Origin of the sequence: Dactylosporangium sp. NPDC006015, assembly GCF_040614215.1 — a bacterium.
Taxonomy (GTDB): Bacteria; Actinomycetota; Actinomycetes; order Mycobacteriales; family Micromonosporaceae; genus Dactylosporangium; species Dactylosporangium maewongense.
The window spans coordinates 25,338-83,008 of record NZ_JBEXUD010000055.1 but is presented as its reverse complement, the minus strand read 5'-3'; the positions used below and the strand labels follow the sequence as shown (position 1 = coordinate 83,008).

Annotated in this window: 46 protein-coding genes (1 of these 46 only partly in view); 24 read left to right on the top strand and 22 right to left on the bottom strand. The window is 72.7% G+C overall.

The features are described from left to right. Together ABZ321_RS50505 and ABZ321_RS50500 are read left to right on the top strand one after the other, a co-directional pair. Nucleotides 1-69, top strand: partial view of a hypothetical protein gene (locus ABZ321_RS50505; protein WP_354903543.1) — the end only. The gene continues 906 nt to the left of window position 1, outside the view; 69 of the gene's 975 nt are visible here — the last part of the coding sequence; the start codon falls outside the window, past its left edge; the stop codon is at nt 67-69. Nucleotides 70-346: 277 nt separating this feature from the next. Then, on the top strand, nt 347-1,678 hold the full coding sequence (locus ABZ321_RS50500; RefSeq protein WP_354903542.1) for an FAD-dependent monooxygenase: 1,332 nt from the start codon (nt 347-349) through the stop codon (nt 1,676-1,678). Between the two features lie 40 nt (nt 1,679-1,718). On the opposite strand, the gene ABZ321_RS50495 is transcribed toward ABZ321_RS50500, so the two are convergent. From ABZ321_RS50495 to ABZ321_RS50465, 7 genes are all read right to left on the bottom strand, one after another. After that, nucleotides 1,719-3,101, bottom strand: a complete 1,383-nt coding sequence (locus ABZ321_RS50495; protein WP_354903541.1) for a pectate lyase — start codon at nt 3,099-3,101, stop codon at nt 1,719-1,721. A gap of 143 nt (nt 3,102-3,244) precedes the next feature. Continuing rightward, complete coding sequence (locus ABZ321_RS50490; protein WP_344504640.1) at nt 3,245-3,589, bottom strand: cupin domain-containing protein; 345 nt, start codon at nt 3,587-3,589, stop codon at nt 3,245-3,247. After that, nucleotides 3,577-4,593: a Gfo/Idh/MocA family oxidoreductase gene (locus tag ABZ321_RS50485; protein WP_354903540.1), complete on the bottom strand. Its 1,017-nt coding sequence runs from the start codon at nt 4,591-4,593 to the stop codon at nt 3,577-3,579. The genes ABZ321_RS50490 and ABZ321_RS50485 overlap by 13 nt, the downstream gene beginning before the upstream one ends. Further along, nucleotides 4,590-5,894 carry a mannitol dehydrogenase family protein gene (locus ABZ321_RS50480; protein ID WP_354903539.1) on the bottom strand — a complete coding sequence of 435 codons (1,305 nt, stop codon included), beginning with the start codon at nt 5,892-5,894 and terminating at the stop codon, nt 4,590-4,592. Before ABZ321_RS50480 ends, ABZ321_RS50485 begins: the two co-directional genes overlap by 4 nt. Continuing rightward, nucleotides 5,882-7,174, bottom strand: coding sequence for an enolase C-terminal domain-like protein (locus ABZ321_RS50475; RefSeq protein ID WP_354903537.1), 1,293 nt, complete (start codon nt 7,172-7,174; stop codon nt 5,882-5,884). The genes ABZ321_RS50480 and ABZ321_RS50475 overlap by 13 nt, the downstream gene beginning before the upstream one ends. After that, nucleotides 7,171-8,592 (bottom strand): glucuronate isomerase, encoded by a 1,422-nt coding sequence (gene uxaC, locus ABZ321_RS50470; RefSeq protein ID WP_344504636.1) that lies wholly within the window; start codon nt 8,590-8,592, stop codon nt 7,171-7,173. Before uxaC ends, ABZ321_RS50475 begins: the two co-directional genes overlap by 4 nt. After that, nucleotides 8,585-9,802, bottom strand: coding sequence for a Gfo/Idh/MocA family oxidoreductase (locus tag ABZ321_RS50465; protein ID WP_354903536.1), 1,218 nt, complete (start codon nt 9,800-9,802; stop codon nt 8,585-8,587). The genes uxaC and ABZ321_RS50465 overlap by 8 nt, the downstream gene beginning before the upstream one ends. A gap of 146 nt (nt 9,803-9,948) precedes the next feature. On the opposite strand from ABZ321_RS50465, the gene ABZ321_RS50460 reads away from it, so the two are divergent. The 5 genes from ABZ321_RS50460 to ABZ321_RS50440 are packed head-to-tail and all read left to right on the top strand — an operon-like array spanning nt 9,949 to nt 14,685. Then, nucleotides 9,949-10,929 (top strand): LacI family DNA-binding transcriptional regulator, encoded by a 981-nt coding sequence (locus tag ABZ321_RS50460; protein ID WP_344504634.1) that lies wholly within the window; start codon nt 9,949-9,951, stop codon nt 10,927-10,929. A gap of 34 nt (nt 10,930-10,963) precedes the next feature. Beyond that, a complete protein-coding gene (locus ABZ321_RS50455) occupies nt 10,964-12,259 on the top strand; it encodes an extracellular solute-binding protein (protein ID WP_354903535.1) in 1,296 nt (431 codons plus the stop codon). Nucleotides 12,260-12,296: 37 nt separating this feature from the next. Then, nucleotides 12,297-13,229, top strand: coding sequence for a sugar ABC transporter permease (locus ABZ321_RS50450; RefSeq protein WP_344504809.1), 933 nt, complete (start codon nt 12,297-12,299; stop codon nt 13,227-13,229). Further along, entirely contained in the window at nt 13,226-14,056 is an 831-nt protein-coding gene (locus ABZ321_RS50445) for a carbohydrate ABC transporter permease (protein ID WP_354903534.1), read from the top strand. The genes ABZ321_RS50450 and ABZ321_RS50445 overlap by 4 nt, the downstream gene beginning before the upstream one ends. Before the next feature lie 5 nt (nt 14,057-14,061). Beyond that, nucleotides 14,062-14,685, top strand: coding sequence for a hypothetical protein (locus ABZ321_RS50440; RefSeq protein WP_344504631.1), 624 nt, complete (start codon nt 14,062-14,064; stop codon nt 14,683-14,685). A 158-nt stretch (nt 14,686-14,843) separates the two neighbouring features. Here the strand turns inward: ABZ321_RS50440 and ABZ321_RS50435 are convergent, their stop codons facing one another. From ABZ321_RS50435 to ABZ321_RS50415, 5 genes are all read right to left on the bottom strand, one after another. Continuing rightward, nucleotides 14,844-15,422: a TerD family protein gene (locus ABZ321_RS50435; RefSeq protein ID WP_344504630.1), complete on the bottom strand. Its 579-nt coding sequence runs from the start codon at nt 15,420-15,422 to the stop codon at nt 14,844-14,846. A gap of 34 nt (nt 15,423-15,456) precedes the next feature. Then, nucleotides 15,457-16,092: a hypothetical protein gene (locus tag ABZ321_RS50430; protein ID WP_344504629.1), complete on the bottom strand. Its 636-nt coding sequence runs from the start codon at nt 16,090-16,092 to the stop codon at nt 15,457-15,459. 51 nt (nt 16,093-16,143) lie between these two features. Further along, nucleotides 16,144-17,304, bottom strand: a complete 1,161-nt coding sequence (locus ABZ321_RS50425; protein WP_354903532.1) for a DUF475 domain-containing protein — start codon at nt 17,302-17,304, stop codon at nt 16,144-16,146. 50 nt (nt 17,305-17,354) lie between these two features. Next, entirely contained in the window at nt 17,355-17,939 is a 585-nt protein-coding gene (locus tag ABZ321_RS50420) for a TerD family protein (RefSeq protein ID WP_344504627.1), read from the bottom strand. A gap of 188 nt (nt 17,940-18,127) precedes the next feature. Continuing rightward, nucleotides 18,128-18,262, bottom strand: coding sequence for a hypothetical protein (locus ABZ321_RS50415; protein WP_344504626.1), 135 nt, complete (start codon nt 18,260-18,262; stop codon nt 18,128-18,130). Between ABZ321_RS50415 and ABZ321_RS50410 the strand changes: the two genes are divergently transcribed. From ABZ321_RS50410 to ABZ321_RS50390, 5 genes are read left to right on the top strand one after another with little or no spacing between them, the layout of a single operon-like run. Continuing rightward, on the top strand, nt 18,261-18,839 hold the full coding sequence (locus ABZ321_RS50410) for a TerD family protein (protein WP_344504625.1): 579 nt from the start codon (nt 18,261-18,263) through the stop codon (nt 18,837-18,839). The genes ABZ321_RS50415 and ABZ321_RS50410 overlap by 2 nt on opposite strands. A 37-nt stretch (nt 18,840-18,876) precedes the next feature. After that, the gene (locus tag ABZ321_RS50405; protein WP_344504624.1) at nt 18,877-20,079 is read left to right on the top strand and encodes a toxic anion resistance protein; all 1,203 of its coding nucleotides are present in this window, start codon (nt 18,877-18,879) and stop codon (nt 20,077-20,079) included. A 7-nt stretch (nt 20,080-20,086) separates the two neighbouring features. After that, a complete protein-coding gene (locus tag ABZ321_RS50400; RefSeq protein WP_354903530.1) occupies nt 20,087-20,584 on the top strand; it encodes a hypothetical protein in 498 nt (165 codons plus the stop codon). Beyond that, on the top strand, nt 20,581-21,147 hold the full coding sequence (locus tag ABZ321_RS50395) for a TerD family protein (protein ID WP_344504621.1): 567 nt from the start codon (nt 20,581-20,583) through the stop codon (nt 21,145-21,147). Before ABZ321_RS50400 ends, ABZ321_RS50395 begins: the two co-directional genes overlap by 4 nt. Further along, nucleotides 21,144-22,316 (top strand): hypothetical protein, encoded by a 1,173-nt coding sequence (locus ABZ321_RS50390; protein ID WP_354903528.1) that lies wholly within the window; start codon nt 21,144-21,146, stop codon nt 22,314-22,316. Before ABZ321_RS50395 ends, ABZ321_RS50390 begins: the two co-directional genes overlap by 4 nt. Here the strand turns inward: ABZ321_RS50390 and ABZ321_RS50385 are convergent. Further along, a complete protein-coding gene (locus tag ABZ321_RS50385; RefSeq protein WP_354903527.1) occupies nt 22,262-23,062 on the bottom strand; it encodes an ABATE domain-containing protein in 801 nt (266 codons plus the stop codon). The genes ABZ321_RS50390 and ABZ321_RS50385 overlap by 55 nt on opposite strands. A gap of 79 nt (nt 23,063-23,141) precedes the next feature. Between ABZ321_RS50385 and ABZ321_RS50380 the strand changes: the two genes are divergently transcribed. Further along, nucleotides 23,142-24,749 (top strand): aminotransferase class I/II-fold pyridoxal phosphate-dependent enzyme, encoded by a 1,608-nt coding sequence (locus tag ABZ321_RS50380; RefSeq protein WP_354903526.1) that lies wholly within the window; start codon nt 23,142-23,144, stop codon nt 24,747-24,749. Next, entirely contained in the window at nt 24,721-25,578 is an 858-nt protein-coding gene (locus ABZ321_RS50375) for an oxygenase MpaB family protein (RefSeq protein ID WP_354903524.1), read from the top strand. Before ABZ321_RS50380 ends, ABZ321_RS50375 begins: the two co-directional genes overlap by 29 nt. Here ABZ321_RS50375 and ABZ321_RS50370 read toward each other — a convergent pair. From ABZ321_RS50370 to ABZ321_RS50360, 3 genes are all read right to left on the bottom strand, one after another. Then, nucleotides 25,520-26,167 (bottom strand): hypothetical protein, encoded by a 648-nt coding sequence (locus tag ABZ321_RS50370; RefSeq protein WP_354903523.1) that lies wholly within the window; start codon nt 26,165-26,167, stop codon nt 25,520-25,522. The two genes, ABZ321_RS50375 and ABZ321_RS50370, sit on opposite strands and share 59 nt — an antisense overlap. Nucleotides 26,168-26,209: 42 nt before the next feature. Next, nucleotides 26,210-27,484 (bottom strand): sugar efflux transporter, encoded by a 1,275-nt coding sequence (locus ABZ321_RS50365; RefSeq protein ID WP_354903522.1) that lies wholly within the window; start codon nt 27,482-27,484, stop codon nt 26,210-26,212. A 137-nt stretch (nt 27,485-27,621) separates the two neighbouring features. Further along, nucleotides 27,622-28,830 (bottom strand): ROK family protein, encoded by a 1,209-nt coding sequence (locus ABZ321_RS50360; RefSeq protein WP_344504613.1) that lies wholly within the window; start codon nt 28,828-28,830, stop codon nt 27,622-27,624. Nucleotides 28,831-29,144: 314 nt separating this feature from the next. Here ABZ321_RS50360 and ABZ321_RS50355 point away from each other — a divergent pair, with 314 nt between their 5' ends. From ABZ321_RS50355 to ABZ321_RS50335, 5 genes are all read left to right on the top strand, one after another. Next, nucleotides 29,145-30,032 (top strand): DUF4132 domain-containing protein, encoded by an 888-nt coding sequence (locus ABZ321_RS50355; protein ID WP_354903520.1) that lies wholly within the window; start codon nt 29,145-29,147, stop codon nt 30,030-30,032. Nucleotides 30,033-30,117: 85 nt separating this feature from the next. Continuing rightward, a complete protein-coding gene (locus ABZ321_RS50350) occupies nt 30,118-34,914 on the top strand; it encodes a hypothetical protein (RefSeq protein WP_354903519.1) in 4,797 nt (1,598 codons plus the stop codon). Next, a complete protein-coding gene (locus ABZ321_RS50345) occupies nt 34,911-36,101 on the top strand; it encodes an AAA family ATPase (RefSeq protein WP_344504610.1) in 1,191 nt (396 codons plus the stop codon). Before ABZ321_RS50350 ends, ABZ321_RS50345 begins: the two co-directional genes overlap by 4 nt. Continuing rightward, the gene (locus ABZ321_RS50340; protein ID WP_354903518.1) at nt 36,085-40,254 is read left to right on the top strand and encodes a DUF5682 family protein; all 4,170 of its coding nucleotides are present in this window, start codon (nt 36,085-36,087) and stop codon (nt 40,252-40,254) included. Before ABZ321_RS50345 ends, ABZ321_RS50340 begins: the two co-directional genes overlap by 17 nt. Continuing rightward, nucleotides 40,251-42,227 (top strand): hypothetical protein, encoded by a 1,977-nt coding sequence (locus tag ABZ321_RS50335; RefSeq protein ID WP_354903516.1) that lies wholly within the window; start codon nt 40,251-40,253, stop codon nt 42,225-42,227. The genes ABZ321_RS50340 and ABZ321_RS50335 overlap by 4 nt, the downstream gene beginning before the upstream one ends. Nucleotides 42,228-42,292: 65 nt before the next feature. Here the strand turns inward: ABZ321_RS50335 and ABZ321_RS50330 are convergent, their stop codons facing one another. Beyond that, nucleotides 42,293-42,544: a hypothetical protein gene (locus ABZ321_RS50330; protein ID WP_344504607.1), complete on the bottom strand. Its 252-nt coding sequence runs from the start codon at nt 42,542-42,544 to the stop codon at nt 42,293-42,295. Between the two features lie 53 nt (nt 42,545-42,597). Between ABZ321_RS50330 and ABZ321_RS50325 the strand changes: the two genes are divergently transcribed. Both ABZ321_RS50325 and ABZ321_RS50320 read left to right on the top strand, forming a co-directional pair. Continuing rightward, on the top strand, nt 42,598-43,092 hold the full coding sequence (locus tag ABZ321_RS50325; RefSeq protein WP_354903514.1) for a SigE family RNA polymerase sigma factor: 495 nt from the start codon (nt 42,598-42,600) through the stop codon (nt 43,090-43,092). Beyond that, nucleotides 43,085-43,825: a hypothetical protein gene (locus tag ABZ321_RS50320; protein ID WP_354903513.1), complete on the top strand. Its 741-nt coding sequence runs from the start codon at nt 43,085-43,087 to the stop codon at nt 43,823-43,825. Before ABZ321_RS50325 ends, ABZ321_RS50320 begins: the two co-directional genes overlap by 8 nt. A gap of 50 nt (nt 43,826-43,875) precedes the next feature. Here the strand turns inward: ABZ321_RS50320 and ABZ321_RS50315 are convergent, their stop codons facing one another. Next, a complete protein-coding gene (locus tag ABZ321_RS50315) occupies nt 43,876-47,442 on the bottom strand; it encodes a choice-of-anchor D domain-containing protein (protein WP_354903512.1) in 3,567 nt (1,188 codons plus the stop codon). Nucleotides 47,443-47,852: 410 nt separating this feature from the next. On the opposite strand from ABZ321_RS50315, the gene ABZ321_RS50310 reads away from it, so the two are divergent. Further along, on the top strand, nt 47,853-48,956 hold the full coding sequence (locus ABZ321_RS50310; protein ID WP_354903511.1) for a ricin-type beta-trefoil lectin domain protein: 1,104 nt from the start codon (nt 47,853-47,855) through the stop codon (nt 48,954-48,956). Between the two features lie 280 nt (nt 48,957-49,236). On the opposite strand, the gene ABZ321_RS50305 is transcribed toward ABZ321_RS50310, so the two are convergent. The 4 genes from ABZ321_RS50305 to ABZ321_RS50290 are packed head-to-tail and all read right to left on the bottom strand — an operon-like array spanning nt 49,237 to nt 54,798. Then, nucleotides 49,237-49,908, bottom strand: a complete 672-nt coding sequence (locus ABZ321_RS50305; RefSeq protein WP_354903510.1) for a response regulator transcription factor — start codon at nt 49,906-49,908, stop codon at nt 49,237-49,239. Beyond that, complete coding sequence (locus ABZ321_RS50300; protein ID WP_354903509.1) at nt 49,905-51,545, bottom strand: sensor histidine kinase; 1,641 nt, start codon at nt 51,543-51,545, stop codon at nt 49,905-49,907. Before ABZ321_RS50300 ends, ABZ321_RS50305 begins: the two co-directional genes overlap by 4 nt. Before the next feature lie 9 nt (nt 51,546-51,554). Further along, on the bottom strand, nt 51,555-54,065 hold the full coding sequence (locus tag ABZ321_RS50295; RefSeq protein ID WP_354903508.1) for an FtsX-like permease family protein: 2,511 nt from the start codon (nt 54,063-54,065) through the stop codon (nt 51,555-51,557). Nucleotide 54,066: 1 nt separating this feature from the next. Beyond that, nucleotides 54,067-54,798, bottom strand: coding sequence for an ABC transporter ATP-binding protein (locus tag ABZ321_RS50290; protein ID WP_344504598.1), 732 nt, complete (start codon nt 54,796-54,798; stop codon nt 54,067-54,069). A gap of 164 nt (nt 54,799-54,962) precedes the next feature. Here ABZ321_RS50290 and ABZ321_RS50285 point away from each other — a divergent pair, with 164 nt between their 5' ends. Together ABZ321_RS50285 and ABZ321_RS50280 are read left to right on the top strand one after the other, a co-directional pair. After that, a complete protein-coding gene (locus tag ABZ321_RS50285; protein ID WP_354903507.1) occupies nt 54,963-56,207 on the top strand; it encodes a hydrolase in 1,245 nt (414 codons plus the stop codon). Continuing rightward, nucleotides 56,204-57,094, top strand: a complete 891-nt coding sequence (locus tag ABZ321_RS50280) for a hypothetical protein (RefSeq protein ID WP_354903506.1) — start codon at nt 56,204-56,206, stop codon at nt 57,092-57,094. Before ABZ321_RS50285 ends, ABZ321_RS50280 begins: the two co-directional genes overlap by 4 nt. Nucleotides 57,095-57,671 lie beyond the last annotated feature (577 nt).

The following is a 57,671-nucleotide window of genomic DNA, read 5'->3' as shown; positions in this document are numbered from 1 at the left end:
GCGCTGGCCCAGCCCGACGACGCCCCCATGGCCCGCCTCCTCGCCCCGGCCCTCCGCCGCCTGCTCTGACCGCACCGGAGGCGAGCGGCGGGCCCCGGCCCGCATCGGAGGCGCGCGGTGAGTTCGGGTCCCCGACGGATGCTCTCGGTGGTCAGGTGCGCGACAGGCGGGCGGCGAACGTGCAGCGTGCGGGCTGATACATGGTCGTGAGCGCGGCCACTGTCCCGTTGCGGACGGTGACGAAGGCTTCCGTGGATGGAATCGCCGTGGCTACGGTGAGCGCACAGCCAACCACACATCTCCGGAGGATCCCTTGTCACCCAAGGACCGGTCCGGTCATGCCGTCGTGCTCGGAGCAAGTATGGCCGGGCTGCTCGCCGCGCGTGTCCTGAGCGAATCATTTGCGAACGTCACCATTTTTGACCGCGACACCCTGCCCGCCGGCGCCGCCGGCCGCAAGGGCGTGCCGCAGGGCGAGCACTCGCACGGGCTCCTGGCCAGGGGCCGGCAGGTGCTCGAGGAGCTCTTCCCCGGCATCGTCACCGAGCTGACCGCCGAGGGCGCGATCCCGGTCGACCTCATGCGCGACTGCGTGTGGGTCACCGGCGACCGGCCGATGCCCCGGGTCGCGTCGGGACTGGCCGGGCTGTGCGTGAGCCGGCCGCTGATCGAGGCCGGGGTCCGCCGCCGGGTCCGCGCCCTGCCCAACGTCGTGATCCTCGACGGGCACGAGGCGACCGGCCTGCTCTTCGACGGCCGGAAGGTCACCGGCGCGAAGGTCCTGCCGGCCGGCGGCAGCGAGCACGACATCGCCGCGGACCTCGTCGTCGACGCGACCGGGCGCGGCAACCGCGGCCCGACGTGGCTCGCCGCGCTCGGGTTCGAGCGGCCCGCCGAGGAGCGGGTCGACCCCCTCACGGTCTACGTGTCCCGCGACTACCGCCGGGTCCCCGGCCGGGAGGACTTCGCGGCCGTCGTCAACTCCCCCAACGCCGGCCGCCCGTTCGGCGCGGTCGCGATCGCCGCGGACGGCGACCGGTGGATGGTGACGCTGCTCGGTGTCGGCGCGGGCCAAGCGCCGCCGACCGACCCCGACGCCTACGCGGAGTTCACCGCGAAGCTGGCCGACCCGCGGGTGCACGAGCTGCTCAGCACGGCCGAGCCGCTCGGCCCGCCGCTGCGGATGCGGCTGCCGGCGAGCGTGCGGCGGCGGTACGAGCGGATGGACCGTCTGCCGGACGGCTTCGTCGCGATCGGCGACGCCATCTGCGCCTTCAACCCCGCCTACGGGCAGGGCATGACCGTCGCGGCCGCGGAGGCCATCGAGCTGCGCGACGCGCTGCGGGCCGGCCGGGCGGGGCTGCCGCGCCGGTTCTACGCGAAGGCGGCGAAGGTCGTCGACGTGCCGTGGGACATCGCCGTCGGCGCGGACCTCGCCAACCCGGAGGTCCAGGGCGAGCGGACCGGCAAGACCCGGTTCCTCAACGCGTACGTGGCGAAGATCCAGACCGCGTCGGGCCGCAGCGCCGCGGTCGGGCGCCGGTTCCTGCAGGTGGCGAACCTGATGCAGGCGCCGCCGGCCCTGTTCGCCCCGGGCATCGTCGCGCGGGCCCTGTGGTTCGGACGCAAACGACCGGCCGCGGTACAGGTGCCTCAGCGGCAGAAGGTCTCCGCATAACCAGACGGAGGGGCCCCGCACGGGCCCCTCCGCCGACCGGTCACGCCCAGATGATGTCGGTGTCCGGGTTGTACAGGCAGTTGGTGCTGTCCGGGCCGCTGCCGATGTGGCTCGGCTCGCTGCCCTTCGGCACGCCCTTGTACTTGTCGCAGATGATCGTCTTGTGGGAGCTGTCGCCCACCACCGTGATGCGGCTGAAGCGCGCGGTGTCGCCCCAGTTGGTGTTGATGCCGGCGATCACCTTCGTGGACTTGACGGTGATGTTGCTGACCACGACGTTGCGCTGGTAGGAGTTCGTGCAGTTGCCGCAGGCGCGGTACAGCTTGCCGGCGTTCTCGACGTAGAAGCCGGAGATGTTGACCGTGCCGTTGCCGTTGTGCTGGAACACCTTGTCGCTGGCCGACTTCGCGCCGCCGCCGATCACGTAACTGGTGCCGCCGCCCGTGCCGAGGAACGTCGCGGCGTCCTCGCCCACGTCCTCCCACCACACGTTCTGGATCGTGCACGTGCCGAGGCAGTGGATACCGTCACCGGCCGGCGCGCCGATGATGACGTTCTTGATGGTCGCGCCGTTGGCCAGCTCGAACATCGGGTCCTGGCTCTCGCTCTGCCCGCCGTCACCGATGCAGCAGTAGCGCTTCATCCCACCATCGAGCGTGCCCGACACCGGGATGGTGCCGCTGACGCTCGCGTCGCCGGTCTTCGTCGGCCAGCCGCTGCCGGGCGGCGGCGGGGACGACGACGTCGGCGGGGTGTCGGAGACCGTCGGAACGGGCGTGGTGGGGCTGTTGCTGGTTCCAGGTCCGGCGGCGTCGGTCACCGTCACGTCGTCGAAGGACGCCGACGCGTAGCCGGTCTGCACACCGATCCGGCCGGTCGCCGCCACCGAGCTGGTGCCGGTGGCGATGGTGGCGCCGTCGACCTTGCCGGTGATGCTGCTGCCCGAGACGGTGATGCCGAGGGTGTACCAGCTGCCGGTGCTGACCGTGCGGCTGGCGGAGCCGAGGACCGTGACCGAGCCGCTGTTGACCGCCTGCAGCTGCACCGAGTTGCCGGGCAGCAGCGCCAGCCGGTAGAAGGTCGTCGAGCTCTTCGCGCGGGCGAGCAGCCCGACGAACCCGTTCGACGCCAGCGACTGCGGCTTCACCCGGGCGGTGACCGTGTAGTTGGTCCACGAGGTGCTGCCGGCGAAGTTGCGGGCGTTCTCGCTGCCCGCGCTGCTCTGCTGCATCGCGCCGTCGACGACCGACCAGGTGCCGCCGGACTTCGACCAGTCGTTGGTGTTTCCGTCGGCGAACGTGTCGCTGAACAGCGTCGCGGCGAACGCGACCTGCGTGCTGATCGCGGCGACGGCGGTGAAGGCGGCGACACCGGCGGCCAGGATCGGCCACCGGCGGCGCCGGTGCTTGCGGGGTGGTTCCATGCGATGCCTCCGGAAAGGAGATCGGTGGGGGCGTCGCGTGCACGGGGTGTACGGCTCTGTGGGCGGACTGGGCGGGTCAGCCGATGCGCGCTGTACGGAACGGCTCAGGAAAGCGCATTCCTAGTAGCAACGTAGACCGGCACCTATGCCTGGTCAAGGCTCCCGAGGTGCATCCACGTGAAAACCAGGGGGACGTCGCCGTCGCTGACGAGGTGGTGGTCCTCGCCGGGCGGGATGATGAGCAGGTCACCGGCGCGGAACGTGTCCGCCCGTGCGCCGTCGATCTCGACGTGGCCGCTGCCCTGCACGATGGTGAAGATCTCGGGGACGTCGTGGGTGTGCCGGTCGGACTCGGCGTGGGTGCGGTGCCCGGCGTCGTCGTAGCGGCTGATGCCGCCGCGGATGACGGGACCCCAGCCGGCGCCGATCGCGGCGAGGGTGGCGGGGGTCCCGCCGTCGGGCAGGTCGGCGACGGTCAGCTTGCGCATGGCAGGTCTCCTACTTCACTGAGCAGTGCGTGCCGCGCGGCGGCGGCGCGCACGAGGTCGGCGATGCCGGGCAGGGCGACGCCGTCGTCGTGGGCCACGCCGACGAGCGGCACGGGGTCGGGTGCGGCCATGATCTGTTCGGCGAGGGTCGTGAAGGGCAGGGTCCGCGACAGCGGCGCCAGCAAGGGGTCGCCGGAGAGCAGGTTCTCCAGCAGCGACACCCTGCCCGGCAGGACGGCGCCGTCGAGGCGGTCCTCCGGGTACACCACGTGGGCGGTTCCCCGGGTGCCGGTGACGGTGATGTCGCCGGCGATGAACTCGGTCGAGGCGAGGGTGACCGCGACCGTCACGACGGGCCCTTCCGCGGGGGTGAGCCGCAGCGCGGCGGTGTCCTCGACCTCGATGTCCCTGCTGCGGAAGCGTTCCAGCTCCAGGGTCCACGGTGGACGGACGCCGCCGATGGCGAGGGCCTGCATGAGCGCGTGCGCGAACGGGTTCACGAGGGCCCCGTCGACGGCGCGCCGGCCGGACCACGGTGAACGCGTCCAGTACGACAGCGGCCGCCACCACGCGCCGGCGACCGCGATGTGCGTCAGCTCGCCGAGGTCCAGCGCCGCGAGCGCGGGCAGGGTCGGCGAGCCGAGCGCCTGGAACCCGACCTGGCAGCGCCGCCCGGTCGCGGCGAGCGCCGCGGACAGCCGCTCGTGCGCGGCGACGTCGAGGACCGGCGGCTTCTCCAGCAGCAGGTCCGCGCCGGCGTGCACGGCGTCCAGCGCGATCCCCAGGTGGGTGTGCGGCGGGGTGCAGATGACGACGTAGTCCGGCTTGTGCTCGGCGAGGAGCAGCCGGTGGTCGTCGTACACGGGAAGCTCCTCGCCGAACATCGGCTGGACCTCGCCGAGGGCGACGAGACGGACCCGGTCACCGAGCGCCGCGATGTTCTGCCGGTGCCGCCGCCCGTGGCCGGACGCCCCGATGAGCGCGATCGTCGGGGTGGCGCTCACAGCGCCGCCAGGGTGGCCGCGGCGCCGTGCCGCTCCAGGTCGCGCAGCCACCGCTCGATCTCGGCGCGCAGCGGCGCGTCGTCGGCGAGCCCCGGGGACAGCATGGTGAGCCGCTGCTCCGTGGACGCACCCCGCAGCCGGTCGGCCAAGGGGTCGTTGAGGGGCAGCTCGGTGCCGTCGTCGGCGCGGCCGCCGACGAACCGGATCCAGGCGGCGAGGACGAGCGCGGCGTACACCGGCACCTCCCCCGCGGCGCGCCGGTCGGCGACGGTGCCGAGCAGGCGTTGCGGGAGCTTCTGGCTGCCGTCCCCGGCGACCTGCAGCGTGCGGTAGCGCAGCGCGCTGTTGGCGAAGCGGCCGAGGACCTGCTGCCCGTACTCGTGAACGGGCAGCGACAGCGTCGGCGCGATGTCGGACTCGATGAACGCCTCCATCGCCGCGCGGTAGCCGGGCAGCGCGAGGGCGGCGTCGATGGTCTGCGCGCCGGCGAGGACGCCCAGGTATGCCAGGGCGGAGTGCACGCTGTTGAGCGCCCGGAGCTTGCGCAGCTCGTAGGGTGCGGTGTCGGTGGTGAGGGTGACGCCGGCGAGCTCCAGCGCGGGCCGCCCGCCCGGGAAGTCGTCCTGCACGACCCACTCCCGGAACGGTTCGGCGGCGATGGCGGCCTCGTCCCTGGCACCGATGAGGGACTCCACCGTCGCCAGGGTCTCCGGTGTACTGGCCGGCACGATCCGGTCGACCATCGTGCCCGGGAAGCTCAGCAGCTCCATGACGTCGGGGTCCTGCAGCGCGTCGCCGACGAGGCCGCGCAGCAGCTCGCCGTTGCCGTTGAGGTTGTCGCAGCTGACCAGCGCCAGCGGAGTCTCCCGCAGCCGCAGCCCCCGCACCAGCAGGTCGAGCACGGCGGAGCCGGGCGCGTAGGCCTTCTCGGTGACGGTGAACGTGACGACCTTGATCGCCGGGTCGGCGATGCGGCCGAGGACGGCACCCGGCTCGGACCCGGCGTGCAGCACGCTGTCGAACGCGCCGACCACCCGGGCGCTCGCGTCCGGCCCGTCGACGGTGAGCACGCTGTACAGCATGTCCTGCGCGCGCAGCGCCTCGAGGACGTTCCGGGAGCTGGGCGCGACGCCGACGATCCCCCAGTCGCCGCCGCCCTTGGCGATCGCGTCCTCGATGTACACCGCCTGGTGCGCCCGGTGGAACGCGCCGAGCCCGAAGTGGAGGATGCCGGCGCCCACGTCGCCGGGCCGCACGAGCGGCTCGACCTTCAGGGGCGTCGAGAGGCTCAGGCGCGCCATGCCGGCCCGTCCGGGAAGGAGAACTCGGCGATCGACTCGGGGCGCAGCTCGACGCTGTACCCGGGGTTGACCGGCAGCCGGTAGCAGCCGTCGACGACGGTGACCGGGTCGGTGAAGTGCTCGTGCAGGTGGTCGACGTACTCCACCATCCGGCCCTCCATGCTGCCGGTGATCCGCAGGTAGTCGAAGAACGCGAGGTGCTGCACGTATTCGCACAGCCCGACGCCGCCGGCGTGCGGGCAGACCGGCACACCGAACTTCGCCGCCATGAGCAGCTCGGCGAGGACCTCGCCGACGCCGGCGACCCGGCACGCGTCGATCTGCATGACGCGGATCGCGTCGGCCTGCAGCAGCTGCTTGAAGATGACCCGGTTGGCGGCGACCTCGCCGGTCGCGACGCGGCACCGGCCGCCGGTGATCCCGTCGAGGGCCCGCTGGATGCGGGCGTGGCCGAGGACGTCGTCGGCGTGGGTCGGCTCCTCCATCCAGTACGGGTCGACCTCGGCGAGCTGGCCGAGGTTGGCGATCGCCTCGTCGACGTCCCACACCTGGTTGGCGTCGAGCATGAGCAGCGCGTCGGGGCCGATCTCGGACCGGATGATCCGGGCGCGGCGCACGTCGTCGTCGATGGCGCCGCCGACCTTCATCTTCACCGCGGTCCAGCCGTCGGCGACGGCCTGCCGGGTCAGCGCGCGGACCTTGTCGTCCGGGTAGCCGAGCCAGCCGACCGACGTCGTGTAGGAGGGCAGGCCGGCGGCGCGCGCGTGGGCGAGGCGCTCCTCGTACTCCGGCAGGCCCTTGTCGAGGATGGCGGCGGCCTCGTCGCGGGTGAGGGCGTCGGTGATGTGCTGGAAGTCCACGGCGGCGAGGAGGTCCGCGGTCGGCAGCTCGGCCAGCAGCTGCCACAGGGGCTTGCCGGCGAGGCGGGCCCGCAGGTCCCACACGGCGTTGAGGACGGCGCCGGCGGCGAGGGCGATGACGCCCTTCTCCGGGCCGAGCCAGCGCAGCTGCACGTCGGCGGTGAGGGTGCGGGACCCCTCGGCGGTGCACAGCTCCTCGACGGTGTGGCCGACGACGTGGTGCTCGAGGGCCCGCACGGCGGCGCAGGTGATCTCGTTGCCGCGGCCGTTGGTGAACGTGAGGCCGGTGCCGGTGACGCCTTCGGCGGTGGTGAGCTCGACGTAGGTGGCGGAGTAGTCGCCCCGGTTGATCGCGTCGGACCCGTCACCCGCCGCGGCGGTGGGGAACCTGACGTCGTGGACGGTCAACCCGGTGATCATCGAACTCCTCCGACGGTGCGCGCGTAGACGCGTTTGGGCAGGTGGTAGGCGAGGTCCGCGATCGTCTCGGCGGCCTCGTCCAGGGGCAGGCGGTGCTCGGCGACGAGCCGGGCGAGGAACCCGGCGTCGACACGGCGGGCGACGTCGTGCCGGACGGGGATGGAGCAGAACGCGCGGGTGTCGTCGACGAACCCGGCGGTGTTGGCGAAGCCGGCCGTCTCGGTGACCGTCTCCCGGAAGCGGCGCAGCCCCTCGGGGCTGTCCAGGAACCACCAGGGCGCGCCGAGGAACACCGCGGAGTAGCCGCCGGCGAGCGGCGCGAGCTCCCTCGTGAACACCGTCTCGTCCAGCGTGTACAGCACGACCCGGAAGCGCGGGTCATTGCCGAACGCGTCCAGCAGCGGCTTCAGCGACCGCACGTACTCCGTCGGCGAGGGGATGTCACCGCCGACGTCGCGGCCGTGCCGGGCGAACAGGGCGGTGTTGTGGTTGCGGACCGCGCCCGGGTGCAGCTGCATGACGAGGCCGTCCTCGACGGACATCCGCGCGAACTCGACGAGCATGTGCGCGCGGAAGCGCTCGGCGTCGCGGCTGTCGGCCTTGCCGGTGAGGGCTTTGTTGAACAACGCGGCGGCGTGCGCGACCGGTAGCGCCAGGGTCGCCGCGGTCGGGTGGCCGTGGTCGCTGGAGGTGGCGCCGGCCGCGATGAACGCCTGCCGCCGCTCCCGCAGCCGCTCCAGGAACTGCGGGAACGTGGTCACGCCGAGCTGCTCGATCCGGCCGGCCCAGCCGGGCCACTCGAAGTCGACGACGTCGTCGGGGCGGAACGTGGTGATGACCCGCCCGCCCGGCCCGCCCCAGCCGTCGGCCTCGAGCTTGGCGTGCGCGGTGAGGTCCGACAGCGGCGACTCGGTGGTGGCGAGGACCTCGAGGTTGAACCGCTCGAACAGCGCCCGCGGCCGGAACGCGGGGTCGGCGAGACGCTCGGACAGCAGGTCGTAGACGAGGTCGGCGGTGTCGACGCGCAGCGGCACGGTGACGCCGAAGACGTCGCAGAGGACCCGTTCGGTCCACAGCCGCGACGGGGTGCCGCGGAACAGGTGCCAGTTGGCGGCGAGGAGCCGCCAGATGGTGCGCCCGTCGGTCTGGGTGGGGCTGCCGTCGACGGTCGGCACGCCGAGCTCGTGCGGGGCGATGCCCTGGCTGGCGAGCATCCGGGTCACGTAGTGGTCGGGCACGACGATGAGCCTGGCCGGGTCGGGGAACGGCCGGTCGTCGGCGATGATCGCCGGGTCGACGTGGCCGTGCGGGCTGATGAGCGGGAGGTCCTTCGCGTGCCGGTACAGCTCCCGCGCGATCGACCGGAGGCCGGGCTCGGCGGGCAGCAGCTGGTCGTCGTGCAGCAGCGTTTTAGTCATTGCGAATCCTGACGGGCAGTCCGAGGGCGATGGACTCGTTGGCGGCCAGGCCGATGCGCAGCGCGCGGGCGCCGTCCTCGGCCTCGGCTGCGGCGACGCCGTGCCCCTGATCGTTGCTGTCGGGCCTACCGAGCAGGTCGGCGAGCATGCGGGCGTCGCCGCCGCCGTGGCCCTCCCGCTCGTAAGGGATCGGGATCTCGCGCGGCTCGCTCCAATGTGGATGGACGCGCAGCGTGGCCCGGCCCGGCTCGTCGCCCTTGATGAGCCCGGTGGCCCCGGCCGCGACGTGGTCGCTCTCGACCACCTCCAGCTCGAGGCGGCCCTTGCTGCCGTTGAACATCACCCGGTAGCCCTCCCAGGGGGCGTAGGCGGTCAGGTGATAGGTCATCGTGGCGCCGCGCGCGTAGCGGACGAGGACGGCGAGGTCGTCCTCGATGGTGACGCCCGGCGCGAAGACGTCCTGGTCGCGTTGGTATCCGTCGCTGGTGCCGGTGTACAGCTCGTCGCGGTGCGGGTCACTGCCGAGCGCGAACCGGTCCCGGGGCGCGCCGGCGCCGGCGCCGGCCTCGCCGTAGAAGAACAGCCGGCCCTGCGCGTAGACCTCGGCGGGCTCGTCGTCGAGCCACCAGTTGACCAGGTCGAAGTGGTGCCCGGACTTGTGCACGAGCAGGCCGCCGGAGTTGGCCTTGTCGCGGTGCCAGCGGCGGAAGTAGTCGGCGCCGTGCCGCACGTCGAGCAGCCACTCGAAGTGCACGGATCCGACCTCGCCGATCTCGCCCGACGCGATCAGTCGCTTGAAAGTTTCATGGAGTGGGTTGTACCGGTAGTTGAAGGTCACCCGGACGCGGCGGCCCGTTCGCCGCACCGCGTCGAGGATTCTGGCGCAGCGCTGCGCGTCGACCGTCATCGGCTTCTCGGTGAGCACGTCGCAGCCGGACTCCAGAGCGGCCACGATGTACTCGTCGTGGAACCGGTCCACGGTGGTGACGATCGCGACGTCGACCTTCTCCTCGTGCAGCATGCGGCGGAACTCGGTGGCTGGGTAGGTGGGGACCGGCGCCGGCAGCCGCGCGTTGTGCACGGCGAGGCGGTGCGGCTCCGGATCGGCGAGCGCGACGAGCGCGCAGGTGTCGCGATGCGGCCCGGTGAGTGCGCGCGTGAACATCTCAGCGCGCGATCCGGTGCCGACGATCGCGTAGCGGGTGTGCATCGGTTGTCGCTCCCTGGAACTGCTGCAGGCGACTGCAAAGGGTTGCAGCGATACTGTGCTCCACCGCCGCACGTCGGGTCAATACCCCTGGATTTTCTGCATTCACAGGCGTTGACATGGCAGCAACCGTTTGCATTAATGACTCCGTGCCCGCCACTATTCGAGATGTAGCCCGCGCCTCCGGCGTCCATGTCTCCACCGTGTCGCGCACGTTCTCAGCACCGCATCTGGTCAACCCCGACACCCGGAGCAGGGTGCTGTCCACCGCGGAGAGCCTCGGCTACCGGCCCAACCGTGCGGCCCGCGCGCTCATCACCGGGCGGACGCACAACATCGGCCTGATCGTCGCCGACATCGCCAACCCGTTCTTCCCACCACTGATCAAGGCGGCGGAGTCGCAGGCCCGGCAGCGGGACTACCACCTCTTCGTCGCCGACACCAACGAGGACCCGGTCATGGAGGAGCAGCTCGTCCAGGCCCTCGCCAAGCAGGTCGACGGCGTGCTGCTGTGCAGCCCGCGCATGAGCAACGACCTGATCGAGAAGCTGCGCCGCGAGGTGCCGCTGGTCGTGGTGAACCGGGCCGTCGACGGGCTCCCCGCGGTGGTGATGGACGTGTCGAACGGCGCGAAGGCCGCGATCGAGCACCTCGTCGGTCTCGGCCACACCGACCTCGCCCTGCTCGGCGGGCCGCGTGGCTCATGGACCAACCGGGAGATCCGGCGCTCCGCGACGGCCGCGGCGAAGGCCGCCGGGGCCAACCTGAACGTGCTCGGACCGCACCAACCGACCGAGGCCGCCGGCGCCGCCGCGTGCGACGCCGTGCTGGCCACCGGAGCGACCGCCGTGCTGGCCTACAACGACCTCATGGCGATCGGACTGCTCGAAGCCCTCCACGACCGGGGCGTCAGCGTCCCGGGTGAGCTCAGCGTCGTCGGCATCGACGACATCTCGCTCAGCCGTCTGATCCGCCCCAAGCTGACCACGGTCTCCACCCCGACCGCGGCCGCCGGGCGGGCGGCCGTCGACATGCTCCTGCAGCACGACGACGAACGCCGCACGAACGCGCTGGTGACGCTCCAGACGGAGCTCATCGTGCGCGACTCGACCGGGCCCAACCCACATTGATCCCGAGACTTCCACCGTCAGGGAGTGACACCCCATGTCCGGAACACCCCGCCGTAGACTTCTGGCAACCGCCGTCGCAGCCGTGTTGCTCGCTCCGCTCGCCGCCTGCGGCGACGACGGCGGCGAGGCACCAGCGGTCGACTCGACCAAGCCCGTCGAGCTGAGCATCTTCTGGTGGGGCGGCGACGCCCGTGCCAAGCTCACCGAAGAGGCGCTCGCGCTCTACACCAAGAAGCACCCCAACGTCACGTTCAAGAAGACGTGGCAGGCCAACCAGGGGTACTTCGACAAGCTCGCCACCCTCACCGCGGGCAACGACGCACCCGACATCTTCCAGATCGACGACAACTTCCTCACCGAGTACGCGTCGCGCAACGTCACGCTGGACCTGACGTCGTACCAGAAGTCGAACAAGCTCGACACGTCGAAGTTCCCCGAGAGCCTGTGGAAGTACGGCGTCGTGGACGGCAAGCTCGCCGGCGTCGCGTTCGGCGAGAACACGCAGGGCCTGGTGTTCAACAAGACCAAGCTCGCCGCGGCGAACCAGCCGCTGCCGACCACCGGCATGACGTGGGAGGCGTTCGTCGACTGGGCCGCGACGGCGACCACGGCCACGAAGGTCCCCGGCACGCAGGACCCGAGCGCGGACTACAAGGCGTTCTGGATCTGGCTGCGCCAGCAGAACAAGGACCTGTACAAGGACAAGGAGCTCGGCTTCACGGCGCAGGACGTGACCGCCTGGTTCGACCTGTGGAAGGGCGCCCGGGACCGCAAGGCCACACCGACCGCCGACGTGATCCGCGAGGGCAACGCCACAGACATCACCAAGCAACTCGTCGTGACCGGGAAAGCGCTTACCTCCTGGGTGTGGGTGAACCAGCTGCCCGAGCTGCAGAAGAACACGAAGGACGAGCTCGGCGTCGTGGCGTACCCCGGCGACCCCAAGGCGCAGTGGGCCCGCGCGGCGCTCTACTTCTCCGTCTACCGGGGCAGTGACAAGAAGGACGTGGCGGTCGACGTCATCAACTTCCTCGCCAACGACCCGGAGGTCGGCAAGGTCCTCGGCACCGACCGCGGCCTGCCGCCGAACCTCGACATCCGCGCCTCGGTGCTGGGCACCGTCACCGACGCGTCGATGAAGACCTCCATCGAGGTGGAGAACACGCTCGGCAAGACGTTCGGGCCCTCGCCGCAGGTCCCGCTGAAGGGGCACAGCACGCTGCGCTCCGAGCTCATCAAGGCCGCCGAGTCGGTGCAGGCCGGCAAGGCCACCCCCGCGCAGGCCGCCGAGGCCTTCATCACGGCCGCGAAGTCCGCGATCTCGAAGTGAGGCTCTTCCAGTGGCGCTGACCACCGCGCCGGCACCTTTGCACCGAGCGGCGAAGGGGCCCCGCATCGAACCGCGGGGCCCCCGTCGTGAAGGGCTCGCCGGCTATCTCTTCCTGACACCGTGGCTCGTCGGGCTGGCCACCATCACGGCCATCCCGATGCTGATGTCGCTGGTGCTGAGCTTCACCGACTACGACATCCTGTCGGACTGGTCCGAGCTCAACTGGGTCGGGTTCGACAACTACCAGCGGATGTTCACCGAGGATCCGACGTTCTGGCACGCCGTGCAGGTCACGGTGCTGTTCGCGGTCATCGCGACGCCGCTGAAGCTCGGCGCCGCGCTCGGCGTCGCGCTGCTGCTCAACAAGGCCGTCCGCGGCGTCGGGCTGTACCGCAGCCTGTTCTACCTGCCGTCGCTGCTCGGCGGCAGCGTCGCCCTCGCGATCGTCTGGGTGTCGATGTTCAGCCGGGACGGCTCGTTCAACGAGCTGCTGTCGGTGTTCGGCATCGCCGGGCCCGGCTGGGTCAACGACCCCGACTACGCGCTCGGCACGCTGATCCTGCTGGCGATCTGGCAGTTCGGCGCGCCGATGGTCATCTTCCTGGCCGGCCTGAAGCAGGTCCCGGTGGAGCTGTACGAGGCGGCGTCGGTCGACGGCGCGGGCGCGTTCCGCAAGTTCCGGTCCATCACGCTGCCGATCCTGTCGCCGGTCATCTTCTTCAACCTCGTGCTGGAGACGATCCACGGCTTCCAGGGCTTCACGTCGGCGTTCGTCATCAGCGGCGGCACCGGTGGGCCCGTCGACTCGACCCTGATGTACACGCTCTACCTGTACATCAAGGGCTTCACCGACTACGAGATGGGCTACGCCTCCGCGCTCGCGTGGGTGTTCCTGCTCGCCGTCGGCCTGCTCACCGTCGTGCTGTTCAGCACGGGCCGGTTCTGGGTGCACTACGGGGATGAGCGATGAAGTCGATCCTGCGCACGGTGGTGATCCTCGCGCTGCTCGGGGTCATCCTCTACCCGCTGTTCTGGGTGCTCGGCAGCTCGCTCAAGAGCCAGCCGGAGATGCTGAGCAACGCCGGGGTCATCCCGGAGTCGTTCACCCCCGGCAACTACCCGAAGGGCTGGTCGCACCTCGACACCAGCTTCGGCCGGTTCTTCCTCAACAGCACGATCGTGTCGCTGCTGGTCGTGGTCGGCAACGCGCTGTCCTGCCTGCTCGCCGCCTTCGCCTTCGCCCGGCTGCGCTTCCGCGGGCGGGCCACCTGGTTCGCGGTCATGGTCGGCACGCTGCTGCTGCCGGGCCACGTGCTGATCGTCCCGCAGTTCATCGTGTTCCGGCAGCTCGACCTGGTCGGCGGCAAGTTCCCGTACCTGCCGCTGATCCTGCCGCACTTCCTGGCCACCGAGGCGTTCTTCGTCTTCCTGATGGTCCAGTTCATGCGCGGCATCCCCCGCGAGCTCGACGAGGCCGCGAAGATCGACGGCTGCACCACGTTCGGGGTGTTCCGCAACGTGATCCTGCCGCTGAGCCGCCCGGCCCTCGTGACCACGGCGATCTTCTCGTTCATCTGGACCTGGAACGACTTCTTCCGCCAGCTGGTGTACGTGTCGGACCTGCCGAAGTACACGGTGCCGGTCGCGCTGCGGCTCTTCATCGACTCGCAGGGCCAGTCGGAGATCGGGCCGATGTTCGCGATGTCGGTCCTGTCGCTGCTGCCGGTCTTCCTGTTCTTCCTCGCCTTCCAGAAGATGCTCGTCGAGGGCATCAACACCTCCGGCCTGAAGGGGTGAGCGCCGTGGCGCGTCGCGGGTTCACGGAGACGGTCACGGTGGCGGCCGACCTCGCCCTGGTCGGCATCGCCGTCACGGTGTGCAGCCTGCCGGTGCTCACCGCCGGCGCGGCCGTGCACGCGGGCTCGGTCGCCGTCCGCGACGTCATCGAGGGCTCCGCCGTGCGGCCGTCCCGGCTGTGGCGGGTGTTCGTGCGCTCGCTGCTGCCCGGCGCCGTCTGCACGGTCGCGGCCGCCACCCTCGCGTGGCTCCTGTTGTTCAATCTCGGCGCCGTCGCCTCAGGCCGGGTCCCGGGCGGGTTGCCCGTGCTCGTGGCGACCGGCGCCGTCGCCGCCGCACTGCTCGCCGCCGGCGCTCTCGGCGTCGTGCATCTGGCCCACCACGGTTCATGGTCAGGTGCGCTGCGTTGGGCGGCGGGCACCGTGTGGCGGCAACCGCTCACGGCGGCGATGGTGGCCGGGGTGTCATCCATCGCCGCCGTGATCGGCGCGATGATTCCCGTGACGGCCCCGCTGCTCGTCGGCTACCTGTTGTTCGCGGTGCACGTGATCGCCGCCCGCCGCCTTTCCGAGCCGGCCCCGGATTCCGAGCAGATCACGGTTTCCGGGCCGTCCCCGGTGCGGGGCTGAATCGCTTTCCCTGTCGCATTTCCGCCGCCGCCCGTGTACGGATTCCGCCGTGCACGGGCAGCGCCGTTTCCGGGCGTTTCCGGCCTCCGGCGGGGTATCCGGAAAACGCACGACGCCCGCCCCGCGGTCTCGCGGAACGGGCGTCGTGACGGTTTCGATCAGAGGTGGCCGGCGACCGCGGGGAGCAGGTCGCGGAACGTGCGCCCCGAGGCCTGGGTGCCGAGCGCGGTCATCGTCCAGCCCTGCTGGTCGCGGGTGACCTTGGCCATGACCTGCGCGGTGTGCGGGCCCGAGCCGCTGAGGTCGAAGCGGGCCAGCTCGGCGCCGTTCGTCTCGTCGACCAGCCGGCAGTACGCGTTCTCGATCTGGGCGAAGCTCTGCCCGGTGAACGAGTTGACCACGAACACCAGCGTGCGGACGTTCAGCGACAGCGCGACCAGGTCGACGATGATGCTCTCGTCGTCGCCCTCGCCCGCGCCGGTGACGTTGTCGCCGGTGTGCTGGACGGCGCCGTCGTTGCTGCGCAGCTGGCGGAACCACACCTGGTCGACGAGCTGGTTGGCGCTGTCGAACAGCAGGCAGGACGCGTCCAGGTCGATCGACTGGGTCTTCAACCCGCCGAACAGGCCCTTCTTCTTCATCGCGTCCCAGCCCAGGCCCATGCGGACCTTGGTGAGCGTGCCACCGCCACCCTTCACGAGGGAGACGGACTGGCCCTTGCTCAGACTCACACCCATACGTATGCCTTCCCGATTGCTGTCGGCGAAGCTGTCATTTCCGTCCGGCCGCCCAGCGCATGCCCCAGCCGTAGGTCTCGTCGAGCAGGCGCTGGCCGCCGCGGATGTAGCGGACCTCACGGCGCACCGACACGTCGTTGCCGTTGCCCTCGATCATGGCGATCGCGCACATCATGGCGGCCGGGTCCGGCTCGTCGAGGTGAATCTCCAGCTGAGGGCCGGCGACCGGGAACAAGGTCACCACGGCCTGGGCCGCGGCCCAGTTGGGGGTGCCCTCGTAGATGAACGCGAACACCAGGATGCGGCGGATGTTCGCCGCATACCGCAGGTCGACGAAGAGGTTCTCCCCGCCGGTGCTGGTGCCGCTCCGGTCGTCGCCGTCGAGGCGGCAGATCGGGTCGCGGCCCAGGGTGTGCACGTCACGCAGCGAGTCGCCGAGGGCCTGGACCACGCCCTTGGAGCCGTCGCTGTACTCGTAGAGGCAGCCGAGGTCGAGGTCGACGCCCTTCGGCTTGCGGCTGAACAGCCCGCCCTTGGCGGCGGGCTGCGCCCAGTTGAGGTTGACCCGGAGGATGCCCGCGGCCCCGCCCTGCTTGGCAAGCGAGACGGCCGGCGCCGCCTTGGTCAGCGTGACCTTGGACAGCGAGACCGGGTTGTTCGGATTCGTCACGGCGTTGCCTGCCTTTCCCGGACGGGGTACGCGGGTTTGAGTTGCGGGGGGTTACGAACGGCCGGCGAGGCTCTCGGCCCGCTCCTCGGCCGCCTCGGCGGCGCTGTTGCGCCGGTTGAGGACCACCGAGGACAGGAACGCGGCGAGGATGAAGCCGACACCGATCAGGCCGGTGATGACCTCGGGCACCTCGAACTTGATCCCGACCAGCAGGATCGCGGCGAGGGCGCCGATCGCCCAGTGCGCGCCGTGCTCGAGGAACACGTACTCGCTCAGGGTGCCCTTGCGGACCAGGTAGACCGTCAGCGACCGGATGTACATCGCACCGACGCCGAGGCCGGCGGCGATGACGAAGATGTTCTGGCTGATGGCGAAGGCGCCGATGACACCGTCGAAGGAGAACGACGCGTCGAGCACCTCGAGGTAGAGGAACAGGAAGAACGCGGCCTTGCCGGCCACCTGCACGACGGCGTTCGGGCCGCCGGACTTGCCCTTGTCGATGTCGCCGGCGTCGCCGTGGATACCCGCGGCGGCCTTCTCGTTCTCGTCCTCTTCCTCGTCGTCGCCGAGGCCGCCCGCGTTCTCGAAGAGCTCACCGAGGCTGTTGACCAGGATGTACACGGCGATACCGAGCACGCCGGAGACCATGACCGTGCCGACGTCCTTGGCGAGGGTCTCCGCCACGATGACGAGGACGGCCAGGGAGATGACCACGGACAGCTGGTCCAGCTTGCCGATCTTCGCGAGCGGCTTCTCCAGCCAGGTCAGCCAGGTGTGCTCGCGGGTCTCGAAGATGAAGTCGAGGAAGAGCACGAGCAGGAACATGCCGCCGAAGGCGGCGATGCTCGGGTGCGCCTCGTGCAGCAGCGCGGCATAGGTGCCGGGCTCGTCGACCGACCCGCCCTCGAGGGCGAGCCGGACGACGTCGACCGGGTTGAGCTGGGCGGTGATGCCGACCAGCAGCAGCGGGAAGACCAGCCGCATGCCGAAGACGGCGATGAGCACACCCACGGTGAGGAACAGCCGTTGCCACCAGGCGTTCATCCGCCCGAGGACGGTCGCGTTGACCACGGCGTTGTCGAACGACACCGAGATCTCCAGCACACACAGGATCGCGACGATCAGGAACGCGGAGGGCCCGCCGAGGAAGAAGGCGGCAATGAGTGTCGCCACGGTGACCGCCAGCGACCAGCCGAATGTCTTCAGGAACATCTGTCACACCGTTTCGGGCTCATCAGGGAAGTTGCGGTGCGCCGACCTTACTATCCGACGTTGACGCCGAAGTCCCCGGCGATGCCCCGCAGGCCGGATGCGTATCCCTGACCGACGGCGCGGAACTTCCATTCCTCGCCATTGCGGTACAATTCGCCGAACACCATCGCGGTCTCGGTGGAAGCGTCCTCGCTGAGATCGTACCGCGCGAGCTCGACGCCGTCGGCGCTGTTGAACACGCGGATGAAGGCGTTGCGGACCTGGCCGAAGGACTGCGAGCGGGTGTCGGCGTCGTAGATGGACACCGGGAAGACGATCTTGTCGACATCGGCGGGCAGGCCGGCCAGGTTGACCTTGATCTGCTCGTCGTCGCCGCTGCCCTCACCGGTCAGGCTGTCACCGGTGTGCTGGATGTGGCCGTCCGGGGTGGCGAGGTTGCCGTAGAAGACGAAGTGCTTGTCGGAGTAGACCCGGCCCTCGGCGTTCGTGGCGATCGCGGAGGCGTCGAGGTCGAACTCCGTGCCGGTCGTCGTGCGGACATCCCAACCGAGGCCGACGGTCACCGCCGTCAGACCGGCGGGACCCGCCTGCTTGGTCAGTGAGACGTTGCCACCTTTGGTCAGGCTGATGCCCATACCGATCTCCCAGTCATTCAGTGTTGACTACAGGTTTGCCTGCGGTTCCCCCGGCGTCAGGCGGCGCCAAGGGCTGATCATGATGTTGCCCGCCCGACAGTATCGCCCGCCCGCCAGCAAGGGCCGGCGTTCACCGTTCCTACGGGCGCGTCCGCTTGAAGGGTTGGGGTAGGCTCCGGCTTGTTCGATCAATGTTCGACAGTAGCCGGAAGCGCGTTAGCTTTGAAGGCGGCTCCGGTGTCGTCGATCAGCCGGATGAATATATCCGACAGGCCGATCGGACATGGTTGACGACCATAACGAGAGCGCGAGGAGAGTTCCATGTCCGTCACCCTCACCAAGGGCGGCAATGTCTCGCTCACCAAGCAGGCGCCGAATCTCCGCGCGGTGATGATCGGCCTCGGCTGGGACGAGCGGGCCACCACCGGCGCCGAGTTCGACCTGGATGCCAGCGCCCTGATGCTCGGTGAGAACGGCAAGATCCTGTCCGACCAGCACTTCGTCTTCTTCAACAACCTGAAGAGCCCCGAGGGTTCGGTCGAGCACACCGGCGACAACCTCACCGGCGGTGGCGACGGCGACGACGAGAAGATCCTCGTGGACCTCGCGGCGGTGCCCGCCCAGTGCCACAAGATCGTGTTCCCGGTCTCCATCTACGAGGCCCCGCAGCGCGGCCAGTCGTTCGGCCAGGTCCGCAACGCCTTCATCCGGGTGGTCAACCAGGACGGCGGCGCCGAGCTGACCCGCTACGACCTGACCGAGGACGCCTCCTCCGAGACCGCGATGATCTTCGGCGAGCTGTACCGGCACGGTGGCGAGTGGAAGTTCCGGGCCGTCGGTCAGGGGTATGCCTCGGGCCTCGCCGGGATCGCCCGCGACTTCGGCGTCAACGTCGGCTGAGCTGCTCCAACGCGAGTTGATGGGAAGGGTTCCTGCGATGTCCGAACTCGATCTCGGTGGCGCCCCGCAACAGGGCGCACTGGTGCTGACGCCCCCCGCGCCCGTCGTGGTGGTGGAGCCGCAGCAGGCGGCCGGTGCCGTGCCCGTCCAGACGGAGAAGCAGCTCGAGCTCCGGCAGAAGGCGGCCGCCTTCGTCGAGGAGCTCGCCGCGATCGACACCAACTCGCCCGCCTTCCAGCAGAAGGTCGCCTCGATCACCTCGATGGGCGAGCAGGACATGCGCGCGGCGGCCGGGATGTCCAACCGCATGTTGGAGCGTCCCGCCGCCGCGATGGGCCGCGGCCGCGGCCGCGCCGCCACCGACGACGCCCAGGTCAGGGTCGCCAACACCCTCGTCGACCTGCGCAGCACGATCACCGAGCTGGACCCCAACCGGGCCGACCTGACCGGGGTGCAGAAGGTCCTGAAGTGGCTGCCGGGTGGCGACAAGATCGACCGGTACTTCGCCAAGTACAAGTCGGCCCAGTCGCACCTCAACGCGATCATCGTCGCGCTGGAGTCCGGTCAGAACGACCTTCGCAAGGACAACGCGGCCATCGAGACCGAAAAGGTCAACATGTGGACCACGATGGGCCGCCTCGCGGAGTACAACGAGCTCGCCGCGGCCCTCGACGAGGCGATCGCGGCGAAGGTGTCGGCCCTGGAGGCCTCGGGTCAGACGGAGGCCGCGGCGACGCTGCGCTCCGACGCGCTGTTCCCGGTCCGGCAGCGCCGGCAGGACATCATGACCCAGATGGCGGTCAACGTGCAGGGCTACATGGCCCTCGACCTGGTCCGGCGCAACAACCTGGAGCTCATCCGGGGCGTCGACCGGGCGCAGACGACCACCGTCGCGGCGCTGCGCATCGCGGTGATCGTGTCGCAGGCCCTGGCCCGGCAGAAGCTCGTGCTGGACCAGATCACCCAGCTCAACACGGTGACCTCGAACCTCATCGAGGCGACGTCCCAGCAGCTCAAGACGCAGGGTGCGGCGATCAACCAGCAGGCCGCGTCGGCCACCATCGACATCAACAAGCTCCAGGCGGCGTTCGACAACGTCTTCGCCACCATGGACGCGGTCGACACCTTCCGCGCGCAGGCGGTCGACTCGATGGCGCAGACGGTCCACGCCCTGGAGGGGCAGATCGAGCGGGCCAAGCCGTATCTCGAGCGCACGCTGCGCGGCCAGCAGACCGGCTGAGCCCACCGTGCGCTGGCTACGTTGGTGGGGGGACGACGACGAGGCGCCGCCCCCTGCCGCCGCCCCCACCGCGGACCCCTCCGGGGACCCGGTCGGCGACACCACCCAGATCCTCAAGCGGATCACCGACGCCGAGCACTTCGTCAACCAGCAGGCGGCCAGGCTGCCGGCGGCCGCCGTGGTGCGGTCGCGCTGGCTCACCGACACGCTCCGGGAGATCCTGGACACGTCGGCGACCCGGCCGCTCGACATCCACGCGGTGCTGCTGGTCCGCAACACCGTCGAGGACTTCCTGCCGACCACCCTTCGCAGCTACCTGACCCTGGAGGCGTCGATGCGCGACCGGCCCGCCCCGGTGCCCGAGCTGCTCGCGCAGCTCGACCTGCTGCAGGAGGCGACGTCCAACATCCTGGTCGCCGTGCGCGCCCAGGACCGCGACGCGCTCACCACCCAGGGCAACTTCCTGCGCACCAAGTTCTCCGGCTCCGACCTGGACCTGCCATGACCAAGGAGATGAAGCGGGGCGCCAACGTCACCCTGACGCGTGAGATCCCCGACCTGCGCGGGGTGGTGCTGGGTGTGCAGTTCAGCGCGGGCCTCGAGCACGTCCTCACCGACAACATCGTGGTGGCCGCGATCCTGTGCCGGGGCGACGGGGACGCCGTCTCCGACCGGCACTTCGTGTACTTCAACCAGCTCTCCTCGCCGGACCTGTCGGTGCAGCAGCTGCGCGAGGTCGTCGGCGAGGACCACGACCAGATCGAGGTCGACCTGTCGGCCGCGCCGGCCGAGGTCACGCGGATCGTCATCGTCATGTACGTCAACGAGGGCAACGCGGTCCGCCGCACCCTCGGCCGGTTGAAGACCTGCGTCATCCGGGTCCTCAACCTCGACGGCAACGCGGAGCTGATCCGGTCGGAGAACCTCGCCCCCGCGCTGGACCTGGAGATGGGCCTGGCGCTCGGCGAGCTGTACCGGCACAGCGGCGGCTGGAAGTTCAAGGTCCTCGGCGACGGCTACGCCAACGGCGTCACCGCGCTCGCGGCCGACTACGGGATCCGGTTGTGACCGGCTCGGACGACTTGTCCTGGATCCGCCACCGCGCCGTTCCCGCCCGGACCGGCGCCACCGAAGACCTGTCCTGGATCCGCCACCGCCGCCTCCCCGCGACCGCCGCCCCGGCCGCCGCCCCGACCGTGGACCTGGCCGCTCCCGCCCCGTCGGGCAGCACGTCCCTGGACCTCTCCGGACCGGCCACGCCTCCCCCGGCGCCCGCCAGGGACGGCGGCAGCACCTCGCTGGACCTGTCCGGCCCCGCCGCGCCGCCGCAGTCCGGCAGCACGTCGCTGGACCTGTCCGGGCCGGCCGCACCGCCCGCGCCGCCCGGGAACACCTCGCTCGACCTGTCAGCGCCCGCCGCGCCGCCGCCCCCGCCGTCCGGCAGCACGTCGCTGGACCTGTCCGGGCCGACGCCGCCCCCGGCCGCGCAGTCCGGCGGCACCTCGCTCGACCTGTCCGGACCGACGCCACCCCCGGCCGCGCGCTCCGGCAGCACCTCCCTCGACCTGTCCGGTGGCGGCGCGCCGCCGCCGTCCGTGCAGCACGGGGGGACGTCGCTCGACCTGTCCGGGCCAGCCGCGCCACGGACGCCCGTGCCGGCCGCTCCCCCGCCCGCGACGGCGTTCACCCCGCCGCGGACGAACCCGTCGGCGCCGACGGTGCTGGGGCCGCGGCACCCGTCGGTCATGCTGAGCCGGCTCCAGTCCGGGATCGGCGCGCTGACCTTCGAGGCCGCGTGGTCGCCGGACGAGGGGTTCGCGCTGGGCTGCGCGTTTCAGCTGGACTCAGGCACGTCGTCGGTCCTCAGGCCCGGCGAGACCTTCGGCCCGCTCACCATGGACCGCCGGGCCGGGCACCAGCGGCTCCGCCTGGACCTGCTGCACGGCCGGCACCTGCGGCGGCTCATCATCTTCGGCATCCCCACCGCCGACCCCGGCCCCTACTGGGCCGGCACCCTGCTGATCAGCACCCACGGCCACGCCCGCGTCGAGGTGCCGGTCCAGCCCCCGCCGCCGGGCCCGACGGTCCTGCTGTCCCTCTACAACGTCGACGGCGAGATCGTCCTGCGCGCCGAGGCCCAGACGGTGCCGGGCCGCACCCGGGACGCCTGCCTCGCCTTCGGCTACGACCGCATCGCCTGGCGCGACGCCGACACCGCCATCCCGCCGACCGCCTGACCACCACCCGCGCCACCACCAACGCGATCAGCGCCACCACGGGCGCCACCCGCGCCCCGACCAACGCCACCCCGGGCGCCACCCGCGCCACCGTCGGCACCACCCGCGCCACCGCCACCGCCACCGCCACCGCCACCGCCACCGCCAGCGCCAGCGCCAGCGCCAGCGCCAGCGCCAGCGCCAGCAGCGTCGGCGCCGGTGGCCCGGCGGGCGCGGTACGAGGCCGCCTTGACCCTGTTGCCGCACTCCTCCATGCCGCACCAGGTGCGGTTGCCGGCCCTGGACCGGTCCACGAACAACCTCGTGCACTCGTCGAGGGCGCACTCCCGCACGGTGAGGGACCCGAGGGAGCCGAGCAGCTCGACCGCGGCGACCGCGACGGCGGCCCCGATCGACGCGCCCGCCGCCGACGGCGGCCCCGCCCGCCGGACCCCGCCCGCGGTGAGCGTCACCCGCGGCGGCGGCGCCGCGGCCGCGGCATTGAGCGCACGCAGGTCCGCCGGCGGCCACGGCTGCCCCGCCAGCCCCGCCACGGCGAGCCGGTAGACCGCCTCCCGCAGCTCCAGCAGGCCCGTGAAATCCACAGTGGACAGTCGGGGTGCGGTGGACAGTACACCGGCCGCCACCGCCCATCGAGCCGCCTCGGCCGGCCCGGTGAGGAGCTCCTCCGGGGCGGCCGAGCGGCGCCACTTCAGCGTGCCGGCGAAGTCGAGCGCGAGGTCACCGCTGACGAACACGAACGTCACGTCACCACCTTGACAGGTGACGCGCCCCCGGCGCAAGGTTGGCGTCACCGGTCAAGCAGGTGACGCGAGAGGGACGGGCATGATCAGCGCCGAGGAGTACCTGTACTACACCGACCGCGCGCTGGACGGCATGGTCCGCATCGTCACCGAGCTCGGCGACGAGCGGGCGGGCCGGCGGCCGCTGCCCGGCGCCAACTCGCCGTTCGCACTGCTGACGCACTGCCTGGGCGTGGTCGAGTTCTGGGCCGGGACGCTCGTCGCGGGCCGCCCGTCGCAGCGCGACCGCGACGCCGAGTTCACCGCGGAGGGCCGGGTCGAGGACCTCCTCCAGAGGGTCGAGGCGGTCCGCGGACAGTTCGCCGAGGACGTGCGCGCCGCCGCGCCGGGCGAGCCGATCCGCGGCACGCCACCCGCCGGGTTCCAGGGGCCGGACCGGGTCGGCACCCAGGGCGCCGCGCTCCAGCACGTCTTCGAGGAGCTCGCCCAGCACCACGGCCAGATGGAGATTCTGCGCGACTGCATCGCACCGCGACGCCCGGACGCCATCAGAGGCAGCGGCGTCAAGTGGGGCTCCACCGCGCCGGACACCATCGCCGCGTGGGTCGCCGACATGGACCTCGGCGTCGCCCCCGCGATCCGCGACGGCCTGCTGGACCTCGTGCACCGCGAGGACTTCGGCTACCCGTTCTGGCGCGGCGAGGACCCGGTCGTCACCGCGTTCGAGGACTGGATGCGGCAGCGGCACGGCTGGAGCCCGCGCCCCGGCCGGACCCGGGTCTTCACCGACGTGCTGCAGATCCTGCAGGTGATGGTCGAGCACACGACCGCGCCCGGCGACGGGGTGGCGATCCACGTCCCGGCGTATCCGCCGTTCCTCGCCAGCATCCAGCGGGCCGGGCGGCGGATCGTGCCGCTGCCGATGCTCGACGACGGCGCGCGGTGGACGTTCGACACCGGGCGGCTCGCCGAACGGCTCGCCGGCTGCCGGCTGCTGGTGCTCGTCAACCCGCACAACCCGACCGGCCGGGTGTTCGACCGGGCCGAGCTGGCGGCCGTCGCGGAGGTGGCGGAGCGCCTGGATCTTGTCGTGCTCACCGACGAGATCCACGCCGACCTGGCGTACGAGCCGCACCGCCACACCCCGTTCGCGTCGCTGAGCGAGGAGACCGCCGCCCGCACGGTGACCGCGACGTCGGCGACGAAGGCGTTCAACCTGGCCGCGCTGCGGCTCGCCGTCGCGCACGTCGGCCCGCCGGCGGTGTGGCGGTCGCTCGACGCGCAGCCGATCGACCTCTACGGCACGCCCGGCATCGCGGGGAGGGTCGCGACGGTCGCGGCGTGGCGGGAGTCGTACACCTGGCTGAACCGCACCAGGGAGCTGCTGCGGCGCAACCGTGACACCGTCGCCGCCCGCCTCCCGCACCGCGCGCCCGAGGCCACCTATCTGAGCTGGATCCCCTGGGGCGGCACCGATCCGGCCGGGCACCTGGAGCGGGCCGCGAAGGTCAGGCTGAGCCCGGGCGCCGACTTCTCCGCGGGCACGGCCGTGGACACCGCCGGGTTCGTCCGGCTCAACTTCGCCACCGGCCCCGGTGTGCTCGCCGAGATGCTGGACCGGCTCGAACCCGCCGCGGCGGAGTCTCCTAGACTGCTCGACCATGCGGGGGATCAGGAGAGGTCGATATGACAACCTGCGGCGCATCGAAGGCAGCGACCCGGAGGCCGACTACCTGCTGATCCACCAGCTCACGCTCCGCGAGGAGTTCCCCTGGGACATGCGGATGGCGTTCAACCTGGCGTTCAACCGGTCGTTCGCCCTCCCCCGCGTCGCCGCGGAGCTCGTGCGGACCGGGCGGGTCCTGACCGAGCCGCGCCGGCGCGCCGACGACACCGGCATCATCATGTACGAGATCCTCATGCACGGCTTCGAGCACCCCCGCGGCCGGCTGGCGCTGCGGCTGCTCAACGAGGCGCACCGGCAGGTCCCCGCCGGCAACGACGACAGCGTCTACGTCCTGGCCGCGCTGGTGGTCGTCCCGATGCGGTGGCTTCGGCGGTACGGCTGGCGCGCCCCCGCCGGGCAGGAGCGCGAGGCGGCCGCCCGGTACTACCGCGAGGTCGGACTGCGGATGGGGATCCGCGACATCCCGGCCGGCTACGCCGCGTTCGAGGCGTGGTTCGACGCGTACGAGGCGGCCCACCTGCGGCACACCCCGGAGGCGGAGCGGATCGAGCGCGTCACCCGGGAGCTGCTGCGCGGCCGGATCCCGAAGCCGTTGCGGGGGGTGGCGGACGCGTTGATCGCGAGCCTCTACGATCCGCCGTTGCGCCGCGCGTACGCGGTGCCGGACCCGCCGGCGTGGGCGCGGATCGGGCTGCACGCGGTGCTGCGGTCGCGGGCGCTGCTGCTGCGGCTGGCGGGACCGCGCACGACGCCGCTCTTCGCGGACGGGATCGTCACGAAGTCCTACCCCGACGGCTACGACCTGGCGAAGCTGGGCCGACCGTCGTCGTGACCGTCGTCGTCACTCTGGCCAGCGAAGGTGTCCTGGGCGTGGAGCCGAAGCCGAAGCGCACCGGTGGGTCGACGGCCGTCAAAGGGCCCAGGTCGGCGCCGTCCCAGGTGGCGGTGGCGGCGACGATGCGGTGGAGGTCCTGGACGCCGTACCACTCGTGCCGGTCGTTGCCGGCGCTGCCGTGAGTTCGCACGCCCGGCTGGAGCAGGCGCGCGGGGCGGTCGATCGCGGCGACCCAGCGCGGGTGCCGGGCGAGGGCCGGCGGGACGCAGCGCAGGAGCGTGCCGAGCCACCCGCGTCCCCCGGTCGTGAACCGGAGGGTGAGCGGTCCGGCGTCGGCGGCCCAGGTCGTACCGACGCGGAGAACGGCGACGGGAACGACCTGGACGTCGTCGAACCGGTAGGTTCCGGCGACGAACGCGGCGAGGTCCGCGGTGCCGGCCAGCAGGACCCGGTGACCGTCGGGGCGCTCCACCATGACGTCGCTGACCGGGCCGAACGGGGAGCGGGGCCAGTGCCCGAGGACGAGCCGGGTGCCACCGCCGGTGCCGACGCCGGCGATCCAGCCGTCGAACCGCATGGTGGTCATTACTTCAAGTGTGCCGTCAGGCGTCAGGATTTCGGTGCGCTGTCAGGTTTGCGGTGCGGGGTCGGTTTGCGGTGCGGGGTCGGTTTGCGGTGCGGGGTCGGTTTGCGGTGTGCGGTCGGTTTGCGATTTGCGGTCGGTTTGCGGTTTGCGGTGGGCGGTCAGGAGCAGCACGGCGCCGGTGAGGCAGAGGGTCGTGGCGGCGGCGTAGGCGTAGCGGTAGCCGAAGTGCTGGGCGAGGCCGAACAGCGGGCCGACGAGGATCGCGGCGATCGGGTAGGCGTTGCCGGCGAGGGTCGCGGCGCGGCCGGGCTCACCGGGCAGCATCTCCTGCACGTACGAGATGCCGAGGCCCTGCACGGCGGCGATGAAGCTGGCGTTGACCAGCTGGGCGGCGGCGATCTGCCAGGTGTGGGCGGACGCCGTGACGAGCGCGTAGTAGAGCACGCCGAGGCCGGCGCCGATGACGATCAGGCGGCGCAGCGGCCACCTCGTCGACAGCGCGCCGAACCCGAGCATCAGCGGGATCTCCAGCGCCGCGCACAGCCCGAGGACGAGGCCGGCGTCGCGCACCGAGCCGCGCAGGTCGTGGCTGAGGAACAGCGGCAGCGCCTGGACCCCGAGCACGCCGGCGGCCTGCAGCAGGGTGAGCGCGGCGACGACCTGGAGCACCCTGGACGGCGCGTGCTCCGGCGCCTCGCGTTGCGGTTTCGGCGTCGGCACGACGTCGCCCAGCACGAACACGGCGACGAGGACGGCGGCGGCGTACATGGTGGCCGCGCTCAGGTACAGGACGCGGAAGCCGCCGAGCTCGACGAGGAACGCGGCGGCGGGAGGGCCGGCGACCCACGCGATCGAGAACAGCATCCGCAGCGTGCTGATCGTCATCGCGGCACGGGTGGAGCCGCGCTGCTCCAGGGCCTCCCGGGCGTAGGCGAACGCCTGCGGGAAGAGCGAGCCGCTGATCGCGGTCACCGTCACCGTCAGCGCGAGCAGCACCCAGTAGTCGCGGGCGAACGCGGTGGCGGTGGCGCTGACCCCGCCGGCGGCGGCCGCGACGGCGAGGACCTGCCGCCGCACGGCCTTCCTGTCCGAGAGGCGGCCGATGACCGTCGAGGACACGATCATCGACACCGGGCCGGCGACGAGGAAGGCTGCGACGTGCACCGGGTCGGCCTTGACGGCGGTGCTGAGGAACAGCGACACGAACGGGCCGACGATCGACGTGGACAGGCCCACGAACAGGAACATCACGCCGAGCGGCACCAGGACCTTGGGGGCCTTGCTGACAGGGGCGTCGGCCAGTGTGCTCGTTACCACGAGCTTGGACGTTACCGCTAAAGAAGGTTTCCGGAGGCGGCTTCGTGCTTTGGATCACTTGCCTTCAGCTGCGACGGTTTCCTGCTTGACGGCGCGGCGTTGTCGGCTTTCGTCAGCCGCGTCCGGCTTGTCGGACTTCAGAGGGCGGGTGCTGCCGCGGCGAAGGGGACGGTGTCGACGCCCAGGGCGAGCGCGACCCCGCCGAGGGCGGCGGCGCGCAACGACAGCGCACTCTGGGCGACCTCGACCGACGCCGCGGCGGCCGTGAACGCGGTCTCGGCCAGGCCGCGCTGGAGCGGCTCGCGCAGGATGTCGGTCGCCGCGCCGAGCTCGTCGCCGAGCAGGACCCGCTGCGGGTTGATGAGGTTGACGAGGTTGCCCAGCGCGTACCCGAGCTGGGTGCCGGCGTCGGCGAGGAGCCTGCGGCAACCCGGGTCGCCGGCCTGCGCGAGCGCGATGAGCCCGGCGAGGTCGGTCAGCTCCGGGTGCGACAGCCGGGCGTGGCTGAGCAGCGCCCGCCCGCCGACGGACAGCTCGACGCAGCCGCGGTTGCCGCACCGGCAGACCGGCCCGCGGGCGTCGAGGGTCACGTGGCCGAGCTCCCCCGCCGTCCCGGCGGCGCCCCGGTAGAGCCGGCCGTCCAGCACGATGCCCGCGCCGATGCCGGTGGCGAGCTTGACGTAGACGAGGTCCGCGCAGCCGCGGCCGGCGCCCCACACGTATTCGCCGAGCGCGGCGAGGTTGGCGTCGTTGTCCACCCGTACCGGCAGCGAAAGGCGATCGGTGAGCTCGTCGGCGGGCAGCACGTCCGCCCATCCCGGCAGCATGCCGGGGGACCCTATGCGCCAGTCGCGGGTGATCGGCGCCGGCACCCCGAGCCCGACGCCCACCACGTCGGCCCTGGTGGCGCCGATGCCGTCGAGAGCCGCGTCGACGAGCGTGGTGCCGAGGTCGAGCGCCTCGCGGGGGCGGTCGTCGATGTCGAAGTCGGTGCGGGACTGCCGCTCGGTGAGCACGGCGTGGCCGAGGTCGGCGAGCGCGACCCGGACGTGCCGGCGGCCGACGTCGACGCCGACCGCGATCCCCGCCCGGCGGGTCAGCCGCACCACGGAGGCCGGCCTGCCGCCGACGGGTTTGGCCGCGGCGCCCACCTGCTCGCTGACGAGGTCGGCGCCGCCGAGGTCGGCGAGGGCCGAGGAGACCGTCGGGCGGGACAGGCCGCTGAGGTGGACGAGCTCCGCGCGGGTGCGTGGCCCGTACAGGCGCAGCGTCTCGGCCACCCTCCGGCCGGCGCCGCCGGTGTCGGGGTGCCAGAGGGTGTGAGGGTCGATGCGCTGGGCCACCACGGCGGAATCCTCATCGGACTCGCGTGTTCTGTCAAGGACTTACTGAAACTATCGCCCCAAACCGGTATGCAGCTTCGGTATTTGTCAGCTCTTGACAGAACTTGTTCGGCCGGTGGCTCCCGGCGAAATCTACACGCTTTTCGTTCGTCCACTGTGGACTCTTGCGGGGAACTTTCAGGTATCTATCCGGACGTCCCGGTCATACCCGGTCACCGGCCGGTCCCACGGACGCAAAAAATGTCGCACCCGGTGACTAACGTGCCGGGGGTCAAGATGACGCAGGGACATTCGGACCCCGATGAGGCAGGGATCGCATGACGTGGCTGACCGCCGGCGGTGGCTATGAGGTCACCCTCGATGGCGGGCGCATAGCGTGCCGCAATGCCAAGGGCAAGCTGCTCAAATCCGTTCCGCCGGCGTTGAAGGACGACGCCGTGGTGTTCGGGCTCAAGCAGCTGCAGGAGTGGCTCGGCCGGCACGAGGCGCAGGTGCGCGAGCAGGTCGACCGGTGGATGGTCCGGTCACTGCCTGTGCCCGCCGAGGTGCTGGCGCGGGTCTGGGCCGACGAGGTGTGGCGGGCCGCGCTGACCGACCTCGTCGTCGCCGTCCTCGACGACGAGGGCGCCTTCGACCCCGACGAGGTCGGCTTCCTGCGCGACGCGTCCGGGGACGGCGGCGGCACGATCGGCATCGTCAACCTCGACGGTGAGACGGTGCGCCTGCCCGCGACGCGGGTTGCGATCCCCCACCCGGTGACCCTCGCCGACCTCGACGACCTGCGCGAGTTCGCCGCCGACCTGGGCGTGAAGCAGTCGGTCGACCAGCTGTTCCGCCAGACGTGGCAGCGCGGCGCCGACGTCGAGCCGACCGCGACCCGGGTCTCCGACTATGCCGGCGGGAAGTTCGCCGAGCTGCGGCACCTGACGGCGCGGTCCTCCTCGCTGGGCTATCCGGTGAAGGGCGGCTCCGCGATCTGCCGCGTGTTCGAGGGCGGGCGCACGGTGGAGGCGCGCAGCTGGGTCGGCTCCGACGACCCCTACTACGAGACCGAGACCGGCGACCTGGTGTTCGTCCGGGAGGACGGCACGTCGGTGCCGCTCGGTGAGGTCGGGCCGGTCGCCTGGTCCGAGGGCATGCGCATGGCCGCGGCGCTGTATGCGGGCCGGGTCGTCGAGGAGACCAAGGAAGAGGAGCAGTCATGAGCGGGCCGGAGCGCAGCGGAGGAGCCGCGAATCATGGATGCGGTGTTGGGTCAGGCCGGCGCCGGAGCGAAGCGGAGGTGACGGCATGACCGACGAGGCTCTGCTGGATGCCGGCGCGGTGCTGCCCTCCGCGGCGGGCGCGGCGCAGGACACGATCGACACACTGACCACCCGGGCCTACCGGCACCCCGTGCTCGGCGACCGGACCGTGGTGCGGCTGGTCCCGGGCACGCTCGGCGCGGCCGAGGACCTGACCATGGAGTTCCTCGGGTTCGCCGCGCCCGAGTCCGTCGCCGAGGTCGGCGTCGTGCGCCAGCAGGCGCTCGGGTTCCCCGCGTGGGCGCTCGTCAACGACCCCGCCAACGGGCACCACGCCCTGGCCCTCGTGAAGGACATCGAGCGGCTCGTGCGGATCGCGAAGTCGCGGATCGGCCCGGCCCGCGACGGCTTCGTCGAGCTCGGCGACCGTCTCGCCCGCTCGGTGCCGCACTTCCTGCCGACGTTCTACGAGGAGGCCGCGCGGGCGTTCCTCGCCGCCGACAGCCCCACCTATGCGGCGTCGATGTTCGGCAAGGCCCGCGACGCCGAGCGGGCGTTCGCCCTGAAGATCGACGAGGACCGGCAGCACACGGTCTTCCTGGAGTTCGCGCTCGCCGGCGCGCTGACCGCGAAGGCCCTGTCGGCCTATGCCCGCGACCTCGCGGCGCGCGCCGACGCGGCGACGGCGTATGAGCGCTTCCGCCGCCTGTGCGTGGAGCGGACCCTCGGCGGCATGCCGCCCTATGCGTCGATGCACACCGACCTGCGGCGCCTCGCGAAGGCGGCGAAGCTCGGCCAGGACGAGGAGGAGGCGCTGCTGCGGATCCTGCTCACCGCCACGTCGATCGTCCGCGCGCCCGGCGGCTTCTGGACGGCGTACCGTGCGACGCTCGTCTCCGTCGCCCGGCAGGACCCGGCGGTCCGCGGCCAGCTGCTGACGATGTTCCCCGGCAACTGCCCCGACGAGACCTGGCTGGAGATCCTCGACGAGTCCGGCGCGACCGAGGCGCTCACGGGCCCCGCCGGCAGCACGCCGGCCGAGGCCGAGCCCGCCGACGGTCCGGCCGGCTGGCTGACCCGGCTCGACCGGCACCGCTCCGGCTGGCGCCGCAAGCGGCTGGCGGCGCAGGCCGCGCTCGTGACCCGGATGGCGGAGCGGCTCAAGGCCGACGGCGCCCCGGTCGACCTGCTCTCCTCGCACTATGTCGACCTTGACGTCGCCGACCTGTGCCTGGAGCTCGGGGTGCCGCTCGGCGAGGTCACCGCCAACGCCCGCTGCGCCGTCGAGCAGTGGCTCAAGGACGACGCCGCGGGCCGCCGCGACCTCACCCACGTCGTCGCGCACCCCGACCTGCTGCCGAAGGTCGCGGCCAGCATCGAGGACCACCTGCGCCCGAGCTGGCGCAGCAGCACCACGCAGCCCGAGGAGGTCGCGGCGGTCGTGGCCGTGCCGGGGCTGCGCACCGCACTGCACTGGTGGATGGACGGGCTCGCCGACAGCGTCGTCGAGCAGGGCCTGCCCGGCATCGACGACCAGCTCAAGCGGCTCTCGCTGGTCGCCTGCCCGGAAGGTCTCGCGGTCAACCCGGAGGCGGTGCGCCGCATCACCGAGCACGACCTCGGCCCCGTCCTCGCCGCCACGCTGCGCGCCGGGGTCTTCGACGAGTTCGGCTGGCCCGCCCTGGAGGCCGCCGTCGAGTCGCTGATCGGCGACAGCGCGATCGAGTCCGACGACGACACGTATGACGCGAAGGTGCGCCTGCTGCGCCAGTGGCCGCAGCTGGTGGTCCGCGCCGGTGACCAGATCGCCGTCGTCGGCCCCGACGGCGTCGAGCTGGAGCACACGCTGCGCATCCCCGCCGACCAGCGGCGCTACGAGTGGAGCACGGTCCTGCGCTTCGTCGACGGCCAGCTGCTGGTCAGCTGGGACAAGGGCGAGGAGCGCGCCGGCTACTGGAGCGGCACCGCCGACGACGTGTTCACCACGCCCGACGAGGCGTTCAACGCCAACACGTACCTGTCGCTCGCCCTGCCCGGCGGCGGACGCACCGCCGGTGGCCGGCCGTTGCGGGTCGGCGACCGGTCCGCGCAGGAGCGGTCGGGGATCTGCGGCGACGGCCAGCACTACTGGACGCTCGCCCAGGTCGCCGACGAGAGCTGGCGCTGGCACGAGTTCGACCCGGCCACCGGCGCCGTCGGCCGGCAGTCGCTGCCGGCGTTCTTCGAGGCCGACGCCGTCGACGGCCAGTCCCTGCAGCACGGCCGGTCCCGGCTGATGCCGGCTCCGCCGCAGGCCGCGTCCAGCCCGCTCGGGCAGCGCGACGGCCTCGTCGGCTGGCGCGTGCGCACCACCGGGACCGGCACGGAGGTCGGCACGGGCGTCGACGGCCGCACGTTCACGCTGCCCGAGAAGTTCGAGCGGGGCAACCGGCGGCACGGCCGGCAGGTCGGCGCGATCCGGTTCCCGGGCTCCGACACCGTCTACGGCATGGTGTACCAGGAGTCGTGGCGGGACAACAGGATCGTGCTCTGCGCCCAGGACGGCGCGGAGATCGCCACCCTGAAGACCAACCTGAAGCAGGACCCGTTCCGGGAGGGCACCCGCCTGATGCCCCCGCCGACCTACTGGCACTACCTGCGGGTCCGCGACGAGGCCGGCTCGGCGGCGCTGCGGGCCGTCACCGACGAGCAGGCGGCGCGGCTCCTCGCCGCCGTCGTCGACCTCGTCGCCCCCGACGCGAAGGTCGACGCCGACGCGGCGCGCAAGCTCGTCGGCGAGGCCTTCCCAGAGGTGGCCGCGGCGCAGCTCGTCGCCGGGATCGCCGGGATCGTCAAGCAGGCGGCCCGCTCCACGGCACGGCTCGTCGAGCTGACGACCGCGACCGCGGCGATCGCCGGCCAGCCGGTGCAGGAGGACCCCGACGCCCACCTGCCCGACGACCGCACGCTCAACGCGGCGCTGTATGGCCTGATCCCCAGCTGCTACGACTACAGCCACGTCGCGGCCAACCTGTTCAGCAACGTCGGCGCCGTGCTCGTCGGCCGGGAGCCGCAGCGGCCGATCGCACCGATCGCGCAGCAGGCCGACCTCGACTGGTTCTACGTCGTCGGGGCGCTGCCCGCCGTCCTGTACCGCGCCGTGGCGCCGCTGATCTCCGCCGAGCGCCACACCCACCTGCTCGGCCTGCTCGACGTGATCGCCGAGTCGGGGCTGCTCGCACCCGGCGGGCGGCTGCGGCGGCTCTGGCTGAAGGCCGACGACCGCGCCGCGATGCCGAAGGTCGGCGACGTCATCGACTCCGGCGACCGGCGGCTGGTCGTGCTGCGCACCGACACCTCCGACGGTGAGGTCCAGGCGGTCGAGTACTCCCCCGGCGGACGGTTCGGCGCGGTCGCCGGCCACGCCATCACCGCCGAGCACGTGCTCGACCCGGGCGGGTGGGACACCGAGCGGCTCACCGCGTTCGTCGCGACGGCCCGGGAGCGCGGCCGGCTGCCGTGGCGTCCCGAGCTCGTCCCGGCGGTGTCCGCGGCGGCCGGCATCACCCTCGCCGACGCGGCGGTCCTGCTCGCCGACCCGATCTCGGCCAAGTACTGGCAGGAGGACCAGCCGGCCGAGTGGGAGATCGACCCGGCCCTGACCGACGACGCGATGGAGGGTGCCGTCAGCGACCGCGACGCCCTCTCCCGCGCCGAGCGCCGCACGCTCGCCATGGCGATGCTGCCCTCGGACCCGTCCCTGCTGTGGGCCGAGGGGCCGTCGGTCGAGTCGATCGGCGCGTGGCACGTGGCGCGGCACGGCACCCGGACCCCGCTCGACGACGCGCTCATCGTCGAGGTGCGCAAGGCCCGGATCACCTCCGGCGTCCGCGCGTCGGCGTTCGTGCACGGGCTCGCCAACCCCGAGACGTGCCGCTGGCTGCAGGGCGCCGCCGACGAGGTCAGCCTCGACGACCTGCTCAAGGCCGTCACCCGCAGCATCCCGTGGCTGGTGCGGCGGCTCCCCGCCGGGCACGCCCTGCGCGTCAACCTGCCCCGGGTGCTCCACCTCGTCAAGCAACGCCTCGCCGACCCGGCCCTGGAGGTGCCGCTCGGCACCGTCTACGAGGACGACCTGACCGAGTTCATCGCCAAGATCGGGCTGCCGGTCACCACCGACGGCACGGTCCGCGACGCCGGCCTCTACACGATCGTCCAGGACCGGCACTGGCCGCGGATCCTGCTGCGGCCGGCGCGGCTCGCCGGCCCCGACGACCCGCGGCTGGCGGCGCTGCTCGCCGAGCTCGGCAGCTCGCCGCGCTTCATCGTCGCGATGCGCGCGATCCTCAAGGGGCAGCTCGACGCGTGGGCCACGGCGGCGGTGTCGACCGTCACCGAAGGCGCCGAGGCGGACCACGACCCGTCCCGCTCCGCGCCCGACCTGGTCGCCGAGGTCGCCGCGAAGCACGGGCTCGGCGCCGACGCGGCCACGCTCTACCTGCAGCTGCTGGCCCTGCCCGACCCGACCGACCGCAACGTCGCGGCCTGGACGGGCTGGAAGCCGGCCCGCCTGAAGAAGGCCCGCGCCGAGCTCGCCGCGACCGACCTGGTCGTGGAGGCCAAGCGGGCGCGGGCCGGGCGGTCGCTGTTCCTGCCGGGCGGCTGGGTCGCGCTGTCCAGCCCGCACCTGCCGTTCGAGCTGTGGAAGCTGCCGCTGTTCATCCGCGACGGCGACGACGTCACCGGCCTGGGCGCGATCATCCCCGTCGCCCCGGCGCCGGACCTGTTCGCCGTCGCCTGGTCCAGGGTCACCGGCGGCGACCACCCCCGCTTCGAAGAACTCACCACGAGAGGGCGTCGATGAGCACCACGTTGGAGACCGGGGCCCCCGCGGGGCTCGGTGCAGGTCCCGCCCGGCAGGTCGACCCGGCCGAGCACGCGCACGCGGGCGAGCTGGCGTTCCTGGCGGCACACGACGACGGCGCCCGGCCGCCCGGCTGGCGGCTGACGCCGCGGGCCGTGGTCACGTTCATCGTCGGCAGCGACGGCAAGGAGCTCACGCTGCCCAAGGGCGCCCGCGGTGACGGGCTGCCCGCGAAGCTGGCGATCGCCCGGAAGTTCGTCGGTGACCGGGCGCTCGTCGAGCGCTGCGTCGTCACCCTCGCCGGCGAGCGTGGGCTGCTGCTCGTCGGCGAGCCCGGCACGGCCAAGTCGATGCTGTCGGAGCTGCTGTCCGCGGCGGTCTGCGGCACCAGCGAGCTGGTCGTGCAGGGCACCGCGGGCACCACCGAGGACCAGCTCCGCTACGGGTGGAACTACGCGCTCCTACTCGCCGGCGGCCCCAGCCCCGAGGCGCTCGTGCCGTCACCGATCCTCACCGCGATGCGGGCCGGCGCCGTCGCCCGCGTCGAGGAGATCACCCGCTGCCTGCCCGAGGTCCAGGACGCGATGGTGTCGATCCTGTCGGACCGGCGGATCGCGGTGCCCGAGCTGTCCGGCACCGCCGGAGCCACCATCCACGCCGCGCCCGGCTTCACCCTCATCGCGACCGCGAACCTCCGCGACCGCGGCGTGTCGGAGATGTCCGCCGCGCTCAAGCGCCGCTTCAACTTCGAGACGGTCGGCCCGATCCCCGACCTGGCCGCGGAGACCGCGCTCGTCGGCCGCCAGGCGAGGGCCGCCCTCGACCGGGTGCGCACGCCGTTCGCCGTCGACGAGGCGGTCCTCGAGGCGCTGGTCACCGCGTTCCGCGACCTGCGGGCCGGGCGGTCGGTGGAGGGCTGGGAGGTCGAGCGGCCCTCCACCGTCATGAGCACCGCCGAGGCGGTCGCCGTCGCCACCTCCCTGGGCCTCGCCGCCGCCTACTTCCCGGGCGACCGCGACGTCCTGTCCCTGCTCCCCGCCCACCTGCAGGGCGTCGTGTGCAAGGACGACCCGGCCGACGGCGCGAAGCTCCTCGGGTACTGGGACGGCGCCGTCCGCCGCCGCGCCGAGGAGGGGTCCCGGCTGTGGACCCAGCTCTGGGAGCTCCGCGATGTCCTCCAGTCCTGACCGTCTTCCCAACGACGGCCTCCCGGGCAGCGGCGCGCTTCCGGACGGCGGCGGGCTTCCGGGCGAGGGCGTCGCGGCCGGGCTTCCGGAGCACGGGCTTTCGGACGGGGCGCCGGACGGGGCGCCGGACGGGGCGCCGGACGGGGCGTTGCGGGCGCTTGCCGAGTCGACGGCGCCGTACCTCATCGGGGTGCGGCACCACTCGCCGGCGCTGTCCGCCGTGATGGACGACCTCCTGGACGCGGCCCGGCCGGAGGTGCTGCTGCTGGAGCTGCCGGCGGAGTTCGCGGACTGGCTGCCGTGGCTGGCCGACCCGGCCACCACGGCGCCGGTCGCCCTGGCCGGGGTCGCGGGGCCGAGCGGGTCGGCGGCGTTCTACCCGTTCGCGGACTTCTCGCCGGAGCTGGTCGCGGTGCGCTGGGCGGCCCGCAACGGCGTCGAGGTCATCCCCTGCGACCTGCCCCTCGCCGACCGCGCCTGGCACGAGGACCTCCCGGGCAACGACCCTGCCCCCGAGGTCCCCGGTCTGGACGCTCCCGCCTCGGAAGGCCCACCTCCGCCCGAGTCCGCTCCACCTGCGACAGCTCCAAACGGGACGGCTCCAGGCGGGGCGACCCTCGACGGGGCTGCTCCGGACGGAGCGACTGCGGACGGGGCGACCATCGATGGGGTGGCTCCGAGCGGGGCTGCTGCGGGTGGACGGCCGGTGGTCGCCGCTGTCGCGCCCGAAGGGATGCGATTCCTCGGGGATGCCCTTCGGCGGGCCGCGACGGGGCGGCCTGACGAGGACATGTGGGACCGGGTCGTCGAGGCCCGGTCCCCCGGCGCGGCGCCCGAGGCGGTGCGGCGTGCCGCGCTGCTCGTCGGGTGGGCGATGCGGCACGACACCGGCAGCGACGTGACGCCGCTCGACCTGCGGCGGGAAGCGTGGATGCGCCGGCACCTCGTGGCGCTCGAAGGACGTCGGGTCGCCGCGGTGGTCGGGTCGTTCCACGCGTGGGCGCTGCTCGACGTCGACAAGTCCGGCGACGACCCGGGCCACACCCGGACCCTCGACGGCTCGGTCCCGTCCCGGACCGTCCACATCGACGGCTCGGACACGCTTCGGGCCACCCCCGCCGAAGGCTCGGACACGCCTCGGGCCGTCCCCGACGGCACTCCACGGAGCGCTTCCGTGGAGGCGCCCGGCGTCGATGCGGTTCCTCGCGCGCGGCGGGTGGGCAAGGGCCGTGAGGTCGTCACGTCGCTGGTGCCGTACGCGTTCTCGTTGCTGGACGCCAGATCCGGCTATCCGGCCGGGATCCGGGACCCTCGGTGGCAGCAGGCGGTCGTCGCGGCGGGCGGGCGGCCCGAGGCGGTGGAGCACGCGGCGTTGAGTGCGATCGTCGAGGTCTGCGCCAGGGTACGGGCGGCGGGGCACCCGAGCGGGCCGGCGGAGGCGCGGGAGGCGTTCCGGCTCGCGACGGACCTCGCGCGGCTGCGGGCGCTGCCGGCGCCGGGCCGGGGCGAGATCGTCGAGGCGCTGCAGAGCGTCATCGCGCACGGGGAGGTGCTCGGGCGGGGACGGGTCGTCGCGACGGCGATGGAGCAGGTGCTCGTCGGCGACGAGCGGGGGGTGCTCGCGCCCGGGACGCCGAGGTCGGGGCTGCGGCCGGCGGTGGAGGCGCTCGTCAAGGAGCTCCGGCTGCCGGCCGCGGGTGAGAAGGCGCGGGACATGCGGCTCGACTCGCTGCGGTCCGACCTCGACCGGCGGCGGGAGGTGACGCTGCGGCAGCTCGAGGTGTGCCGGGTGCCGTACGGGGAACGGGTCGCCGTCGAAGGGGCCGGCGGCGCCGACGCGCTGACGACCCGGTGGACGGTGCAGTGGGTGCCCGGGACCGAGGCGATGCTGGAGCTCGCCGGCATGCGGGGCGTCACCCTCGCGCAGGCGGCCGAGGGCACGCTGCGGCACCGGCGCCGCACCGAGCAGGACGACAACGGGCCCACGTCGGCGCAGCTGATCGACGGGCTGGCGGTCGCGGCCGGGTGCGGGCTGGTCGCGCTCGCGCGGGAGCGGGTGGCGGAGGTCGCGGCGGAGGTCCCGGCCGCGGCGAGCCTGGACGAGCTGATGGCGGCGCTCGCGCTCGTCGACCGGCTCGACCGGGGGCACGTCCCGGGCATGCCCGCCGGCCTGCTCGACGGGCTCGGGCAGGTGATCGAGTCGCTGGAGTCCGCCGCGGTACGCCAGGTCGACGGCCTCGCCGGCTCGGAGTCCGTCGACGACGTGCGGGCACTCGTGGCGCTGGCCCAGCGGGCCGACTCGGCCGGGGTGGGGCTGCGGCTCGCCGGCGCGGTCGAGCGGCTCGTCGCTGACGGCAGCCCGGTCATGTCGGCGGCGGCGGGTGCGGTACAGGTGATGCTCGGCCTCGAGGAGCCGCCGGCGCTGGGGGTCCGGCTGGCCTCGTGGGTCGACGCCGCTCGTGCCGACGAAGGCCGCCGCAGGCTGCTCGGGCATCTCCGCGGGCTGCTCACCGCGGCCGAGCCGCTGCTGCAAGCGGGTGAGGAGATCCTCGGCGGGCTGCTCGACCGGGTGGAGACCCTGCCCGACGACGACTTCCTGTCCCGGCTGCCGGCGTTGCGCGGCGGCTTCCAGGCGGTCAGCCCCGCGGGGCGGGACCGGCTCCTGGCCGTCGTCGAGCAGCGCCTCGGCGACGCGGGGTCGGCCCGCGACATCGGCGACGCGTCCGCCGAGGATCTGCTGGTACGGCTGCTCGCCGACCGGGCTGGAGCGGCAGCGCTCGCCGCGTACGGGCTGACGGTCCCCACCGCGGCGCCGGCCTCGGAGCCCGCGAAGTCCGGCAGCACCGAACCGGCGCAGGACACGGAGCCCCCGAAGTCCGACACGGGGCAGCCCGCGGACACCGGCAGCCTCGAAACGGGGCGGCCCGAGGAGACGGGCAGCCTCGAAACGGGGCAGCTTGAGACGGCCGGCGGTGCCGAGACGGGGCAGGGCACGGAGCCCACGGACCCGGGCAGCGTCGAGACGGGGCAGGCCGCGGAGCACAGCGGGCGCACGCTGTCCACAGTGGACCGGTGGCGGTTGCTGCTCGGGCGGCGGTCGGAGGCGCTCGGGCACGGGGCCGCGCGGTACGCCACCGCGCTCGACGAGCTCTACGGTGCCGGTACCGGCGAAGGGGCGCGGGCCGATGCCGCTGGGCGGGCGGGGCGGGAGGCGCCGTTCCCCGGTGTGCGGGAGTGGGCGGAGGAGCTGACGGCGTTGTTCGGGCCGGGCATCCGTGAGGAGGTCCTCGCCCGTGCCGCGGAGTCCGGGCGGCGGGAGGCGGCGCTGCTGCTCGACCCCGACGCGGTGACGCCGTCGGTCGAGCTGCTGCAGACCGTGCTGTCGCTGGTCGGCGCGATGCCCGAGTCGTCGGTGGCGCGGCTGCGGCCGCTGGTCGCGCGGATCGTCGAGGAGCTCACGCGCCAGCTGGCGACGCGGCTGCGGCCGGCGCTGGCGGGGATCACGACGCCGCGGCCGACCCGCCGGCCTGGCGGGCCGCTCGACCTGCCGCGGACCCTGCGGGCCAACCTGGCCACGACCCGCCGCGACGAGGACGGCCGGGTGCAGGTCATCCCGGAGCGGCCGGTGTTCCGCACCAAGGCGCGCCGCGGCGTCGACTGGCGGCTCGTCCTCGTGGTCGACGTGTCCGGGTCGATGGAGGCGTCGGTCATCTGGTCGGCGCTGACCGGGGCGATCCTCGCCGGGGTGCCGGCGTTGACGACGCACTTCGTGGCGTTCTCGACCGAGGTCGTCGACCTCACGGACCGGGTCACCGACCCGCTGGGGCTGCTGCTCGAGGTCCAGGTCGGCGGCGGCACCCACATCGCGGCCGGGCTGCGGCACGCGCGGTCCCTGGTGACCGTGCCGTCGCGCACGCTGGTCGTGGTCGTCAGCGACTTCGAGGAGGGGTACCCGCTCGGCGGGCTGCTCGCGGAGACGCGTTCGCTGGTCGAGTCGGGGGCGACCGTGCTGGGTTGCGCGAGCCTCGACGACGCGGGCCGGCCCCGGTACTCGGTGTCGGTGGCGTCGCAGCTGGTCGCGTGCGGCATGCCGGTCGCCGCGTTGAGCCCCCTGGAGCTGGCCCGCTGGGTCGGGGAGAAGGTGCGCGCATGACCACGGCGAGCGGCGGACTGCCGCCGGTGGCGGAGGCGGTGCTGGTGGCGGCGGTCGACGCGCTGCCGGCCAGGCTGCGCAAGAAGGTCGACGAGGCGGTGACCCGCTTCGCGGCGCTTCCGGTGACCGAGGCGGACGGAACGTTCGTCGTCGCCGTCGACGACTCGACCGCCGTCACCCTGGTCACCGACGGCGGGGTCGTCCGGTCGGCGGAAGGGGCGACGTGCAGCTGCCTGCTCGCCCCCAACTGCCTGCACCGGGCGGCCGTGCTGGCGCTGGCTCCCGCCCACGTGGAAGGAGATCCGGCCCCGGCCGGCGAAGCGGCGCCCGACGCCGACGCGGCACAGCCCGTCGCGGCGCAGGCGGTCGCGGGGCAGGCTGACGCAGAACAGCCCGTCGCGGGGCAGACGGTCTCGGGGCGGGCCGACGCAGAACAGGCCGTCGCCGGGCAGGCCGTCGCGGCGCAGGCGGTGGTCGTGCCGGAGGTGGAGGAGCCGGGCGAGGCGTTGACGGTGCAGCAGCGGGCTGCGGTCGAGCACCTGTGGCGGGCCGCCGTCGACGTGCTCGCCGCCGGGCTCACCGGGTCGGGGACGGTCGCGCGGACGGCGTTGCTGCGGGCGGCGCACGAGGGGCAGGCGTGCAAGGTGTACCGGCCGGCGGCCGCCGCGCGGGTCGTCGCCACGATGCTCCAGGCGGCGCGGACCGGCGACCCCGACTTCCGGCTCGGCGACCTGACGGCCGCATTGCAGGAGCTGATCGGGGTCCTGCAACGCCTGCGGTCGGAGGGCGCACCGTCGGAAGGGCTGCTCGGGGCGGCGCGGCGCGCGTACGACCTGCAGGGCAGCCTCAGGTTGCACGGGCTGTGCACGACGGCGGTGCTCGCCGACTCGGGGTATGCGGGGGTCGTGACGTACGTCGTGGACCGCGACGGCGGGCTCTGGATGATCGCCGACCTGATGCCCGGCGACGCCAAACGGGCCGCCAAGGCGGGCAACGCGACCGTCGCACTCGGCGAGACCGCGCTGAGCCACCGGGCGCTGACCCGGGCGGGGCTCGTGGTGTCGGGGGCGACGGCGTCGGCGACCCGGCAGCTGGGTGCGGGCAGGTCGGTGCGGGCGGTGACGGCGACCGGGTGCGGCTGGCACGAGGAGCCCCTCGCGGGGCTGTGGGCGGTGCCGCTCGCCGAGCAGGTGCACCGCGCGTTCGCGGCGCTCGGCCAGCCGGTGACGGACCGCCGGGCCGGCGACGACCTGGTGTTCCTGACGGTCCGCGTCGAGGGCACCGACGGCGACGCCGTGCACGCCACGACCACGGGCGGCACGGCGGCCTCCGGCGGCGCAGCGGCCTCCGACGGCACGGCGTTGACGCTGCGGGTCGCGGACGACTCGCCGGCGCTCGGGTACCGCGACAACCTGCGGCTGCTCGGCCGCGCCGCCGGCCTCGAGCTGCTCGTGGTGGCGCGGCCCGACCCGTCGCGGCCGGGGACGGTGCTGCCGCTCGCGGTCGCCCCGGTCGACGGCACCGGCTGGAACCTGCCTGCGGGCCAGGGCGGGCACGTGGACCTGGCGTTCGACCGGCTCCACAGCAGTCACCTTCCCCAGTCCCACCCGCTGCTTCCGGAGGCGGGCGCCGGTCGTACACCTGCCGCGAACACCAACAGTGATCCCGTGCTCCGGCTGTTGGCGGCGCAGGTGGAGCGGACGGTGTCGGGCGGGCGGACCGTGCACACGTTCGCGGCGGGGCGGGGACCGTCCGACGCGACGAGGCTGCGGCGGGCCAGGTTCGACGCCGGGGCGGCGCTGCTCGACCGGTTGACGGAGGCGGCGTGCACCCGGCCCCGGGACGCGTTCGGCCGGCTGTCGGGCGACGACGGCAGCGCGTTCGCCCAGGCGTGGCTGGCGACGGCGGTCTACACCGACGCCGCGACCCGCGCCGTCGCCGAGGCGACCTGGTTACCGGCCGGCACCGGCTAGCGGCGTTGCCGGGCGGCACCGGTCAGCTGCGGTGCCGGCCGGCAACCGGTGGCCGCGGCGCCGGCTCAGCGCACGACATCGGTCACGGCGGCGATCCACGCGAGCGCGTCCTGTTCGGCAGCGAACGAACGGCGCGTCGCGTAGACCGTCGCCGTGTCGCCGACCGTGACCACGAAGGTGACCGCCCAGGTCTCCTGGTCGCGGCGGAGCATGCGGGCCTTCGTGTCGAGGTGCACGGGCGCGACCAGGGTCGCGTGGTCGAGGTTGAGATACGTGGCCTGCGACGTCGCCATCTCCACGACCGGGACGAGCCTCATCACCGCACTGTAGGCGATGCAACCTTCCCGCAGGCCCGGCCGTGTTCACTGGCATGAGCAGCGACGCCCGGCAGGCGTACGACGACTTCTACCGCGGGACCTCGCGCCGCACGATGCGCTACGCGTTCGGCCTGACGGGTGACCTCGGCGACGCCCAGGACCTGACCCAGGAGGCGTATGTGCGCGCCTGGCAGCGGTGGCACCGCCTGCGCGAGTACGACTCGGCGGAGGCCTGGCTGCGCTCGGTGATCTACCGGCTGGCCACGGACCGGTGGCGGCGGCTAGCGGTGCGGCGGCTGTTCGCGGCGAAGGTGCCGCCGGCCGGGGTGGCGCCGGCGCCGAGCGAGGACACGCTGCTCGTCGTCGCGATGCTGCGGGAGCTGCCGGCGGCGCAGCGGCGGGCGCTGGTCCTGCACTACCTGCTGGACCGGCCGGTGGACGAGATCGCGGCGGAGACCGGGGTGCCGGTCGGGACGGTCAAGTCGTGGCTGTCCCGGGGGCGCTCCGCCCTTGCCCTGACCGTGGAGAGTGGTGAGCGCGATGCATGACCAGATCATCGACCGGCTGGCGGCGCTCGGTGCGGACGCCGACCGGGTGGTCCTCGCCGACCCGGCGGACCTTCGCCGCGCCGGTACCCGCCGCAACCGCAGGCGACTCGCCGCGGTGACCCTTGCCGTCCTCGCGGTGCTCGGCGGCACCGCCGTCGCGCTTCGGCCGGCGGGCCAGGCGCCGCCGCCGACCCCGGCCGACTCCCGGACGGCGGTCCCGAGGGAGCCATGCGAGATCCACCTCGCCGGCTGCTTCCCGCCGGAGGTGAGCGTCTACGCCGAGCGGCTGCCCGCGCCGTGCCCCGACACGCGCCACCCCAGCGAGGCGAAGCTGATCGGCCGCAGCAGCGGGCTTCAGGTGTTCACGTTGTACGTCCCGCCGCCGCCCACGACCACCCGGGCCGGCGTGACGGAGTCGGCCTACCGCCCCGGCGGGGCGAGCGAGTACCTCGCCGAGGTCCGGGCGATGCTGGCCCGCTGCCCGTCGGTCGAGCGCGCCGGCCCCGGCTCCGCGCCGCTGACGCTGCGGTACCGGCTGGTCTCGACCGGCGAGCTCGGCGGCGACGAGTCGGTGCTGCTGAGCCGCACGTACCAGACGGACCTCGGCGAGCAGACGTTCCTCATCGCGCTGGTCCGGCGCGGCGACACGGTCCTGGCGGTCATGGACTACGGCTGGCAGGGCGCCCCGGCGTCGCGGTCCGACCTCGACCGCTTCCTGCGCGAGCGCAAATAGCAGGGGGTGCCGCCGGACCGGCGGCACCCCCTCTTTGAACTACGGGCGGATCAGATGTTCCAGACCTGGAAGGACGAGATCTGCCCCGCCGGCCAGCCGGAGTTGGCGGTGATGTTCAGCCGGACGTAGCGCTGGGTCTGCGCCGGGAACGTGATCGTGACGGTGTTGCCCGCCCCGCCGGTGAAGGCGTAGGACGCGGTGTCCTTCAGCGTCGAGAAGCTCGAGCCGTTGGTGCTGCCGACGACCTGGATGGTCTGGTTGCGGGCGCCCCACGAGGTGGGCAGCTGCAGGACCACCTTGCTGATGCTCTGCGCGGAGCCGAGGTCGACCTGGACCCACTGCGGGAAGGCGTTGTTGTTGCTCTCCCAGTAGGAGTTCTGGTCGCCGTCGGTGACGTTGCCGGAGCCGTACACCTGGACGTGGCTGGACTCGCTGGTCGGCTTGCCCGCGGCGAGGTTGGTCGGGGTGGTGCCCCCGGCGCCGGTGCCGGTCAGCGAGACCGTGGTCGGGCTGTTCTGCGCGTTGCTGGTGACCGTGAGCGTGCCGGTCCGCGTGCCGGACGCGGTGGGCCGGAAGGTCACGTTGACGACGCAGGACGCGCCGACCGCGATCGAGCTACAGTTGTTCGTCTGCTGGTAGTCACCAGTGGCGGTCACGCCTGAGACGGTGGCCGCCGCGGTGCCCGTGTTGCTGATCGTGACCGCCTGCGAGCCGCTGGTGGTGTTCAGCGCCTGCGACGCGAAGGTCAGGCCGGTCGGGTTGGCGCTGAGGACCGGCGCGGTCGGCGTGGTGCCGCCGCTCGGGTAGACCTCGAGCTCCGCGACCTGGCCGGCGGGCCAGCCGGTGTTCGCGCTGATGTTGACGCGGACGTACCGGGTGTTCGTCGCCCCGAAGGTCAGGTTGACCGTGTTGCCGCTGGCCGGGTTGAACGTCTGGGCGGCGGAGCCGACGATCGTGCTGAAGCTGGAGCCGTCGGTGCTGCCCTGGACCGACAGCGTCTGCTGGCGGGTCGCCCACGCGGCGTCCGGCGGGAGCTTCAGCGTGACCTTGCCGATGCTGGTGGTCGCGCCCAGGTCCACCTGGACCCACTGCGGGAACGCGTTGTTGGTGCTCTCCCAGTAGGTGGCGGCGTTGCCGTCGGTGACCGTGGTCGCCGCCTGCGTGCCGTTGACCTGGCTGCTGGCGGTGGCGGGCCGGTTGAGGGCGATGTTCGTGTTGGTGCCGATGCCGGAGCCGGACAGGCCGACCGTGGCCGGGCTGTTGTTGGCGTTGCTGGCGACCGTCAGCGTGCCGGTGCGGGCACCCGAGGCGGTCGGGGTGAACTTCACGGTGACCGTGCAGGAGGCGCTGACCGCGAGGGAGCCGCAGTTGTTGGTCTGGCTGTAGTCACCGCTGGTGGTGACCCCGGAGACCGTGGCCGCCGTGGTACCGGAGTTGGTGAAGGTCACCGTCTGGGTCGGGGCGGACGCGCCCACCACCGTACCGGCGAAGGACAGCGAGCCCGGGTCGGCGTTGATGACCGGTCCGGGTGCCACACCCGTGCCGGACAGCGGGACGGTGCTGGTGACGCCTGCGGCGGTCACGCTCAGGTTGCCGGTGCGGGTGCCCGCCGCCGACGGCCGGAACGTCACGCTCACGGTGCAGGACGAGCCGGCGGCGATGCTGGTGCCGCAGGTGTTCGTCTGGGTGAAGTCGCCGCTGGCGGCGATCGTGCCGACCGGGGCCGACGCGGTGCCGCTGTTGGTGACGGTCACGGCCTGGGCCGCGCTGGCGCCACCGGTCGCGACCGAGCCGAAGCCGAGCGCGTTCGGGCTGACGGTGATGTTGGAGCCGTTGTCGGGCAGGTACGGCGGGAACGTCGGCGTCGGCATCGTGCAGGCGGTCGAGCCGAAGATGCCGGAGTTGCCGCCGCCGTCGGTGAGGTTGAACCCGGCGCCGCAGTTGTAGATCGGCGCGGGGCCCTGGGTGCCGGTGGCGGTGCTGTTCGTGATCGTCGCCGCGCCGGCGACCTGGAGCTGCGCCACGAACGTGCCGGTGTTCTGGATCGTCGCGTTGTTGATCTTCACGTTGTTGATCTGCGAGCCCGAGACGAACTGGATCGCCTCGTACGGGCTCTGCTGGATCAGGATGTTGTCGACGTTGGTCAGGCCGTTCATCACGCCGTCACGGGCGTCGAACCACAGCGCGCCGACGCCGAACTGCCAGTTCGGGTCGAGGTTGCCGGACCGGATGATGGTGTTGCGCAGCACGTCGGTGCGGCCGATCGGGGTGGACGCGAAGCGCTGCCCGACGTGGATGCCGCCGCCCTGGCTGAGGCCGGCGTCGATGACCCTGTTGTCGGTCACGAAGTTGTCGTGGCCGCCGTAGATCGCGATGCCGTTGGCGAGGATGGGCAGCTCGACCGTGTTGTGGTCGAACGAGTTGTTCACGTCGGCGTTCTGCTCGGCCCACATTGCCAGGCCGTCGTCGCCGGGGTTGCGGACGTGGCTGTTGGTGACCTTCGAGTTCGTCACGCCGTTGTGGAAGTTGATCGCGTCGGCGTTGTAGTTGCGCAGCCGCATCTGGTCGAACACCAGGTTGGTGAACGGCCCGTCCATCCAGGCGCCGACCTTGGTGTGCTCGATCCACACCCGGGTGACGGTGGAGTTGCTCAGCGAACCGCCGATGCCGTTGACCTGGTCGGCGTCGTTGCGCTCCTGCACGTTGCCGAAGATCGAGAAGTCCGACAGGTGCACGTTGGAGCTGGGCGTCGGCGCGTAGTTGCCGTAGAACCCGATCCGGTCACCGGTCGTCTTCGAGTGCCACATGCCGGCACCCTTGATCGTGATGTTGTTGACCGCGATGTGGCCCTGGATCTTGAACGTGCCCGGCGGGATCCACACCGTGCCGCCCGCGCCCGCGGACGCGATCGCCTGGTTCATCGCGGGCGTGGAGTCGTTGACACCGTTCGGGTCGGCACCCTTGCTCGTGATCGACACCGAGCCGGCCGGCTGCGACAGCGGACCGGCGACGTTCTCGAAGTCCGCGAGGTCAATGGTGTACGACGAGGCGGTCGAGTCGGCGTCGACCTGCAGGCGGAACTTCGTCCCCTGCGGGTAGACCTGCGGGAAGAGGCGGTTGACCTCGTCGTAGTAGTGGTGGTGGTTGCTGCCCGGCTGGTTGCTAAACGGGTAGCTGCTGTAGTAGTGGCTGTACGCGTTGGTCAGCGTGAAGTTGTTGGACCGGACCCCGTTGATGTACAGCGAGATCGGCGCCGTGTACACCGAGCCGTTGCTGGAGTCCGGGATGCTGTAGCGGAACACCATCGAGTTCGTCGCGACCGGCGTGGTGAACTCGACGTACTTGCCACTGCCCTGCAGCGTGACGGCTTTGCGGTAGGACGCCTCACCGGCGAGGGTGTTGTAGGCGGCGCTCGGGCCGATGACGGTGCCGTTGGTGGCGGCGTTCTCCGCCTGCACCTCGACAAAGGGCAGCGTCGCACCGACGCCGCCGGTCGCGGCCGCCGCGGCCGGCGACATCGTCAGACCGACGACGACGCCCGCGGCAGCGAGGGTGGTGCCCGCGGTCAGGGCAACGAAACGCCCCTTCCGCCTGGCACCTCGAGTGGACCGGAACATGTGTTGCTCGCTTTCGACGGGGCCGTGCCGCGCAAGCATCAGCCGGCCGGCCGCGAGTTGGCGGTGTCGGGCTGGTCGGCGCTGGTGGTGACGATCGAACGGCGGGGTGGGTTTTTGTACACCGGTTGGCGGGGCGGTGCAAGAGGGACCGTAACTCCACCAACACCGCTGCGCAATATCCAGACACATCTTTGCTGTTTTCGAACGTGTTCTTGCAAGGCTTGAGCACCCATCCGCTCACGTTCCGCTTGGCTTTGCCGCGCGACCGCTCGGCGCTCCACCGCGCCACTGGGCTCCCCTGACCGTCACCACATCGCCAACACTCGATGCGACCGTCCGCTGCCGCAGCTCGGCCCGGTTCATCCCGTGCTGTGGACCGCCCTCGGACGGCAGACGAGAGGAACCAGTACATGCGACGCAAACTCGCTCTTGCCGCCGGCCTCGCGCTCGGCCTGTTCGCGAGCCTCGTCCTGTCCCCCGCGGCCCCGGCCCAGGCCGAGTCGAACGGCGGCGTCCGCGTCATGCCGCTCGGCGACTCGATCACCGACGGGTTCAACGTGCCCGGCGGCTACCGGATCAACCTGTGGCAGCGGCTCGCCGCCGGCGGGTACACCGTCGACTTCGTCGGGTCGGGCTTCAACGGCCCGGCGTCCCTCGGCGACCACGACCACGAGGGCCACTCAGGCTGGCGGATCGACCAGCTCGACGCCAACATCGTCGGCTGGCTGCAGGCGACCTCGCCGCGCACCATCCTCCTGCACATCGGCACCAACGACATGAACCAGAACTACGACGTCGCCAACGCCCCGGCCCGGCTGTCCGCTCTCATCGACAAGATCCGTGCGAACGCGCCGTCGGTCGAGCTCTTCGTCGCCCAGATCACCCCCGAGACCAACGCGACGCAGGAGGCCCGCGTCCAGGCCTACAACGCCGCGATCCCCGGCATCGTCGCCGGCAAGGGTCCGATGACGCACCTGGTCGACATGCACTCCGCCATCACCACCGCCGACCTCGCCGACGGCGTGCACCCGAACGCCACCGGTTACGACAAGATGGGGGCGCGCTGGTTCTCCGCCCTCCAGTCCGTCCCCGGCAGCCTCACCCCGACCATCCCACCGGTCGGCACCGCCGTCTCACTGGTCAACCCGCAGTCGAACCGCTGCATGGACGTCGCCGGCGCCAGCACCACCGCCGGCGCCCAGGTCCACATCTGGGACTGCCACGGCGGCACCAACCAGAAGTGGACCCGCACCGCCGCCGGCGAGATCCGCGTGTACGGCAACCGCTGCCTCGACGTCAACGGCAACGGCACCGCCGACGGGACGAAGATCCAGATCTGGGACTGCAACGGCACCGCCGCCCAGAAGTTCACCTTCAACGCCAACGGCTCCATCACCGGCACCGGCTCCGGCAAGTGCGTCGACGTGAACGCCTCAGGCACCGCCAACGGCACCAAGGTCCAGCTCTGGACCTGCAACGGCACCGGCGCCCAACGCTGGGCCGCCCGCCCCTAGCCTGCCGGCCTGATCCCCGCTCCGACCGGGTGCGTCCACCTCGGGCGCACCCGGCTTTCCCTGCCCGATCAGGGCGGCTCGGAACAACCCGACCTCGCCCGCATCCAGCCCTCCCGCCCGGTCAGGTCAACCGCCCCGACCACGCCCGCACCCGGCCCTCTCCGCCCCGACCACGCCCGCACCCGGCCCTCTCCGCCCCGACCTCGCCCGCACCCGGCCTTCTCCGCTCCGATCGGGTCGGCGGGGCCGACCTCGGGCGCACCCGGCCCTCCCCGCCCGATCAGGGCGGCCGGACCAACCCGACCTCGTACGCGAACACGACCGCCTGCACCCGGTCACGCACCTCCAGCTTCAGCAGGACCCGGCCCACGTGCGTCTTCACGGTCGTCTCCGCCACGTTGAGCCGCTCCCCGATCTCCGGGTTGGACAGCCCTTCGGCCACCAGCAGCAGCACCTGCCGCTCCCGGTCCGTCAGGCTCGCCAGCCGCCGCAACGCCTCGGGGTCCTCAACCGCCGGCGGCGCCGTCACGAACTTCCCCGCGAACCGGTCCAGCAGGCTCCGCGTCGCCCTGGGCGCCACCATCGCCTCACCACCCGCGACGGCCCTGATCGCCGCCAGCAGATCCCCCGGCGGCGCGTTCTTCAGCTGAAACCCGCTCGCCCCCGCCTGCAACGCCGCAAACGCGTCCTCATCCGTGTCGAACGTCGTCAAAATCAGCACCCGCGGCCCACCCGGCCGCGCACACAGCGCCTCGGTCGCCGCGATCCCGTCCATCACCGGCATGCGGATGTCCATCACCACGACATCCGCCTCCACCCGCCGCAGCAACCGCAACGCCTCGGCCCCGTCACCCGCCTCCCCCACCACCACCATGTCTTCCTGCGCCGACAGCACCATCCTGAACCCAGCGACGATCAGCTCCTGATCGTCGACGATCACCACCCGGATCACCGGCCCCACCCGCCCCCGGCCACCATCCCGACCGCGCCTCCCCCACCCACCGCGCCCACCTTCAGCACACCCAGCCCGCCGCCCCGGCCCTGCCGACCACCGCGCCCGTCTCCTCGGTGACCGTCTCCAACAACGCCCATCCCGACCTCATCCGCGCGCCCCGCGTCCGATCCAGCTCCGTCCGCACGCGCTGCGTCCACCACGATGCCATCCACTCGCACTGCATCTGCCTCGACCCAACCCGCGCGCATCGCACCAGCTCCGTCCGCGCGGGCCGCGTCCACCGCAACGCCATCCGCACGCACTACGTCCGTCCCGGCCCCATCCGCGCGCGCCGCATCCGCCTGACGTCCATCGGCGCGGGCCGTCTCCCCTGCGGTGCCGGCCGCTCGTGCTGCGGTCGCCGGGGCATCGGTTGCCGGAGCGCTGTCGCCGTCGGCCGCGCCTGCTGGAGGCGTTGGCGACTCGCCCAGTGGAACGGCCGGCGGTGGCGTCCTGGGAATCGTGGCGGTGACGGTCCACCCTCCGTCGAACCGCGGACCGGCGCTCACCGTCCCGCCGTGCAGCGCGACCCGCTCCCGCATGCCGATCAGGCCGTGACCGCCCGAGCCTTTCGCGGCGGCGGGCAGCCGGCCGCCGCCGTCGTCCGTGGCCTCGATCACGATGTGCTCGGGCGCGTACTCCAGTCGCAGGGTCACCTTCGCGTCCGGGCCCGCGTGCCGGAGGGTGTTGGTCAGGGACTCCTGCACGATGCGGTACGCGGTCAGCTCCTCCGCCACGCTCAACCCCGCCGGGGTGCCCACCGTCTCCAGCTCGACCCGCAGGCCGGCCCGCTCGACGAGCCGGTCGAGCTCCGCCAGGCCGACGCGCCGCCTGGACACGTCCCCCGCGCCGGGAGTCGCGCCCCGCAGGACGCTCACCACCCGGCGCATGTCCTCGAGGGCGTCGCGGCCGGTGGCGGCGATCGTGTCGAGGGCGTGGCGGGCCCGCGACGCGGACGGGTCGAGGGTGTACCCGGCGCCGTCCGCCTGGACGATCATCACGCTCAGGCTGTGGGCGACGACGTCGTGCAGCTCTCGGGCGATCGCGGCGCGCTCGTCGGCGGCGGCGAGGCGGGCGAGGTGGTCGCGCTCGCGTTCGAGGGTGGCGGCCCGCTCCTCGAGGCTCGCCACGTACAGCAGCCGGGTCCTCACCCCGTACGCGGAGAACCACACAGCGATGGTCAGCGTGCCGATGATCCACGTGATGGTGCCGAAGTTGTCGGTCCTGCGGGCCTCGACGGCGGCGCCGATGACGACGCCGATGCCCGCGCCGACGCCGGCGAGGATGCCCCAGAACAGCTGGGGCCGGTACTTGACGACGGCGAACATGGACATCAGCACCGCCATGTCATAGAGACGCATCGCGTCGTCGAACAGCAGGTGCAGCGGCGCCGCCGTGTAGACGATGCAGGCGACGACCAACGGATAGCGGCGACGGGCCAGCATGGCGACCGCCATGACGAGCCCGATCGCGACGACGGGCGGCTCCAGCCCGCGCTCCATCACCGTCACGTACAGCACGGATCCTGCGAGGCCCCCGTCGAACAGCCAGGTCCTGATGCGCCGGAGGTGTTCGCCGTTCCACACGTCGTCCACGATAGGTCTTCAATCTGCCAGTGCTACGACGACTGCGACGTTTGCCGCTCTGCGTGACGGGAGGACTGCGGCGAGTGTGCCCGCAAGCGCCGCGAGCCCGACGAACGCTCCCAGCTGCCCGACCGGGACCGCGATCAAGGTGTCGACCTCCCCGAACCCCGCATCCGCGGTGAGCAACCCGTAGACGAGGCCGAACGCCACCCCGACGACGGCGCCGGCCGCGGCCATCAGCACCGCCTCGGCGAGCAGCGTCACGCGGAGCTGCCCGCGGGTCAGGCCGAGCGCCCGCAGCAACGCGGACTCGCGGGTCCGCTCCAGTACCGACAGCGACAGCGTGTTGGCGATGCCGACGAGCGCGATGATCAGCGCCAGCGCGAGGAGGACGGCGATCACGGCGACGATCTGGTCGATCGCGTTGTTGCGTTCGTCGCGGAACTCCTTGAGGTCGCCGACCTGGATCAGCGGGTGCGCCGCGAGGGCGGCGTCGATCTGGTGGCGTGCGGTCGTCGCCGGTACGCCACCAGCGGCGCGGACCATGACGAGCGAGGCCCCGACGGCCGCCGGGAACAGCGCCCTGTAGTCGGTGTCGGTGACCATGACGTCGCCGACGAGCGTCGCGCTCTGGACCGTCGCGGCGACCGTCACCGTGATCGAGTGGCCGCCGGGACCGGTCAGCCGGAGCTGGTCGCCGACCCGCCGCCCGGCGAGGGCGTCGGAGCCGCTGGCCACGACGGCGGTCCCGGGCCGCAGGTCCGTCAGCCGCCCGGCGGAGACGACGGGCCGGAACGCCGTGCCGATCGCCGCCTCGTCGATGGTCCCGACGAGCAGCCCGCCGCCGGTGCTCTTCGCATTGTCCTGCCTGACCGCGACGACGAGGTCGAAGGCGGGGTCGGCGCGCAGTCCCGCGGTCACCGCCGCCGGGACCGTCGCCGGCCGGTCGCCGCCGGTGACCGCGGGCGTGAGCAGGTAGTCGACGGGGAACGCCTTGTCGAGCTGAGCTTCGGCGGTGCGGTTGACGGTCGCGGCGATGGTGCTGCCGCCGGCCATCAACGCGACCCCCACGAGCAGCGCGGCCGTGGTCGCCGCCGTGCGGCCCGGGTTGCGCCTGGCGTTGGCGACGGCCAGGCGGACCGGCGCGCCGGCGAGGCGGCCCGGCAGCCATCCGACCGCGGACACCAGCGGCCCGATGAACAGCGGCAGGAGCAGCAGCACCGCGAGGAACACGCTCGTGCCACCCACCATGACGATCACCATCGCGGTCAGCGGATCACCGGTGCGCATCCCGGCCACGGTCAGCGCGACCCCCGCGACGATGAGCAGCGCCGCGGACACGACCAGCACGACCCGCCCACGCCGGCTGCCACCGCGCCCGAACGGCGTGATCCGCAGCGCCGCGATCGGCGGCACCCGGGTCGCCCGGATCGCGGGCACCAGCGCCGACACGGTCGTGAGGACCACACCGAGGAGCAGCGCCACCAGTACCGGCGAAACACCGACAACCAGTCGACCGGTGGGCAGCCCGATGCCCGGCAGTGCCCCACCGCGGGACAGTCCGAAGCCGATCGCGAGGCCGACACCGATCCCGAGCGCGGCGCCCGTGAACCCGACCGCGGCGGCCTCGGCGATGACCCGCCGGAACACCTGCGCGCGGGTGGCGCCGACGCACCGCAGCAGCGCCGTCTCCCGCATGCGCTGGGCGAGCAGGATGTTGAATGTGTTGGCGATGACGAGCGCGGCGACGAGCACCGCGACGACCGCGAAGAGCTGCAACCCGATGAGCAGGCCGTCGATCTGGCTGAACGCCTCCCGGGCCAGGTCGCGCCGCAGCTGGTCGCCGGTGCGCACCTTCCCCGGCGCCGTGACGTGCGAGCGGACGGCGGCGGGTGCGGTGCCGTCGGCGACGGTCGCGACGACCTCGCGGAAGCCGGTGGCGCCGGTGAGCCGCACGAGCGCCGGCCGGGTGAGCACGACCGTGGACGCGTTGCCGCCGTCGACGCCGGTGATGTCGACGATGCCGACGAGCCGGAACTCGTGCCGCTGCTCGTCGGCGCCCACCAGCGCGATGGTGTCGCCGACCTGGTAGCCGGTGCGCCGGGCGCTGCGGGCGTCGAGCGCCGCGTCGCCGTCGCCCTGTGGCAACCCGCCCGTGCGCAGGTCGAAGGGGCGCAGCTCGGCGCGGTCACCGACGTCGACGGCGTGGCCGGGCACGCCGAACTCGGTGACGAGACGGCCGTCGCGGTCGATGAGCGGTGCCTGCTCCGCCATACGGCCTTCGACGGCTGTGACGCCGTCCAGCCGGCCGATCTCCTCCACTGTGGACAGTGGTAGGCGGGTGCGGTCGGCGGCGGTGACGGCGAGGTCGACGTTGCGGGCGGAGCGGGCGTATTCGTCGAGCAACGCGGCGCGGGTCGTGTCGCCGAAGATCATGATGCCGGCGACGAACCCGACGGCGAGCACGATGGCCAGCGCGGTGGGCACGAGGCGGCGCGGTCGCAGCCCGGACAGTGCGGTGCGTCGCATGTCAGGCCCCCAGCCGCTTGAGCAGGTCCAGCACGGCCTCGGGCGTGGGGCCGCGCAGCTCGTCGACGATGCGGCCGTCGGCGAGCATGACGACCCGGTCGGCGTAGGAGGCGGCGACGGGGTCGTGGGTCACCATGACCACCGTCTGACCCAGCTCCCGGACGCTGCGGCGCATGACGGACAGGACGTCGGCCCCGGCGCGGGAGTCGAGGTTGCCGGTCGGCTCGTCGGCGAAGACCACGTCGGGCCGGCCGAGCAGCGCCCGGGCGCACGCCACCCGCTGCTGCTGACCGCCGGACAGCTGACTGGGCGTGTGCCGCAGCCGCTCGCCGAGGCCGAGCACCGACACCACCTGCGCGAACCGCCGCTGGTCGGGCCTGCGGCCCGCGAGGTCGAACGGCAGCAGGATGTTCTGCTCGGCGGTCAGCGTCGGCAGCAGGTTGAAGGACTGGAAGATGAACCCGACCCGCTCCCGGCGCAGCAGCGTCAGTGCCTTGTCGGACAGGCCCGTCAGCTCCGTGCCACCCAGCCGGACCGAGCCGGACGTCGCGGTGTCCAGCCCCGCGAGGCAGTGCATCAGCGTGGACTTGCCGGACCCGGACGGGCCCATGATCGCGGTGAACTCGCCGGCGGGAAACGCGACGCCGACGCCGTCCAGGGCGCGCACCGTGGTGTCGCCTGTTCCATACACCTTCACGAGGTCGGTCACTTCGACCGCGAGCGTCGTTGTCATGGGAGGCAAGGTAGGCGCGGCGCGGGTGCCGCGTCGTCGTCGTCAAGCACACCATGGCTGTCCTACTCAGGTCGGACACGGGCAGTTTCGGGTCGGCCCGCGGGAGGACGACACGGCGGCGCGGGCGGGGCTAACTTCGGCGGCACCGAGCGAGAGGATTCGCCATGCGCCACCTGTACTTGTCCCGCCGCCGACTGCTGGGGGCTGCCGCCGCGGGCGCCGGCCTGACCGTGTTGCCCGCGATGCCCGCCGTCGCCGCGCCGCGAGGCGCCAAGCCCGCGTTCCGGCTGCCCGCGCCGACCGGCCCGCACCCGATCGGGACGGTGCCGCTGCATCTCGTCGACCCGGCGAGGACCGACCCCTGGATGGCGCCCGCCCGGCCCAGGGAGCTCATGGTGCAGCTGTGGTATCCGGCCGCATATCCGGCCGGCCCACCGGCACCATGGCTGACCCCGGCCGAGGCAGGGCCGGTCGGCCGGGACCTCGCCGAGACGGTCAGCGGCGTCCAGCGGGACCTGCCCGGCCTGGCAGCGGTCCGCACCCACGCGCACACGGGCGCACCGATCGCCGCGCGGCGTGGCGGCTGGCCGGTGGTGCTGTTCTCACCCGGGTATGGCGCCGGGCGCAACTCCAGCGCGGCACTGGTGGAGGACCTCGCCAGCCGCGGCCACGTCGTGGTGACCGTCGACCACACCCACGACCCGATCGCCGTCGAGTTCCCCGGCGGCCGCGTCGAGCCCAACACGATCACGGCGTTGATCGCGCAGATCGAGGACCCGGCCCAGTTCGACACGTTCGCGGCGAAGATGGTCGCGGTCCGCTCCGCTGACCTGCGGTTCGTGCTGGACCGTCTGGCGACCCTCGACGACGGCGGCAATCCCGACGTCGAGCGGCGCCGCCTCCCGGCCGGGACCCGCGGCTCGTTGCGCCTGACGCACGTCGGTGCCCTCGGCCACTCGCTCGGCGGCGCCACCGCCGCCCAGGCGATGCACGACGACCGTCGGATCCGCGCGGGAGTCAATCTCGACGGCGCCTTCTACGGTACAGACGCCGCAGCGGGACTCGATCGGCCGTTTCTGCTGTTCGCGGCAGGTGACACCGACCGCGGCAACACGCCGGGCTGGGGTGTGTTCGCCGACCACCTGCGCGGCTGGCACCGCGAGCTGAGGATGCCCGGCGCGCGGCACCTGGCGTTCCACGACTCGGTGCTGATGATCCCGACGCTCGCGGCGCTGCCGGGCGCGCAGACCGGCGACGCCTACGGGACGATCGACGGGCCGCGGGTGGCCGCGGTCGTCAGGGCATACGTGGGCGCGTTCTTCGACCTGCACCTGCGCGGATCCGGCGCTGACTGCGGGCTGCTCGACGCGGCGTCGCCGCGGTATCCGGAGATCGGGTTCGTGGCATGAGCGGGCGTTACCGCGGCGCGGTGCTGGAGGACTTCACCGATGCGGCCGTCGCCCGGCTCGTCGCCGCCGACCGGGCCGGGTTCTGGCGGACCTCGGAGCACGCCCCCGACGAGCTCGTGGACCGGCTCGCCGACAGGGTCGCCGGGTCGCCGCCGGTCGAGCCGTGGCGGCACCGGCCGCGCGCCGACCTCGACGCAGCGCGCGTGGAGCTGCTGCTCGGGGCCGACACGGACCGGTCGCTGGCGCGTCTGGGGCAGCTGGCCCGGTCGTCGGGCGCGGTTCGCCAGATGTGCGGGGCGCGGGGCGTGTGGGTGCCGGCGGACGGCCCGGCGAGGCGGCGCTACCTGCCGCAGGCACGGACGATCGTGACGGCCCGCACGGCGGATCCGCGGTTGGAGGCGTTCGTCGATCCGGGAGCGGTGTTCGGGGATCCGCGCGGGCTTGGCTGCGCGCTGCCGCTCTCGGTGCCACTGCTGGTGAGCGACGCGCTGCTGCCGGCGGCCGTGCGGGGCGGCGGGCACGCGTTCGTGATGAGCCTCTGCTCGGAGTGTGACGCCGACGAGGACGTGCGGGCCGGCTACGGCTGGGCGTCCGGGAGGTTCGACGAGGAGCGCGTCGAGTCGTGCCCCGGCTATCCGCCCGACGGCTGTCCGGAGCCGCCGCGGTTGCGGCTCGCCCCGGCCGGCGAGCGCCGGTGGGACGACGTGGGGCGGCTCGGTGGGCGGCCCGCGTGGTCGCAGGCGTCACCACAGTGGCCGGACTGCTGTGGCCGGCCGATGTGGTTCGTCGGGCAGCTCCAGACGGGCGAGTTCGGCGGCGTGGGAGGCGCGATCTTCGGGTTCCGTTGCGAGTGCGGTCATGCGGCCCAGTCCCGCCAGCTCACCTGAGCACCGCGGGCGTCGGCGACCGGCCGGCCGTGGAGCTGCGACCGCGGTCGGGGCGCCGTGCCGGCCGCGCCGCGCCGCGAGGGAGTCGGCAGCGCCCGCGGCCAGGTGCCATGCCGACCAGGCCGCGACGGGATGGGCCCGCCACCGCAGCCGGAACGGGGATGGGCCTGCCACCGCGGGCCGCAACGGGGGTAGGCCCGCCACCGCGGTCGGAAGGAGGTGAGTCTGCCACCGCGGGCCGCAACGGGGGTAGGCCCGCCACCGCGGTCGGAAGGAGGTGAGTCTGCCACCGCGGGCCGCGACGGGGGTGGTTTGCCACCGCGGGTCGGGACGCCATTCCGGCCGGGGCATGACGAGAGTCGGCCTGCCACCGCGATCCAGGCGCCAGTCCTGGGGTCGCGACCGCGGGATGGCGTCATGCCGGCCGGGGCCCGCGACGAGCTAACGGCCTGCCACCGCGATCCAGATGCCAGACCTGGCGTCGCGACCGCGGGATGACGTCATGCCGGCCGGGGCCCGCGACGAGCTAACGGCCTGCCACCGCGATCCAGATGCCAGACCTGGCGTCGCGACCGCG

Excerpts from the sequence above, each read along its gene's own strand:
- ABZ321_RS50465 (WP_354903536.1), bottom strand. The coding sequence starts at position 9,802 with ATGCACACCCGCTACGCGATCGTCGGCACCGGATCGCGCGCTGAGATG.
- ABZ321_RS50370 (WP_354903523.1), bottom strand. The coding sequence starts at position 26,167 with ATGACCACCATGCGGTTCGACGGCTGGATCGCCGGCGTCGGCACCGGC.
- ABZ321_RS50410 (WP_344504625.1), top strand. The coding sequence starts at position 18,261 with ATGTCCGTCACCCTCACCAAGGGCGGCAATGTCTCGCTCACCAAGCAG.
- uxaC (WP_344504636.1), bottom strand. The coding sequence starts at position 8,592 with ATGACTAAAACGCTGCTGCACGACGACCAGCTGCTGCCCGCCGAGCCC.
- ABZ321_RS50350 (WP_354903519.1), top strand. The coding sequence starts at position 30,118 with ATGACCGACGAGGCTCTGCTGGATGCCGGCGCGGTGCTGCCCTCCGCG.
- ABZ321_RS50495 (WP_354903541.1), bottom strand. The coding sequence starts at position 3,101 with ATGGAACCACCCCGCAAGCACCGGCGCCGCCGGTGGCCGATCCTGGCC.
- ABZ321_RS50335 (WP_354903516.1), top strand. The coding sequence starts at position 40,251 with ATGACCACGGCGAGCGGCGGACTGCCGCCGGTGGCGGAGGCGGTGCTG.
- ABZ321_RS50345 (WP_344504610.1), top strand. The coding sequence starts at position 34,911 with ATGAGCACCACGTTGGAGACCGGGGCCCCCGCGGGGCTCGGTGCAGGT.
- ABZ321_RS50375 (WP_354903524.1), top strand. The coding sequence starts at position 24,721 with ATGCGGGGGATCAGGAGAGGTCGATATGACAACCTGCGGCGCATCGAA.
- ABZ321_RS50285 (WP_354903507.1), top strand. The coding sequence starts at position 54,963 with ATGCGCCACCTGTACTTGTCCCGCCGCCGACTGCTGGGGGCTGCCGCC.
- ABZ321_RS50295 (WP_354903508.1), bottom strand. The coding sequence starts at position 54,065 with ATGCGACGCACCGCACTGTCCGGGCTGCGACCGCGCCGCCTCGTGCCC.
- ABZ321_RS50315 (WP_354903512.1), bottom strand. The coding sequence starts at position 47,442 with ATGTTCCGGTCCACTCGAGGTGCCAGGCGGAAGGGGCGTTTCGTTGCC.
- ABZ321_RS50490 (WP_344504640.1), bottom strand. The coding sequence starts at position 3,589 with ATGCGCAAGCTGACCGTCGCCGACCTGCCCGACGGCGGGACCCCCGCC.
- ABZ321_RS50310 (WP_354903511.1), top strand. The coding sequence starts at position 47,853 with ATGCGACGCAAACTCGCTCTTGCCGCCGGCCTCGCGCTCGGCCTGTTC.
- ABZ321_RS50415 (WP_344504626.1), bottom strand. The coding sequence starts at position 18,262 with ATGGAACTCTCCTCGCGCTCTCGTTATGGTCGTCAACCATGTCCGATC.
- ABZ321_RS50455 (WP_354903535.1), top strand. The coding sequence starts at position 10,964 with ATGTCCGGAACACCCCGCCGTAGACTTCTGGCAACCGCCGTCGCAGCC.
- ABZ321_RS50475 (WP_354903537.1), bottom strand. The coding sequence starts at position 7,174 with ATGATCACCGGGTTGACCGTCCACGACGTCAGGTTCCCCACCGCCGCG.
- ABZ321_RS50445 (WP_354903534.1), top strand. The coding sequence starts at position 13,226 with ATGAAGTCGATCCTGCGCACGGTGGTGATCCTCGCGCTGCTCGGGGTC.
- ABZ321_RS50320 (WP_354903513.1), top strand. The coding sequence starts at position 43,085 with ATGCATGACCAGATCATCGACCGGCTGGCGGCGCTCGGTGCGGACGCC.
- ABZ321_RS50435 (WP_344504630.1), bottom strand. The coding sequence starts at position 15,422 with ATGGGTGTGAGTCTGAGCAAGGGCCAGTCCGTCTCCCTCGTGAAGGGT.
- ABZ321_RS50480 (WP_354903539.1), bottom strand. The coding sequence starts at position 5,894 with ATGGCGCGCCTGAGCCTCTCGACGCCCCTGAAGGTCGAGCCGCTCGTG.
- ABZ321_RS50380 (WP_354903526.1), top strand. The coding sequence starts at position 23,142 with ATGATCAGCGCCGAGGAGTACCTGTACTACACCGACCGCGCGCTGGAC.
- ABZ321_RS50325 (WP_354903514.1), top strand. The coding sequence starts at position 42,598 with ATGAGCAGCGACGCCCGGCAGGCGTACGACGACTTCTACCGCGGGACC.
- ABZ321_RS50420 (WP_344504627.1), bottom strand. The coding sequence starts at position 17,939 with ATGGGCATCAGCCTGACCAAAGGTGGCAACGTCTCACTGACCAAGCAG.
- ABZ321_RS50330 (WP_344504607.1), bottom strand. The coding sequence starts at position 42,544 with ATGAGGCTCGTCCCGGTCGTGGAGATGGCGACGTCGCAGGCCACGTAT.
- ABZ321_RS50395 (WP_344504621.1), top strand. The coding sequence starts at position 20,581 with ATGACCAAGGAGATGAAGCGGGGCGCCAACGTCACCCTGACGCGTGAG.
- ABZ321_RS50405 (WP_344504624.1), top strand. The coding sequence starts at position 18,877 with ATGTCCGAACTCGATCTCGGTGGCGCCCCGCAACAGGGCGCACTGGTG.
- ABZ321_RS50355 (WP_354903520.1), top strand. The coding sequence starts at position 29,145 with ATGACGTGGCTGACCGCCGGCGGTGGCTATGAGGTCACCCTCGATGGC.
- ABZ321_RS50425 (WP_354903532.1), bottom strand. The coding sequence starts at position 17,304 with ATGTTCCTGAAGACATTCGGCTGGTCGCTGGCGGTCACCGTGGCGACA.
- ABZ321_RS50280 (WP_354903506.1), top strand. The coding sequence starts at position 56,204 with ATGAGCGGGCGTTACCGCGGCGCGGTGCTGGAGGACTTCACCGATGCG.
- ABZ321_RS50290 (WP_344504598.1), bottom strand. The coding sequence starts at position 54,798 with ATGACAACGACGCTCGCGGTCGAAGTGACCGACCTCGTGAAGGTGTAT.
- ABZ321_RS50340 (WP_354903518.1), top strand. The coding sequence starts at position 36,085 with ATGTCCTCCAGTCCTGACCGTCTTCCCAACGACGGCCTCCCGGGCAGC.